This is a genomic window from Pseudomonas botevensis (assembly GCF_019145475.1).
Classification (GTDB): Bacteria; Pseudomonadota; Gammaproteobacteria; order Pseudomonadales; family Pseudomonadaceae; genus Aquipseudomonas; species Aquipseudomonas botevensis.
Map to the genome: position 1 here is coordinate 1 of NZ_JAHTKI010000011.1, position 55,183 is coordinate 55,183.

Sequence of the window (55,183 nt, forward strand, 5' to 3'; positions counted from 1 at the left end):
CACGCCGCCATCAGGCAGGGTTTCCTCGATCAACTGACCGAGGTCGTTCCAGGCAAACACATGCCGGCCAGCGTCCGGATAACGGATCGACAGCAGCCGCCCCTGGGGGTCGTAGTGGTAGTGGGTGACCTGGCCGTCGGGATCGACCGCCTCGGTGACATCGCCCTGAGGATTGCGCCGGTAGGTCCACACCGCCTCGCCACGGGTGCGGCGGTGCAGGAAACCGTGGCGGTAGTCGTAGGACGTTGGCGCGTCTTCGGGAGGAAGCAGCGCCACCAACCGTCCGGCAGCGTCGTAGAGGTATTCGGTGACGGCGCCAAGCGGATCCTGTTCGGCAATCAGCCGCCCCTGGACGTCATAGCGCTTGAGGTGTTCAGCACCGCTGGCCTCGACCTTGCGCACCAGCCGCGCACTGTCGTCGTGGACGTAAACCTCTTCGGTGCCATCGACGTATTGCACCGTGACGCGGCCGGCGTCATCCCAGACGTAGCGGGTGTCCATCTGCGCAAACGACGCCCAGTGGCGTACGCAGCGTGCTGCCTTTCCGGTCCGTTCCCATTCCCAGAAGAAGCTCGCGCCGCCGCTCAACTGGCGTTGCAGGATGACGTGGGCGTCGTCGTAGTCGTAGCGTTCGCTGTCGCCAACGGCGTTGGTGGCTTCGAGCAGGCGATGGCGGGCGTCGTAGCGATAACTGACCAGCGTCTGCTCGGTGTGCCAGGCCTCTTCAAGGCTCGGTGCGGGCCGAAAGCTCTGGTAGTCGATGCCGATCAGATGGGCGCGGTCATAACGCAACAACAGCGCGCGACCGGCGCCGTTGTCCAGCCGCTGAACACGGTCCTGGCGGTCGCGGCTGATGCGCAAGCGGTTGTCGTACGCATCACTGATCGCCGTCAGACGCCCACTGCGAAAGTGATAAAACCGCGCCGTTTCCCCCGCCAGCGCAAGGATCAATTCCTCCGCTTCATCCCCGAGAAAAATCGCCGCCCGCGACAGACTGTTGTGAATCGCCGGGCGCTCGGCACTCGGCAGCGGAAACCGCATGCGCCGGTTTTCGTGGTCGATCCAGACCACGCTGTCGCCCTCGATCGCCAGCCGATGGGCCAACGAATGGCTCCAGCCATGGCCGAGGCCGATATCGATTTCGGCGGCACTGGTGCGGTACAGGCGGGTGAACTCGAACGGCAGCAATCCGTCGAGCACACCGTCGGTCAACGTCAGCAGCTCTTCGCCGGTGACCATTGACACCGGGCAGCCGTTGGTGCAGGTCAGCGGGGCGCAATCGGCGCTGTCGCCGTTGGGGTTTTTCGCCTGCTCGGACTGGTCGTGGTGAGGCTCGTCTTTCTTCAGCGAGGTGTTGCGCTTTGCATCCCAGCGCAGTTGCAGGTGGCCTTTTTTCAGGCTGGCCGCAATGCCTCGGGCGGCGACGGTTTTGTACTGGTTTACATAACCGATGAAGGTAGTGACGATGCCGAACATCGCCTTGACCAGACGGCTGACCGCCGACAGTAACCGGGCGCCGCGCTCCCCCAGACGCAATGTCAGATAAGCGATTCCCGCACCGGCACCGACAAACGTCAGCACAACGCCGATCAACACATCGATGAGTAGTTGCACCACCACCATCGATACGGCTTCAGCGGTTTTCCCGGCGACTTCGCTGGGCGGCAGCATTTCCAGCCAAAGGCTGGCCGTGCGCAATAGCAGGCATAGCGCCGCTTCGTCGCTGACCAGCAATTGAAGCTTTTCCATCATTTCAGGGGCGGTTTGCGCCAGCTCGATCAACTGCGCAGCCGCATCGCCCAGCCGCTCGGCAAACTTGCCAGGATCCTGAAGAATCTCCGACAGCAAACCGATGCTGCCCCAAACGCCCTCGATCGCCGACCAGCTCCCGGCCAGCAGGCCATTGCCCGCCGCCGTCGCGACCTCCTGCGACCACTGCGGTCTGAAGCCCCGCCACTCGCTGCGCAACCAGCTATCCAGTTGCTGAGTCAGGCCATCGTAGGACTCAAAAAGCGCGTCCATCTGCCCGGTGCTGACTTCGCCATGCACCCGTACCCGATAGGACTCGCCGGCCTTGCCGTGAAATACGCCCTGACCCTGGGCATCCAGGGTGACCGGCATCACCTCCCTGCTCCCCACCGTCACCACATCGACAACGATGTCGCCCAGCGGAATGTCGTAGACCGATTCGAACTTGCTTTCGATCAGCATTGGCCCGGTTTTCGAGCATTGAATGACGGCGGAGGAAAATTGGCTGTCGTCACTGCTGACAGTTGTGCGGGTCTCCCCGAAACGGATGACCCGCTCCATGCCCATCAGCGACGGCAGGTCGGCGGCATGACTGATCTGGTCGGCCGAGCGGCTGAGCCAGTGCTTGAGTTGCTCGCGGTAGAGGCTGAGGGTGTCGGGAAAGCTGTCGAGTTCCTGCTCAATGCGGGTGACGGCTTCCATCAGCGCATTCCCGTGCGCAAGGCGAAATGAAAAACCGGGTCAAACATGAGCGTTCCCTCGCACAGAAATTAGGCGCGAGGACTTTGCAGTGGATCTGTCGGTAAAGAAGTCAGGCAAGTAAGCAGGGGCTGTAGGAGAAATCTGCGAATCAGAGTCGCCAAACAACGGATGCAAAAACGGGGCGGGAGGTTTCCCTCACGCCCCGTTCAGGGATCTTTTCAATGGCTTATGGCGAACGGTCCCGGCCCGCCAACTCTTTCAACTTGAGCTCCGCCAGCGGATGCCCGGCCCTGACGGCCATTTCCCACCAGCGTTGCGCTTGCGCGGGATCCGGCGCCTGACTCGGCGTACCGGCAAGGCTGATGACACCGACCTGATACGCCGCCTTGCCATCCCCGGCCAGCGCCGCCAGACGCAGCAAGCGCACGCCCTCCTCGCGCGCGCCCAAGCCAACACCACGAAACGTCAGGATGTGCCCGTAAAAGCCTTGCGCGCCGACATCACCGAGATTGGCCATGCGCGCGAACTGCCCTTCCAGCCATCGCCAGCCACGCGGCTGACGGACAAACCACGACCAGTGAAACAGCCGGCGGGCGAGCCAGTAACCGGCCCGCGCCTTGAGTCGTAAAAACACTCAGGCTTCCGCCGACTCGGGGTATTCATATTCGAATACCCGCACCACTTCCGAGGCGTGCCAGGAGGCGGCGGCAACCCCGTCGGATGGCCCGGAAAACCGCCCCAGGCGTTCGACACACTCAAAAAAACCGGTACGTGGCAGGCGACTGGCCCCCTGACTGATCACCAGCGAGCTGCGCAGCGGCTGCTCGGCCTTTGCATCCAGCGCGGCCAGGTGTTCGAGTGCGGCGGTCAGGGTCTGCATGGCCGGCGTCGGCAGTTGCAAGCGTTCGAGCAAGGCTCGATAAGTCAGAAGATGGCGCTGCCTGCGCGCCTGATCAAGCTCCCCCAGCAATCCGTCCCAATGTTGACGACTGATGCGTACGCTCACGATTGTTCCCTCCACCCTGGCACCGTCAATTCCCAGGCCAGGCTGCGGCGAATCGCGGCGTCGGGCTGACGCTCGCCACTTTCGATCATGGCCAGGTAAGACGGGCTGATGCCTACCGTGCGGGCCAGCGCCTCGATGGCGATGCCCTTCCCTTCGCGCAAACTGCGTAATTGATCCAGACCTGGAAGAATCGGGTCTGAGGTGGCCGCGACAGGCGCTGCGGCCGGACGCGACGGTGTTTCGTTGATGCCTGCTGCTTTCAGTAGAGCCTGATACTGAGCCCACGGCAGAACCGCGTATTCGGGTTCGCCGTCGCGTGCAATTATCTGAATATCCATGACTACCCCGTAGGACAACAACACTTAGCGAGTCGGCACTTTTCCCTAGAAGTGTAATCCTAACAGCGGCCAAGGTCGTGGGGGGTATCTATCTGTGTAAGAGGCTGTCGCCATTCAGGACTTTTTCGGCCCTTGAAGTTGAAGTTGTTCAGGCGTATCGGGCAGGCGTTCGACGACTTTGAGCTTTTCCGGCGACTGTCGATTGCGCCACATGCGGAATGCGCTGAGCTCATCGTCGAGGGTTTTCATCAGCCACGCGAGTACGGCGATGTCGTCGAGCATGCCGAAAACGGGAATGAAGTCCGGGATCGCATCCACCGGGCTCAGGAAATACATCAATCCTGCCACCACCGAGACGATCGCCTTGGGGCTGATCGCCCGGTACTCGCCACGCCAGTAGGCCAGGCACAAGGCCTGGAGCAAACGCAGATCATCCTTCAATTTGCCCAGTCGATTGCCTTGCGCCGCGCCTTTGCTCGCCACGGCGAACAGCAGCGTCGGCAAGCGGCCCCGGGCAAGAAGGCGTCCGGCCAAGGGAAGGAATCGGGCGAAATTCCACGGAGCTTTCATCTATTTTTCCCGTTGAAATGTTATCCACACAAATTGTGGATAACCTTGTGAACAGAGCTGCATTTCAGCGCTGAGAGCCCCGTTTCATAAGGGCTGCGCTCAGATCGGGCGTTTTTTACTCACATAAAAAACCCCAATATTTCATTGACTTGGCGGCTCGGGGCGTCTAGCGCGGGCAGCCTCAAAGTCTAGGACTGCCCTGACGCCCATCGGTTCGCTCTGTTTACGCTGGCCTTCGACCAGATGCAACAACGCCCCGCATAAGCGAGGCGTTGTTGTTGAAACCGGTGCCGATTACTTGGCAGCGGCGTCTTCTTTGGCTGGATCCTTGATGGCCAGCAGTTCCAGGTCGAAAACCAGAACCGAGTTGGCCGGAATCGCCGGGCTCGGGCTTTGTGCGCCGTAAGCCAGGTCGCTAGGGATGTACAGCTTGTACTTCTCGCCAACGTGCATCAGTTGCAGACCTTCGACCCAACCCGGGATCACACCGCTGACCGGCAGATCGATCGGGCTGCCGCGCTCGACGGAGCTGTCGAATACGGTGCCGTTGGTCAGCTTGCCGGTGTAGTGAACAGTCACTACGTCGGTAGGCTTGGGCTGTGGGCCGTCGGCTTTCTTGACCACTTCGTACTGCAGACCGGAAGCGGTGGTGGTCACGCCGGCTTTCTTGCCATTTTCTTCGAGGAACTTCTTGCCGGCGGCTGCCGACTCTTCGCTCATCTTGGCCATACGCTCTTCAGCACGCTTTTGCAGCGCGGCGAAGGCTTCGACCAGTTCTTCGTCTTTCAGCTTCTGTTCTTTCTTGCCGACGGCATCTTCGATGCCCTGGGCTACCGCTTTGGAGTCCAGATCATCCATGCCTTCCTGAGCAAGGCTTTTGCCCATGTTCAGGCCGATACCGTAGGAAGCTTTTTGCGCCGGGGTTTTCAGCTCTACGCTGGTCTGCGAATCGCAACCCGCGAGGACCAGGCTAACCAGGGCAACCGCCGCCGCCAACCGATGCTGTTTCATGCTATTTCCTTGTTCATGCGCCGAAAGGGCAATCGAGTAAAGCCGCGAGCTTATCAGGCCGCCACGACCAATGGCTACCGGCATGAGAGCAGGAAACCGCTGATAAGTTCAGGGATTAAAACGCATTTTGAAAAACCGACGATGAAGCTTCTGTCATCTTGCTCCGACAACGATTGATGCCGCTTCCCACAACACTTGGCGTAATGGCCACTTGCCGCATGCAGCCACCTCAGGCATAACAGCGCAATAACTCGACAAGGATGTTTATCTTGCGCCTCTTATTCCGTGCTCTGACCCTGATCGTGGTGCTGCTGGGACTCGTCCTCGCGGTGGTTCTGTATTACGTCGCCAATCCCAAACTACCCTTCTATACCCCCGTGCAACAGGTGCATTACCTGAAGCAATGGACGGATGACGAGCGCCAGACGTACTACTTCACGCCGCAAGGCACCCAGGTCAAAGGCTTGCGCTACGAGTGGTTCCAGGCCCTGGAGCTGCCATTCTCGAAACAGCGTTTCGCCTCTCCCGAATACCTCGCACGCTTCGGCTTTCTGGTCGATCCGCAACAGAAAGCCACGCCGCAGAACCCCGGCAATCTGCCGGTAGGTTTTACCCGTCATCAGAACCCCGGCAGCCAGGAGCAATACCTGGACATCACTTGCGCCGCCTGCCACACCGGCGAATTGCGCTTCAAAGGCCAGGCCGTGCGCATTGACGGTGGTGCGGCGCAGCATGTGTTGCCTTCCAGTGTTCCTACATTGCGCGGCGGCAGTTTCGGACAGGCGCTGGTCGCCAGTCTTGTATCGACTTACTACAACCCGTGGAAATTCGAATCCTTTGCTCGCACGGTGCTCGGCGATGAGTACGACGCGCGCCACGAACAACTGCGCAAGGATTTCAAAGTTTCGCTGAACACCTTCCTCAAAGTGGCCTGGAACGATACCCATCGCGGCCTCTACCCGACCGAGGAAGGCCCCGGCCGCACCGACGCTTTCGGGCGAATCGCCAACGCGACCTTCGGTGACGCCATCTCTCCGGCCAACTACCGTGTGGCGAACGCCCCGGTGGATTACCCGCAGTTGTGGGACATGTGGACGTTCGACTGGGTGCAGTGGAACGGCTCGGCCCAGCAGCCGATGGCGCGCAACATCGGCGAGGCATTGGGCGTCGGCGCCACCCTGAACTTTTTCGACGCCAACGGTCAGCCGCTGCAAGGCGATGCACGGTATGCGTCCAGTGTCCGCGTGCGCGACCTGCACACCATCGAAGAAACCCTGCAAAAACTTCAGCCACCGGCCTGGCCGGAGGATGTGCTGGGCGCGGTCGACAAGCCCCTGGCAGCCAAGGGCCGTGCGCTGTTTGCCGAAAACTGCGCCGGTTGCCACGTCCCACGGGTGACCCAGGAGGGCGAACGCTGGGTTCAGCATCTGCACATGTTGCCGGTGGACGTCATCGGCACCGATCCGGGCGCGGCCAACAACATTGCCAACCACCGTTTCGACCTGACCGCGCTGCAGTGGGATCCGAAAGAACTCGAGCAGATGGACGTGAAGTTGCACCCCACACCCAAGGAACCGCTGGACCTGAGCCAGTTGTCGGTGGCCAAGGGCCTGGCCTACGTCACCGCGTTTGTCGAAGAACGCGCCTACCGCGAGGCCGGGGTGAAGACGCCCGAGGAAAAATCCCGTCTTGACGGCTTTGGCCTGCCGATCGGTGTCCGCGAAAAAGTCGCCTACAAGGCCCGTCCGCTGGCCGGCGTATGGGCGACGGCGCCGTTTCTGCACAACGGCTCGGTGCCGAGCCTCTATCAGTTGCTGTCACCGCAGGATGAGCGCGCCACCACCTTCTACAAAGGCACCTTCGAATACGATCCGCGCCATCTGGGCTATCGCACCGAAGCCTTCACCAATGGCTTTCTGTTCGACACGCGAGTGACCGGCAACCACAACAGCGGCCATGAATTCCGCGCCGGCGAACGCGGCAACGGGGTCATCGGCCGGCTATTGCAGCCGGAGGAACGCTGGGCGCTGCTGGAGTATCTGAAAGTGCTGGGCGGCCCGCTGGAGGCGCAACTGCCATGATGATCAACTCGTTCAGGAAGCCATCGATGCTCGCGCGGTTCTGGCTATGGCTGGGCCGACTTCTGGGCAAAACCCTGCTGGTTTTGCTGGTGATCGGCCTGATCGGCTGGGGATTGTCGGCGGCTTGGTTCGCTTGGCAGCACCGTGGTCCGGTGTCGGCGCAGGAGCAGATTCCGGAGGGCGAAGCGGCGATGACGCAGTCTGTGATCCAGACAGCCGTGCGCATCGTCGATCAACATCGGGAAAGCACGCGCTACCTGCGCGATGCCCATGCCAAGGCCCATGGTTGCGTGAAAGCCCAGGTGCAAGTGCTGCCGGATCTGGCTCAGGAGCTGCGTCGAGGCGTGTTCAGCGAACCAGGGAAGATTTGGCAAGCAACGATGCGCCTGTCCAACGGCAACGCCTATCCGCAGTTCGACAGCATGCGCGATGCCCGGGGCATGGCGATCAAACTGCATGATGTGCAGGGCCAATCGCTGCTCGACGATCGCCAGGGCCTGCATGAACAGGACTTCGTGATGTTCAGCCATCCGAACTTCTTTGTCAGCGATGTCGCCGAGTATCGTCAGAATGTGGCGGCGCAGGCGGACGGGAAAAAGGTCATGGCGTTTTTTCCGGGCTGGGATCCGCGCACCTGGCAGGTGCGCCATCTGTTTATCGCCCTGGCTACGCTCTCCCCGCCCCCGGACAGCCCGACACTGACGACGTACTTTTCGGTCTCGCCGTACAAGTTCGGTGAAGCCAACGCCAAGTTCCGTGTAGCGCCAGATCCGGGCAACTGCCCGGCCTATGCGCTGCCCAAGCAGAATCAGGATCTGCCGAACTTCCTGCGCAGCGCCTTGACCCAGCAATTGTCCACCGATCGCGTACCGGCGTGTTTCGTGTTGCAGATCCAACGCCAGGATGCGCACAAATTCATGCCCATCGAAGACACCAGCATCGAGTGGCGCGAGCAGGATGCCGCGTTCGAAACCGTGGCGCGCATTACCCTGCCACCGCAGGACTTCGACACCCCGGCGCTGAACCTGCAATGCGACAACCTGTCGTTCAATCCGTGGTTCGGCATCGAAGCCCATCGCCCCATCGGCGGGATCAACCGACTGCGTAAGGCGGTATATGAAGCCGTAAGCGATTACCGGCATAGCCGTAACGCCAGCCAGTGACCGCGACAGAAACGAAAAAAGCGACCGGATGGTCGCTTTTTTCATGCCCGGCCAGGCAAAAGCCAATCGCCAGACAGCAGAAAGCCCGCACATGGCGGGCTTTCTGGGGTGACCTGGCGTTCAGTGGTCCAGGTTACCGAATATGGCGCAGCGGACGGGACTCGAACCCGCGACCCCCGGCGTGACAGGCCGGTATTCTAACCGACTGAACTACCGCTGCGCGAAACGCTTGAAACGAATGGTGGGTGATGACGGGATCGAACCGCCGACATTCTGCTTGTAAGGCAGACGCTCTCCCAGCTGAGCTAATCACCCTTCGCTTCGTTACGGGATGCATTATGCCACAAGTTTTCGTAAAGTGTTGATTTAATTGAAGTTTTTTTCAAAAAAATCTGAAAACCGGTGAAACGACACATCCCGCGGAACAACGTACAAACTTGAGACAGAAAAAAACCCGCCTCAGCGGGTTTTCCGTGGTGACCTGGCGTTCAGTGGTCCAGGTTACCGAATATGGCGCAGCGGACGGGACTCGAACCCGCGACCCCCGGCGTGACAGGCCGGTATTCTAACCGACTGAACTACCGCTGCGCTAAACACTTGAAACGAATGGTGGGTGATGACGGGATCGAACCGCCGACATTCTGCTTGTAAGGCAGACGCTCTCCCAGCTGAGCTAATCACCCTTCGCTTCGGTGTGGCGCGCATTCTACGGAGCGACCCAACCTCTGGCAAGCACTTTTTTAATTAATTTTCTCAGGCCTTCCAAAGGGTTAGAGAAGGGTTGGCCTATGACACGGCGAGGACAATAATGCCCCCCTTTGTATAAAGGAGAGACTCACCCCATGTGGTTCAAAAACCTGCTGATCTATCGCCTGACCCAAGACCTGCCTGTCGATGCCGAGGCGCTGGAAGCTGCACTGGCCACCAAACTGGCGCGTCCGTGTGCAAGCCAGGAGTTGACCACTTACGGTTTCGTCGCGCCGTTCGGCAAGGGCGAAGATGCTCCACTGGTACACGTCAGCGGGGATTTCCTGCTGGTGTCCGCCCGTAAAGAAGAACGCATTCTGCCGGGCAGCGTCGTGCGCGACGCGGTCAAGGAAAAGGTCGAAGAAATCGAAGCCGAGCAGATGCGCAAGGTCTATAAGAAGGAACGCGACCAGATCAAGGATGAAATCATCCAGGCCTTCCTGCCGCGCGCCTTTATCCGTCGCTCGTCGACCTTCGCCGCCATCGCGCCGAAACAGGGCCTGATCCTGGTTAACTCCGCCAGCCCGAAACGCGCCGAAGACCTGCTGTCCACCCTGCGTGAAGTGATCGGCACCTTGCCGGTTCGTCCGCTGACCGTGAAAACCGCGCCGACCGCCGTGATGACCGAGTGGGTCACCACCCAGCAAGCCGCACCGGACTTCTTCGTCCTCGACGAATGCGAACTGCGCGATACCCACGAAGATGGCGGAATCGTGCGCTGCAAGCGTCAGGACCTGACCAGCGAAGAAATCCAGCTGCACCTGAGCACCGGCAAGGTGGTCACGCAACTGTCGCTGGCCTGGCAGGACAAGCTGTCGTTCATGCTCGACGACAAGATGACCGTCAAGCGTCTGAAGTTCGAAGACCTGCTGCAGGATCAGGCGGAACAGGACGGCGGCGACGAGGCCCTCGGCCAACTGGACGCCAGCTTCACCCTGATGATGCTGACCTTTGGCGATTTCCTGCCGGCGCTGATCGAGGCGTTGGGCGGTGAAGAAATTCCGCAGGGGATCTAAACCCTTGTGAAGTCCGACAGTGGGAGCGGGGTTGCTTGCGAAGGCGGTGTGTCATTTAACGTATTGGCAGACCTGACGCTTTTGCGGGCAAACCCGCTCCCACTTTGTTTTTTAGCGTGACCAATAATAAGGATCAGGCCATGCGCGCACTGGCAGCACTGAGCCGCTTTGTCGGCAACACCTTCGCTTACTGGGTTCTGATTTTCGCCGTGATTGCGTTCCTGCAACCAGCGTGGTTCCTCGGCCTCAAGGGCGCCATCGTGCCATTGCTCGGCCTGGTGATGTTCGGCATGGGCCTGACCCTCAAACTCGACGACTTCGCCGCCGTCGCGCGCCACCCGTGGCGTGTGGCACTGGGCGTGGTTGCACATTTCGTGATCATGCCCGGCATGGCCTGGCTGCTCTGCCAGGTGTTCCACCTGCCACCGGAAATTGCCGTCGGGGTGATTCTGGTCGGCTGCTGCCCGAGCGGCACCTCCTCGAACGTCATGACCTGGCTGGCCCGGGGCGACCTCGCGCTGTCGGTGGCCATCGCCGCCGTCACCACCCTCCTCGCCCCGCTGCTGACCCCGGCGCTGATCTGGCTGCTGGCTTCGGCCTGGTTGCCGGTGTCGTTCATGGAGCTGTTCTGGTCGATCCTGCAAGTGGTGCTGCTGCCGATCATCCTTGGCGTGGTCGCACAGCGACTGCTGGGCGACAAGGTCCGGCATGCGGTGGACGTGTTGCCGCTGGTATCGGTGATCAGCATCGTGATTATCGTGGCGGCCGTGGTTGCCGCCAGCCAGGCGAAAATCGCCGAGTCCGGCCTGCTGATCATGGCCGTGGTGATGTTGCACAACAGCTTCGGCTACTTGCTGGGCTACTTCACCGGGCGCCTGTTCGGCTTGCCATTGGCGCAACGCAAATCGCTGGCACTGGAAGTCGGCATGCAGAACTCCGGGCTCGGCGCCGCGCTGGCGAGCGCGCACTTCTCGCCGCTGGCGGCGGTGCCGAGTGCGCTGTTCAGTGTCTGGCACAACATTTCCGGCGCGCTGCTCTCGACGTACTTCCGGCGGATGAGTGAAAAGCAGGATCGCGAAGAACTGGCGCAACGGGTTGCCGACTGAGCCCGCAACGTCCCCGGGATGATTTTTCGGTAGTATGGGCGCCACGCGGGGACGACCCTGCGGCTCGATCGAGTCATTATCCTGGGGACGACCCCGTCATTGATGGAGGTCTTTCATGTCCTGGATCATTCTGTTTTTTGCCGGTCTGTTCGAAGTCGGCTGGGCCGTCGGCCTGAAATACACCGATGGCTTCAGCCGCCCACTCCCCACCGCCCTCACCGTCGCAGCCATGGCGATCAGCCTTGGCCTGCTGGGGCTGGCGATGAAGGAATTGCCTTTGGGCACGGCTTACGCCATCTGGACCGGGGTCGGTGCCGTGGGCACGGTGATAGCCGGGATCATGCTGTTTGGCGAATCGATGGCATTGATTCGCCTGGCCAGCGTCGCGCTGATCGTGACCGGTTTGATCGGACTGAAAGTCAGCGCCGCCTGACCCCTCCCCGACAAGCCCGCTCCCACTGTAGGAGCGGGCTTGCCCGCGAAGGATCGTCACCGACTACCGAACGGTCCCGCGCAACTCTCCAACCAGGCTCTGCAACTTCGCCGGCTCCGCCGCCTCGACGGCCACCGCCGAACCCGCCACCAGCGTCACCCGCGACCACAAGCGTCGGAACAAGCCCTTGTTCGGATCGCGACTGAAGAAACTCCCCCACAAACCCTGCAACGCCAGCGGAATCACCGGCACCGGCGTCTCTTCGAGAATCCGCGTCAGTCCGCCCTTGAACTCGTTGATCTCGCCGTCGGCGGTCAATTTACCTTCCGGGAAGATGCACACCAGTTCTCCGTCCTTCAGATATTGAGCGATCCGGGTGAAGGCCTTTTCGTAGATCTGGATGTCTTCCTGGCGTCCGGCAATCGGAATCGTCCCCGCCGTGCGGAAGATAAAGTTCAGTACCGGCAGGTTGTAGATCTTGTAGTACATGACAAAGCGAATCGGCCGACGCACCGCGCCGCCAATCAGCAAGGCATCGACGAACGAAACGTGGTTGCACACCAGCAACGCCGCGCCTTCATCGGGGATCGCCTCCAGATTGCGGTGCTCGACGCGGTACATGGAATGGCTGAGCAGCCAGATCATGAAACGCATGCTGAACTCGGGGACGATCTTGAAGATGTAGGCGTTGACGCCGATGTTCAGCAGCGACACCACGAGGAACAGCTGCGGAATCGACAGCTTGGCGATGCTCAGCAGAACGATGGTCACGATGGCCGAAACCACCATGAACAGCGCGTTGAGAATATTGTTGGCGGCAATCACCCGCGCCCGCTCGTTCTCGGCGGTGCGCGACTGGATCAAGGCGTACAGCGGCACGATATAGAAGCCACCGAAAACCCCGAGGCCGAGCACATCGATCAACACCGCCCAGGCATGACCGAACGTCAGCACTTCAATCCAGCTATGGCCGGTGACGCTTTCAGGAATTCCACCGGAGTGCCACCACAGCAGCAGGCCGAACACGGTCAGACCGAACGAGCCAAATGGCACCAGACCGATCTCGACCTTGCGTCCCGAGAGCCGCTCGCAAAGCATCGAACCGAGGGCGATACCCACCGAGAACACGGTGAGAATCAGGGTGACCACGGTTTCGTCACCGTGCATCCACTCCTTGGCGTAGGCCGGGATCTGCGTCAGATAAATCGCCCCGACGAACCAGAACCACGAGTTGCCGACAATCGAGCGCGACACCGCCGGCGTCTGCCCCAGACCCAGCTTCAACGTGGCCCAGGACTGGCTGAAGATGTTCCAGTTCAGGCGCATTTGCGGTGACGCAGCAGCGGCACGGGGAATGCTGCGGCTTGCCAGATAACCCAATACCGCGATGCCGACAATTGCACTCGACACCACCGGCGCGTAATGCGCCGACGACATCATGACCCCGGCGCCGATGGTGCCGGCCAGGATCGCGAGGAACGTGCCCATCTCGACCAGCCCGTTGCCGCCGACCAGTTCGTCCTCGTGCAAGGCTTGCGGCAGGATCGAATACTTCACCGGCCCGAACAGCGCCGAGTGCGTGCCCATGGCGAACAGGGCCACCAGCATCAGCGACAGGTGATCGAACAGGAAACCGACCGATCCCACAGCCATGATGGCGATTTCCGCGAGTTTGATCACACGGATCAACGCGTCCTTGGCGTACTTTTCCCCGAACTGCCCGGCCAGCGCCGAAAACAGGAAGAACGGCAGAATAAACAGCAACGCACACAGGTTGACCCAGATCGAGCGGTCGCCCTCGATGGTCAGGCGATAAAGAATCGCGAGGATCAGCGACTGCTTGAACACGTTGTCATTGAACGCGCCAAGCGACTGCGTGATGAAGAACGGCAGGAAACGCCGGGTGCGAAGCAGGTTGAACTGTGAGGGGTGACTCATCTTCCGTGTGTCCCTGATTTTGCGAAGGTAGAGAGAGGCCTGGATTCTTGTTATTGGAATCTCGAACCGCGATCCAGGCCACACCTTACCTAATCTTTTCAGGTTATTTCTTCAAACCTGCAATACACGGTGAAACAAACAGCTCGCCGCGCCATGCCCCTTGCAGCGTGCGCTTGCCGACAATCAGCCACATCGCCGCCAGCAACGCCACCAACACACAACCGGTCACGCTGAAAAAGCTCAGGTTCAGGACGCTGGCGAGCTTCAGTGTGGTCAGCGAGTAGACGCCCAACGGGAAGGTGAAACCCCACCAGCCAAGATTGAACGGGATACCGTCACGCAGGTAACGCGCGGTGATCAGCAGCGCAGTCAGCATCCACCACAGGCCGAAGCCCCACAGCGTAATACCGGCGATCAGCCCCAGGCCCGAGGCGATTTCACCGATGCCCGGCAAGCCGTTGGCGGCAAAGATCGCCGGTGCATCAGCACCCAGCACCAGCATGCCCAGAGCGCCGGTGCCGATCGGACCGAGGGCCAGCCAGCTCGATGCGGCCATGTTTTCATGAGGCAGTTTATGCAGGGCCATGCGCAGCATCAGAATGGTCAGGATGCTGAACGCCACCGGCACGGAAAAGGCCCAAAGTACGTAACTGGTCACCAGCACCACCATCTGCGCGTGCGCATCGGCCAGATGCGGTGCGAGCAGACCGCCGCTGGCCGCCGCCACTTCCGCCGCGACCACCGGCAGCAACCAGACAGCGGTCATCTGATCGATGCTGTGTTCCTGGCGAGTGAACATCATGTAGGGAATCAGCACGCCGCAGGCCAGCGACATCGCCACGTCCAGCCACCACAGGACTTCTGCAAAATGAATGACGCCGTCGCCCCAGCGCGGCAGGCCGAACACCAGCAAACCGTTGATGATCGTCGCCAGCCCCATGGGGATGGTGCCGAAGAACATCGAGACCGTGGAATGCCCGAAAATCCGCCGCGCCTCGTCGAAAAACAGAATCCAGCGCGCGGTGTAGGCTGCGGTAAACAGCGTGAACAACAGAATGTTGAACAGCCACAACCCTTCGGCCACGGCGTGCAGACCGGGAATGGCGACCGGCAATTGCGCCAGCGCCAGGGCCAGCACACCGGTGCCCATGGTCGCGGCAAACCAGTTCGGGGTGAACTGGCGGATCACTTCACGGGGATGTTGAAGGTGATTGAAGGGCTTGTAGCCTGGCTTGGCGGTGTGGGTGCAAATCATCATGAACTCCTGTCCTCCGTTGAGGTTGAGTCCATGGTAGATCCGAATCGAATATCTATATAACGGGTAATTTCTCTAACTGTTATCTGTTTTGTAGATATGCAGTCAGACGCTGCCTTGCGTCTCGATCACCAGTATCCGCGCCGCGCCTTGCGGATGGGCGACATGCTCGGTGCCGACCGAGGCATAAAAGATGTCGCCGACTTCCAGCAGCGTCTGCTGCTCTTCACCGTTTTCGCGATAGCGCATCTGCACGCGGCCATCGAGCACAACGAACACTTCCTCGCCGTCGTTGACGTGCCATTTGTACGGCTGATCGGTCCAGTGCAGGCGCGTGGTGATGCCGTTCATGTTGGCGATGTCGAGCGCGCCCCAGGCACGCTCGGCGGTGAAGGTCTTGCTGCGGATAATCTTCATGGATCGATCCTTGAGAAGCAGAGCCAGCCAGACTAACCGAATCCGCCAGGCTTATGGAGCGCCGCACGCCTTGGCAGCTGTCGCGCGGAAACTCATCAGCAACGCGCCAACGGCCAGAACGATCAGCACCACACCGTAGACATCGGTAGTGGCGAGCAGCCCCAGGCTGTGAGTGAAGTGCCCGGCCAGCAGCGCCGGCAGGCAGAACGCCAGGTAACTCAGCACGTAAAACGCCGACATCAGCCCGGCGCGCTCATGGGGCAACGCCAGCGGCACCAGGCTGCGTACCGCACCGAGAAACCCGGAGCCGAAACCACAACCGGCCACCAGCGTGCCGAAGAAAAACAGCGACAGGCTGGCGCTGTGTACGCCCAGCAGAATCAAGACGATACCGGCCGGCAACAGGCTCGCCCCCAGTTGCAGCGCTCGAGACGCCAGGCGATTACGCAGGGTGAAAATCATCAGCGCGCCGGTCACGGTCAACGCCGCCACGGTGGCGCCGCCGATCAGATTGGAAGTCGAACCGGTCGCGCTGCGCACCAATGACGGCGCCAGCGATGCGTAAAAACCACCGAGCGCCCAGGTCGCGGTGTTCAGCGGCAGCACGCGCCACAGGGTCGAGCGAGCTTGCACCGGGACATGCAGGGTCGGTCGCAGCGAAGCCCAGGCGCCGGCTTGCGGCGTGACGCTTTCCGGCAGCCGCCAGACGTACAGCGCCTGCACTACAAACAGCGCGAGCAGCAACCAATAGGTCAATTGCAGCGGCGCCGGAGCGAACTCCGCCAGCACCCCACAACCCATCGCCCCCAGCGCCATGCCCAGCAGCGGCGCCACGCTGTTGACCAGCGGCCCCTGCTGGCGATCAGTGTCGAGCAGGGTTGCGCTCAACACAGCGGTGGCCATGCCGGTGGCAAAGCCTTGCAACACCCGCGCGCCGATCAACCAGCTCACGCTGTCGGCATAGATGAACAGCAACATCGCCAGTGCATTCAGCACCACGGCGGTGAAAATCACCGGTTTGCGGCCCAGATGATCCGACAGCGAACCGACCGTCAGCAGCGCGGCCAGCAGACTGAGGGCATAGACGCCGAAGATCAGGGTCAGCACGGCCGCCGAAAAGTGCAGTTGATCCTGATACAGGTGATACAACGGCGTTGGCGCCGTGGAAGCGGCGAGAAAACTCAACAAAGTGATCGCCAGAAACCACAGGCTGGAACGGTTGGAAGCAAGGCTGGTCATGGGCATTCTCCACAAAAGCTAATTTTTTGCTTTTGCCGAGTGTGCGCTCGGCTTGCGCTTAAAGCAAATTCTTTGTGTTAAGGTCTGGCCCATGACTATTAAAGAAAGCAGCCGTCCGGGCGGGCGTAGCGCCCGGGTGCAGGAATCCATTCACAACGCCGTGCGCGCACTCCTCGAAGAGCAGGAGCGCTCGAGCGTGACCGTCCCGCAAATCGCCGCTCGCGCCGGGGTCACACCGTCGACCATTTACCGGCGCTGGGGCGACCTGGCCGCCCTGCTCGCCGATGTCGCCCTCGCCCGCTTGCGTCCTGAAAGCGACCCGCTGGAAACCGGCAGCCTGCGCGGCGATATCCGCGCCTGGGCCGAACAGTATCTGGACGAAATGAGCTCCGAGCCCGGGCGCAATGTCATGCGCGATGTGCAGGCCAGCGCGACACCGGGATTCTGCATCGCGATCATTGCCGACCAGTTGCAGACCATCGTTGAGCGCTTTCCCGATCAGTCGCCGCCGACGGTGGATCACCTGATCAATCTGGTGGTGTCACCAACAGTCTTCCGCATTTTGTTCGCGGTGGCGCCGCTGGAGATCGAGGAACTGCACCGGTTGATCGACATCGCGTTGAAACAGGACTGACGCCTTCGCGGACAAGCTCCCCACATTGGAATGCAGTGCTTTTGTGGGAGTGGGCTTGCCCACGAAGGCGTCCATACAGTCGCCACAGAACCACCCGGTTCCGCACATGCGACACCCCGCCACGCCACGACCTTGGTCGACACTGACTAACCGCCCCGCGCATGCGAGACTGTCTGACCGGGCGCAAGTCCGGTCGTATTTTGTCGGGAGTGTTCCATGTCGTTGTCCACCGGGCTGATCGCCGTCGTCGCCCTGGCCTATATGGCCATCATGTTCGCCATCGCCTTCTACGGCGACCGTCGCAGCACGCCCCTGCCGCCACGGATGCGCGCGTGGGTGTACAGCCTGTCGCTGGCGGTCTACTGCACCAGCTGGACGTTCTTCGGCGCGGTGGGCCAGGCGGCCGAACAACTCTGGTCCTTCCTGCCGATCTACCTGGGGCCGATCCTGTTGCTGCTGGGCGCGCCGTGGGTCCTGCAAAAAATGGTGATGATCAGCAAGCAGGAGAACATCACCTCCATCGCCGACTTCATTGCCGCCCGTTACGGCAAATCGCAAACCCTGGCGGTGGTGGTCGCGCTGATTTGCCTGGTCGGCGTCCTGCCGTATATCGCCCTGCAACTCAAAGGCATCGTGCTCGGGGTGAACCTGCTGATCGGTGCCGGCGCCGATGCCATGGGCACCCGCGCCCAGGACACGGCGCTGATCGTGTCGCTGGTGCTGGCGCTGTTCACCATCGTTTTCGGCACGCGCAATCTCGACGCCACCGAACACCACCGAGGCATGGTGCTGGCGATTGCCTTTGAGTCGCTGGTGAAGCTGTTCGCCTTCCTCGCCGTAGGAGCATTCGTCACCTACGGCTTGTATGACGGCTTCGACGACCTGTTCAATCAAGCGATGCTCGCACCGCGCCTGGAGGAATACTGGAAGGAAACCATCAACTGGCCGTCGATGGTGGTGCAGACCGGGGTGGCGATGATGGCGATTATCTGCCTGCCCCGGCAATTCCACGTCACCGTGGTGGAGAACATCGATCCGCAGGACCTGCGTCTGGCGAAGTGGGTGTTTCCGGCCTACCTCGCCCTGGCGGCGCTGTTTGTCGTCCCGATCGCCCTTGCCGGTCAGATGATGCTGCCAGGCTCGGTGCTTCCCGACTCGTTCGTCATCAGCCTGCCGCTGGCCCAGGCCCATCCGGCGCTGGCGATGCTGGCCTTCATTGGCGGTGCATCGGCGGCCACCGGCATGGTGATCGTCGCCAGCGTGGCGTTGTCCACCATGGTTTCCAACGACATGCTGTTGCCATGGCTGTTGCGCCGCAACAACGCCGAGCGCCCGTTCGAGGTGTTCCGCCAGTGGATGCTCTCGGTGCGCCGGGTCAGCATCGTGGCGATTCTGTTGCTGGCGTACGTCGCCTACCGTTTGCTCGGTTCGACGGCGAGCCTGGCCACCATCGGCCAGATCGCCTTCGCGGCAGTGACCCAACTGGCCCCGGCGATGCTCGGTGCGCTGTACTGGAAACAAGCCAACCGACGCGGTGTATTCGCCGGCCTCGCCGCCGGCACGTTCCTGTGGTTCTACACCCTGATCCTGCCGATTGCCGCCCGCAGCCTCGGCTGGTCGCTGGACGGCTTCCCCGGCCTTGCGTGGCTGCACAGCAACCCGCTGAACCTGCCGATCACCCCGCTGACCCAGGGCGTGGTGCTGTCGCTGGCGGGCAACTTCACCTTGTTCGCCTGGGTTTCGGTGTTGTCCCGCACCCGCGTCTCGGAGCACTGGCAGGCCGGGCGTTTCATCGGCCAGGAAATCAGCGCGCGGCCCAGCGCACGCTCGATGCTGGCGGTGCAGATCGACGACCTGCTGCAACTGGCCGCACGGTTTGTCGGTGAAGAACGCGCGCGCCAGAGCTTCATCCGTTTCGCCTATCGCCAGGGCAAGGGCTTCAACCCGAACCAGAACGCCGATGGCGAATGGATCGCCCACACCGAACGTTTGCTGGCCGGTGTCCTCGGCGCTTCGTCGACACGAGCTGTAGTAAAAGCCGCCATCGAAGGTCGGGAAATGCAGTTGGAGGACGTCGTCCGGATCGCCGACGAGGCGTCGGAGGTGCTGCAGTTCAACCGCGCCCTGCTGCAGGGCGCCATCGAAAACATCACCCAGGGCATCAGCGTGGTCGACCAGTCTTTGCGGCTGGTGGCCTGGAACCGTCGTTATCTGGAACTGTTCAATTACCCGGACGGCCTGATCAGCGTCGGCCGGCCGATTGCCGACATCATTCGTCACAACGCCGAACGCGGCCTCTGCGGCCCCGGTGAAGCGGAAGTGCATGTCGCCCGACGCCTGCACTGGATGCGTCAGGGCCGTGCCCACACCTCTGAACGGCTGTTCCCCAATGGCCGGGTGATCGAGCTGATCGGCAATCCGATGCCCGGCGGTGGCTTCGTTATGAGTTTCACCGACATCACCGCGTTCCGCGAAGCCGAGCAGGCCCTGACCGAGGCCAATGAAGGGCTGGAACAGCGCGTCAGCGAACGCACCCAGGAGCTGTCGCAGCTCAACGTCGCGCTGACCGAAGCCAAGGGCAATGCCGAAGCGGCGAACCAGTCTAAAACCCGCTTTCTGGCCGCTGTCAGCCACGACCTGATGCAACCGCTGAACGCCGCGCGGCTGTTCTCCGCCGCGCTCTCTCATCAGGACGACGGTTTGAGCGGCGAGGCACAGAAACTGGTGCAGCATCTCGATAGCTCGCTGCGCTCGGCCGAGGATCTGATCAGCGATCTGCTGGACATTTCCCGCCTGGAAAACGGCAAGATCAACCCGGATCGCAAGCCGTTCGCGGTCAATGAGCTGTTCGATATTCTCGGTGCCGAATTCAAGGCGCTGGCGCAGGAACAGGGCTTGAGCTTTCGCGTGCGCGGCAGCCAGTTACGCGTCGACAGTGACATCAAGTTGCTGCGGCGGATTCTGCAGAACTTCCTCACCAACGCCTTCCGCTACGCCAAAGGGCCGGTTCTGCTGGGCATCCGTCGGCGCCACGGCGAGGTCTCGCTGGAGGTGTGGGATCGCGGGCCGGGCATTCCGGAAGATAAACAGAAGGTGATTTTCGAGGAATTCAAACGCCTCGACAGCCATCAGACCCACGCCGAAAAAGGCCTGGGGCTGGGTCTGGCGATTGCCGACGGCTTGTGCCGGGTATTGGGCCACACCCTGCGCGTGCGCTCATGGCCGGGACACGGCAGCGTATTCAGTGTCAGCGTGCCACTGGCCCGCGCGCAGACTGTGCAGCCGAGCGCGGCGACCGAGGTCAATGGCAAGTTGCTCGGCGGCGCGCAGGTGCTGTGCATCGACAACGAGGACAGCATTCTGATCGGCATGAACAGCCTGCTGACCCGTTGGGGCTGTCAGGTGTGGACGGCGCGCAATCGCGAGGAATGCGCGGCGCTGCTCGACGATGGCATGCGTCCGCAACTGGCGCTGGTGGATTACCACCTCGATCACGGCGAAACCGGCACCGATCTGATGGCGTGGTTGCGCACTCGTCTGGGTGAACCGGTGCCGGGGGTGGTGATCAGCGCCGACGGTCATCCGGAAACCGTGGCGCAGGTGCATGCGGCGGGGCTGGACTATCTGGGCAAACCAGTGAAACCGGCGGCGTTGCGGGCGTTGTTGAGCCGATATTTGCCACTTTGAGAGTTGTGCCGGTCTCCAAGGACGCCTTCGCGGGCAGACCCGCTCCCACATTGAACCCTGATGTTCTTGTGGGAACGAGGTTGCTAGCGGCTACTCAGGCAACTCAACCAATCCGTCGGCGTCGGTCATCGCCCGCTCCAGCAAATCCGCCGGCAGGCTTTTGCTCGCCCGCGCGCCCAGCAATTTGAGCTGCTCGCTACGGCTGACAAGGTTGCCCCGCCCTTCTGTCAGTTTGTTTCGCGCCGAGCTGTAGGCTTTGTCCAGTTGCTGCAGGCGATTGCCGACCTCGTCCAGATCCTGAATGAACAGCACGAACTTGTCGTACAGCCACCCGGCGCGCTCGGCGATTTCCCGGGCATTCTGGCTCTGACGCTCCTGCTTCCACAGACTGTCGATCACCCGCAGGGTCGCCAGCAACGTGGTCGGGCTGACGATCACAATGTTGCGGTCGAAGGCTTCCTGAAACAGCGTCGGTTCGGCTTGCAGCGCGGCGGAAAACGCCGCTTCTATCGGCACGAACAGCAAGACGAAATCCAGGCTGTGCAAGCCTTCCAGGCGCTTGTAGTCCTTGCCGGCCAGGCCTTTGACGTGGCTGCGCAGGGACAGCACATGTTGTTTCATCGCAATCTGGCCCAGCGCATCGTCGTCGGCGGCAACGAATTGCTGATAGGCCGTGAGGCTGACCTTGGAATCGACCACCACCTGCTTGTCGCCCGGCAGGTAAATGATCACGTCCGGCTGGAAACGCTCGCCGTCCGGGCCTTTGAGGTTGACCTGCGTCTGATACTCGCGGCCCTTCTCCAGGCCGGCATGCTCCAGCACCCGCTCCAGAATCAGTTCGCCCCAGTTGCCCTGGGTCTTCTGGCCCTTGAGGGCGCGGGTCAGGTTGGTGGCTTCGTCGCTCAGGCGCAGGTTCAATTGCTGCAGTCGCTCCAGCTCTTTGGCCAGGGAGAAACGCTCGCGGGCTTCGGCCTGATAGCTTTCCTCGACGCGCTTTTCGAAGGACTGGATGCGCTCTTTCAACGGGTCGAGCAACTGGCCGAGGCGCTGCTGGCTGGTCTCGGCGAAACGCTGCTCGCGCTCGTCGAAAATCTTCCCCGCCAGCTCGGCGAATTGCGCGCGCAGCTCATCACGGGAGCCTTGCAGGTCGTTCAGGCGTTGCTGGTGGCTTTCCTGTTGCTCGCGCAGTTCGGCATTCAGCGAGGCCGCGTGAGCGTCCAGGCGCCGCAGTTCGGCTTCCTTGTTGGCGCGTTCGAGATTCCACGCGTGGGCGGCATCACGGGCGTCGTCGCGCTCGATTTGCAGCAGTTCGACTTCGCGGCGCAACGCAGCGAGATCAGCCTGCTTGGCGGCATTGGCCTGGCCGAGATCGGCGACTTCATCGCGGCTGGCTTCAAGTTGAGCGTTGAGACCGTCCTGGGCCATTTGTGCCATGGCCAGGCGTTCCTCCAGCAGCGCGACGTCAGCCTGTGCGTTGCCAGCCCGGCGCTGCAACTGCCAGGCCAGCGCCAGCAACGGCAGCGCCGCACCTGCCAGACCGAGCAAGATGCTGGTCAAGTCCATCGCCATAGAGATTCCTGCCGATCCGATAAAACCTGAAGGTTAACCAAGGCGTCAGACCTTGGACAGCTCAGTCTTCGATCAGGCCGAGTTCCTGTTGCGCGCGACGATCGCCGGCACGGGCGGCCTGGCGCAGCAGATCCTGGCCGATGCGACGATCCCGGGCATTGCCGCATTCACGGCACATCAATTGACCGAGACGGCTTTGCGCGGCGACCACACCTTCCCGGGCCGGTTGCTTGAGCAGGCGGCCGGCCAGATGCTTGGCATTTTGGTTGGTGCCCAGACGCGGACTGTCCAGCAGCCATTCGGCCACGCGTACGGAAAATCGTTTGGGAGCGGTAACACCAGGAGGTTGCGAGGTAACAGCGTCTGATACTGAGCGAAACTTCATAAAGCACTGTAGGGCAAATCGGAAGGCGCGCCACTCTACTCTTTTTTTCGCTCAGGTAAAGTCGAAAAAAACCCGGCACGCCCGTGCTAGAGCAAGCGCTAGGGACAATCCACAGAAGCTGTGGATAACTCAGTGGACAACCGCCTTCCAACCCGCGCAAAGCCTTATGGAATGGGGCTCGCAGTCAAACTGACGATTTTTTCACCAGTTAAAAAAAGCGATGTTTTTCATTGACTTAAACTTTTGATACAGGCAGTGACCGGGGTCAGGTTCGACATGACAGCGCCGTTACAGTCTGCGCAACTAATGTGCACAAGTACCTGTTACGCAGTTATATCGATGCGCCTTTTCGGGTCGTTTTTGACGCTGAGGTTGGGGATAACCGCTCGCGGTCTGCGTCTCCATGCGTATTGGGCGGACGACCAACGGTCGGATCTCGATCCATGACAGGGCGCCGGCCGCGACCAGAGCGAGGTCGATCCAGCGATTCGAGATTTTTTGCATTGCCGTTTGCGTTCGCTGTCAGGTTCCGTTAGTATCCGCGCCGTTAGTACCAAGCTGAAAGTCAATTCCGGTCGCATACATCCCCACGGTCAGCCTTCTGTCACAGAAGCCCTCACCGACAACAGCGGGAACGACCCCTCGATGGTTTCCAGGTAAATCTTGCGTCAACACTGCCTTCGAATGATTGCGAAGGGTGTTGCGAAGAACACTTACTCTGACCGAACCAACCTGCAGATTGATCAGGATCTTCACCCCGGGCCAGAACCTCTGCCCTCGATGTGCTGCCTGTCCTCCTAAGTACCTACCTGCCAGCCCAAGCGCGCCAACTTATCAGCGCTTCAACTGGCTGCTTTGTTCCAGTCGGGTTCTTCGTTCGACCAACGGTGGTCGACGTTACTGGAACGTTTTAACGTTGCACGGTTCTTAACCGTGTCATTTGTAGGAACACCTAATAACTATGTCTACTCAAATCCAGACTCAGGATGCCATTCGCACCCTCACCAACGCTTTTGCTCCAATGAACTGCCTCATCATGGCCGCTCGCAAAGGCTGCTTCAGCTTCACCGTGGTCAATGAACACGGGATCGCCCGCCACAGCGAGCGTCTGTACCCCGATCAATACTCCAGCGCCGAACCGCTGCAGGCCGTGATCGATCGCACCCGTCAGGCATTGATCGCCTGAGCAGCCGAAATGGCCGCAAAAGTACGAGCCCCGCTTGAAACGCGGGGCTTTTTATTGCCCGATGTTTCCCTTTTTGCCGGTCACGCTTAAGCACCTTCCGGTATAACGGTTATAACTGCCGTCCGGAAATATTTTAAAAACAGGCCTTTACGTCGCGAATATGACACTACACTTCAACTCAAGCGGCGTGATCCGCTTCCGGCGGGCCTGAGTCGATCCACTGCTGCCAAGCACCCCCTTCAGGCCCGTCGCCCACTTCGTGTTTCGAGGGTTTTATGGGTATCGCTGCCAGCGAACTGTGCCGCTATGTGATCCGTCCGACGCTGCTGTACCTGGGACGTCACTGCGCAACCGCCGAATCCCTGCTGCTGGGCATTGCCGCCAGCCAGTCAGCCCTGGGTTCCGCCCTGCACGATCGCCGTGGCCACGGCCTGTACCGGATCGCCGAACATCGCCATCAGGCCTTGTGGGATCACTATCTGGCGCTGGACCCGGAGCGTGCCAGCCTGGTGCGAGGCCTGGCCAGCCAGCATGCATTCCTCAGCGGTCCGCACCTGGAACTGACCGTCAACCTGCGCTACGCCACGGCCATTGCCTGGTTGCTGGTGGAAGAACAGAACCCCACCCTCCCCGACCCCGACGATCTGCTGGGGATGGCCCGAATCTGGCGCCAGACCTTCCAGCCCCAGGGTCGCCTGCGCGACTTCACCTACGCCTGGCAGACCTGTGTTTCACCGCTGAATCAGGTCGCATGCTGACCCACCGGTTTCGCAAGATCGGCCAACAGGTCGCGAATCTGGTCGGATTGTCCTACAAAACCGCTCTAACTCAAGCCATACGGACTATAGCGCCCGGACGAAAATGTTGGTAATTTTCGCCCCGGTGATCACCAGGAGTTCTAATAATGAAAAAAGTCATGCTCAAAACCACCCTTAGCCTCGCCGTTACCATGGCATCCACCCAGATCTTCGCAGCTGGCTTTGCCATCAACGAACACAGCATCAGCGGGATGGGAACTGGGTACGCCGGGCGATCTTCTTCTGCCGACGACGCAAGCACTGTTTACGGCAACCCTGCCGGCATGTCGCGCCTCACCCGCGAACAGGTCACTGGCGGTGTTGCATTCCTCGATGCCAAGACCGATATCAGCGACGCCAGCTCCAGCCCGAACGGCGGCAGCAACAAAGGCGACATGGTGCCCTTCACCTCCGTACCTATGGGCTTCTACGTCAAACCGATCGATGAGCATTGGGCATTCGGCCTCGGCGTATACGTGCCGTTCGGCCTGATTACCGATTATGAAAACGGCTTTGCCGGCCGTTACTTCGGCAGCAAATCCGAAGTGCAGGTCATCACCTTCCAGCCGACTGTCAGCTACAAGTTCAACGACGTCGTGTCGATCGGCTTTGGCCCGACCATCAACCGCATCGACGGTTCGCTGGAATCCAACCTGTCGATCACTCAGGCGCTGCCGGACGGCAAGGTCAAGATCAAGGGTGACGACACCGCACTGGGCTACAACATCGGCGTGCTGGTGCAGGCCACCGACACCACTCGCCTGGGTCTGACCTATCACTCGAAAGTCGACTACAAGCTCGAAGGCAACACCAAGGTCAACTACGGCGCACTCGCTGCCGTCGGCCTGGGCGCAAGCCAGAAGTACGACGCGTCGCTGAAGATCACCACGCCTGAATCCGTGGACTTCTCGGTCACCCAGGCCATCAACGACCAGTGGAACGTCTACGCCGGTACTACCTGGACCCGCTGGAGCCAGCTGGAGAAGATCACCGTCAAGAACTCCGGTGTGCAGCCTCTGCTGGCCGGTCAGTTCGGCGAAATCACCGAAGACCAGAACTGGCACGACTCGTGGGCCTACGCCGTGGGCACGTCGTACCAGTTGAACAAGGAATGGGTACTGCGCACCGGTCTGACCTTTGACCAGTCGCCGACCAACAACGTCGACCGTTCGCCACGCATTCCTACCGGCGACCGGACCATCTTCAGCATCGGTGCCGGCTGGAGCCCGACCGACGACCTGACCATCGATGTTGCCTACTCGTACCTGAAGGAAGAGTCGGTCAAGATTCGCAACGAAAACGATCGTGGCCAGAGCTACGACGCCAAGTATGAAAACTCGGCAAACGGTTTCGGTGTCGGTGCGACCTACCGCTTCTGATGCAGCACGGCGAGGCTAACCCCTCGCCCACAAAAAAGCCCCGCCGTCCTTGTGGACGCGGGGCTTTTTCATGCCTGCCATTGAGTGTGCAACGCCGCTCATTCAGCCAGGGGCTTTGACGCAATCGCCTTCTCAATCGCCGCCACAAACTCCGGATCGTCGGGTTTGGTCAAGCTGGAGAAGTTGGCGATTACCTTGCCCTGGCGATCGACCACGTATTTGTAGAAATTCCACTTCGGCGCGCTGCTCTGGGCGGCCAGCACCTGGAACAGGTGGGTGGCGCCGTCGCCACGGACTTTCTGCGGCTCGGTCATGGTGAACGTCACGCCGTAGTTGGCGTAGCAGACCTTGGCGGTCTCCGCGCTGTCCTTGGACTCCTGCTTGAAGTCATTCGACGGCACGCCGAGCATTTCCAGCCCTTGCGCCTTGTAGCGCTGATTGAGCGCCTCCAGGCCTTCGAACTGCGGGGCGAAACCACAGAAGCTGGCGGTGTTGATCACCACCAGCGGCTTGTCAGCGTAACGCTGGCAGAGGTCGATGGATTCCTTGGCGCGCAATTTGGGCAACGAGCCTTGCAGCAGCTCCGGACAGTCGGCGGCCTGGGCCAGTCCGGTCAACGCCATCAGCAACGCGGGAACAGCACACCAGCGCTTCAGCATGTCGGGCATCCTTGAAAGTCGTCAGACCTTGACGTTACTCGCCATGCCGACCATCTAGCAAGCGGCGTTCCGGCAAACGCCCCCTAACAGGAACCAAGCCCCAACTGCATCATCGCCAGCCCGCCCTGATGCCAGCCCCACCACACCAGCGCCAGCAAGGCAGCGCCAAGTGCGGTGAGGGCGATCTGTGGCCAAAGGCGATTCACGCGGCGCTCGCACGGGTTTGCAGGCGCTCGACCGGACGCTCGCGCACCGGCCAGTTCAACGCGGCCGCCAACAGGCTCAGCAGAATCGCCACTTGCCAGATCAAGTCATAACTCCCGGTACGGTCATACACCACTCCGCCCAGCCAGCCGCCGAGGAACGAGCCGAGCTGATGGAACAGGAACACGATACCGCCGAGCATGGACAGGTTGCGCACGCCAAACAAGGTCGCCACCGTACCGTTGGTCAACGGCACCGTCGACAGCCACAGGAAACCCATGGCCATGCCGAACAGGTAGGCCGACGTGGTGGTCACCGGCAGCCACAGGAACAGCGCAATCACCACCGCCCGCAGCAGGTACAGCGCGGTCAACAGGCGCGGCTTGGACATCCGTCCGCCGAGCCATCCGGCGGTGTAAGTGCCGAAGATGTTGAACAACCCGATCAACGCCAGCACGGTGGTGCCGACCGTGGCCGGCAGATGCTGATCGACCAGGTACGCTGGCAGATGCACGCCGATGAACACCACCTGAAAACCACAGACGAAGAAGCCGAACGCCAGCAGCCAGAACCCGGAATGCGAGCAGGCCTCACGCAGGGCTTCGGACAGGGTCTGCTCGTGGCCGAGCGCCGGCAGCGGCTTGTCCTTGAGCATGCTCACCAGCGGCACGATCATCGCCACCAGCAGACCCAGCACCAGCAACGCCGCCGACCAGCCCAGCCAACCGATCAACCCGAGCGTGCCGGGCAGCATGGCGAACTGGCCAAACGAGCCGGCAGCGCTGGCAATGCCCATGCCCATGCTGCGTTTCTCCGGCGGTACGGCGCGACCGACCACGCCGAGGATCACCGAGAAAGAGGTGCCGGACAGGCCGATGCCGATCAGCAAGCCGGCGCTCAGGGACAAGGTCAGTGCCGAATCGGACAGCCCCATGAACACCAGACCGAGGGCGTACAGCACACCGCCGATCAACACCACCCTGGCCGCGCCGAAGCGGTCGGCCAACGCACCAGTGAACGGCTGCGCCAGGCCCCAGATCAGGTTCTGCAAGGCAATGGCGAAGGCAAAAACCTCACGCCCCCAGCCGAACTGCGCGCTCATCGGCGACAGAAACAGCCCGAAGCCATGCCGCACGCCCAACGACAACGCCAGAATCAATGCACTCCCCAGCAACACCCAACCGCACGTACGCCACATCGAACTCATTGTTATTCTCCGTCGCGGGTATATACCCGCTTAAATCCGGAAAAACTGGCGTCAAGCCAGTTCATCCAACAGTTTCAGCAAGGTTTCACGCTTCTCGGCGCCCAGGCGGTCGATCAACCGCTGCTGCGCCGCTTCCCAGGCCGGCAGGGCAGCCGCCAGGCGTTGGATTCCGGTTTCGGTGAGCCGGACGATGCGGTTGCGCATGTCCGCACCCTCGGCCAGCGTCACCAGCCCTTCTCCCTCCAGCACCCGCAGGTTGCGCCCCAGGGTACTGCGATCCAGGCCCATCGCCTCGGCCAGTTCGGAAATGCTCGGTTGATCCAGACGCTGCAGGTTGCACAGCAAAGAATACTGGGCAACGTTGATCCCGAAGCCATCGAGGGCGCCGTCGTAATGCCTGCTGACGCCACGAGCGGCGCGACGCAGGTTGGTGCATAAACACTGAGAAGGAAGCATGATGCGTGTATATACCCGCGACTGTGTTAAATCAAGTTACAGATGAATTTGTTCAGTGACATCTTGAGTGCCCGCGAAGGCGCCGGATCATTCACCGGTAATCGCTCAGACCAACGCCAAGCCAACCAGCACCGCCATCTCCAGCAATTCCAGCAATGCCCCCGCCGTGTCGCCCGTCGTTCCGCCCAGTCGCCGCAACATCACCTGCCGCAACCAGACAAACCCGACCACCGCCACCAGCAAAGCCACTGCCCCGCTGAACCCGGCAATCACCAGACACCCCAGCGCACTGACCATCAACACCTGCCAGCCCACCTTGCGTGGCAGATGATCGGCCAGCGCCTGGCCCAATCCACCGGCCCGCACATAAGGCGTGGTCAGGAACAATCCGAGCAGCGCCGCGCGCCCGATCAGCGGCACGATAATCAGCGTCAGACCTTGTTGCTGTTCGATCAGCGCCAGCAACGCAGTGAATTTGAGCAACAACACCAACCCCAGCGTCACCACCGCGATCGGCCCGCTGCGCGGATCTTTCATGATCGTCAGCGTGCGCTCGCGGTCGCCAAAACCGCCGAGCCAGGCATCGGCGCTGTCCGCCAGCCCATCCAGGTGCAGCGCACCGCTGAGCAGCACCCACAACGTCAGCAACAGCGCCCCATGCAGCAGCAATGGCGCACCGGCCAGCGCCAGGTTCGCGCCCCAGAGGATCACGCCGAACAGCAATCCCACCAGCGGATAAAACAGCAGCGAGCGCCCGAGTTGCTCAGGCTCGGGCATCCCCGGCAGACGAATCGGCAGACTGCTGAGAAATTGCAGGGCGATCCACAGTGGCAGCATCTCAGCCGATCTCCTTGAGCGAACCATCGGCTTCAACGATCAGCGAAAACAGTCCGCCATGGCCGACCTCGACGTTGAGCAATTGCTCACGCGGCAACCCCCGAGCCCGGGCCAGCAACAAGCGCATGACCCCGCCGTGACTGATCAACAGCACACGCTCACCGACATAGGCCGAATACAGTCGCTCAATCGCATCCAGCACGCGAACGGAGAAATCGGCCACCGGCTCGCCCTGGGGCGGCGTGAACGCGTAAGGGTCCGCCCAGAACAACCCCAGCGCCTCGGCGTCGGTGTTCATCAGCGCCGCTGCGCTCTGCCCTTCCCAGGCGCCAAAATGCAGTTCTTGCAGTTGTCTGTCGTAAGTCACCGGCACACCCAGCTGCGCACCGAGCTGTTCGGCAAACCGCGCGCAACGTTGCAACGGCGAACTGACCAGACGATCCCACGGCCCCTGTTCGAGTACCGCCGCGCGCATCTGCGCCCAGCCGTTTTCAGTCAGCGCGTCGTCGAGACTGCCGCGCAAGCCGCCACCCAGTTCGGTTTCACCGTGACGCAGCAAATCCAGACGCAATGTCATGCCGGACGATCCGCCACCGCTGCTTCGGCGAATGTCGCCATCTGCCCGTGCAGGTCGCAGGCCAGCCGCAACAACGGCACGGCCAGCGCCGCACCACTGCCCTCGCCCAGACGCAGACCGAGTTCCAGCAGCGGTTCGGCCTTCAGCGTTTCCAGCACATGGCGATGGCCCGGCTCGGCGCCCCGATGCCCGAACAGCAGCCACTCGCGACATTGCGGATTCAGACGCACCGCCACCAGCGCGGCGACCGTACAGATAAAGCCGTCCACCAGCACCGCGATGCCTTCCTGGGCACAGGCCAGATATGCACCGACCAGCGCCGCGATCTCGAAACCGCCGAGGTTGAACAGGGTCTGCAACGCATCGCCACGCTGTGCCGCGTGCAGGGCCAGCGCGCGCTCGATCACCTGCGCCTTGTGGCTGACGCCTTCGGCATTCAGGCCGGTGCCGGGGCCGGTCAGATGCGCCACCGGGCAATCGAGCAAGGCACAGGCCAGCGCGCTGGCGGCGGTGGTGTTGCCGATGCCCATTTCGCCGCCGATGAACAATTGCGCACCGGCCGCTTGCGCCCGCAGCACGCTGTCACGGCCGGCCTGCAAGGCCAGTTCACCCTGCGCCCGGGTCATCGCCGAGCCCTGAACGAAATTCGCCGTGCCGGCGCCGATGTTCAGGTGACGCACGCCCGGCAGGCTCAGCGACGGGGTCACGGTGCCCAGATCCACCACTTCAAGCTGCGCGCCGAGTTGCCGCGCCAGCACGCTGATCGCCGCGCCACCGCTGACGAAATTCAACAGCATCTGCCCGGTGACTTCCTGGGGGAACGCCGACACACCTTCGGCGACTACGCCGTGATCGCCAGCGAAAATCGCAATCCACAGCTGATCCAGGCGCGGCTTGAGCTGACCCTGCAACCCGGCCAATTGCACCGCGACCGCCTCCAGTCGCCCGAGCGAACCGGCCGGTTTGGTCAATTGCTGTTGTCGCGCGGCGGCATTTGCGACGGCATCGCTGTTCACGGGTTTGCACGGGTTCAACCACCACGCTTGGGTCATAACGCAGGTCCTTTCAGAGTCAGGGGCAGGCCGGCGACGGTCAGGACAACTCGCTGACAGCGCTCGGCCAGAGCTTGATGCAGCCAACCGGCTTCATCGACGTAGCGGCGAGTCAATTCGCCCAGCGGCACGACACCCATTCCGGTCTCGTTGCTGACAAAAATGATTTCCCCCGGCAATCCGGCCAGACAGTCCAGCAGGGCTTCACGCTCGGCGGCGAGGCGTTCGGCATTGTCGAGCATCAGCAGATTGGTCAGCCACAGGGTCAGGCAATCCACCAGCAGGCAACGCTCGGCACTGGCGTTCTGGCGCAACACTCGGGCCAGCTCCAGGGGTTCTTCGATCAACGCCCATTCGGCCGGACGCCGGGCGCGGTGATGGGCCACGCGCTCATTCATTTCGCCGTCCAGCGGTTGGCTGGTGGCGATGTAGGTCACGGCCAGCGCGCTGTCGCTGGCGAGTTTTTCAGCCAGGCGACTTTTGCCGGAGCGGGCGCCGCCGAGAATCAGTTGCAGCATGGGAACGTCCTGAAAAATAGGCAGTGAGGCGCTAAACGCAATTCAAATCCCACAGAGCTGACGCAACAGCGCGGTATCCAGATGCTTCTCCACCAGATCCGCCAGCCGCTCGATATCCCGCTCGCGCAACCCGTGGTAATCCACCGTCTGCACATCGTTCAGCCCCGCCCAGCGCAACAACGCGGCGCTGGCTGCCGGGGATTCGAACAAGCCATGCAGATAGGTGCCGAAAATCTGCCCGTCGAGACTCTGCGCGCCATCACAACGCCCGTCATCCAGATGCACGGCGGCGTGCTCCAGGGCCGGCCCGGTGGTGACCCCGGCGTGAATCTCGTAGCCACTGACTTCCGCGTCTTCCAGCGCCAGCCGCCCGCGCACGTTGCGCAATTGCTTCTCGGCTTCAAGCTGCGTGGCAAACGCCAGCAAGCCCAACCCGGCACTCGAACCCGGCGCGCCTTCCAGGCCCAGTGGATCGTGTACCTGCTCGCCAAGCATTTGCAGGCCACCGCAAATCCCCAGCAACTTGCCGCCATAACGTAAATGGCGGCGGATGGCCGTTTCCCAGCCATTGGCGCGCAGGTAGGCGAGGTCGCCGCGCACGCTTTTCGAGCCGGGCAGAATGATCAGGTCGGACGGCGGAATCGCCTGGCCGGGACCGATGAATTGCAGATCCACCTGCGGATGCAGGCGCAGCGGATCGAAATCGGTGTGGTTGCTGATGCGCGGCAGCACCGGCACCACCACTTTCAGCACTTGTTCGGCCTTGTCGGTCTGCCGCTGGTCGATGCCGTCCTCGGCTTCCAGGTGCAGGTCCATCACATACGGCAGCACGCCGACCACCGGTTTGCCGGTGCGCTGCTCCAGCCAGTCGAGACCCGGTTGCAGCAAGGCGATGTCGCCACGAAAACGGTTGATGATGAAGCCTTTGACCCGCGCCTGCTCGCTCGGCGACAGCAGTTCCAGCGTGCCGACCAGATGGGCGAACACGCCGCCGCGATTGATGTCGGCGATCAGCAGCACCGGGCAATCCACCGCTTCGGCGAAACCCATGTTGGCGATGTCGCCGGCACGCAGGTTGATTTCTGCCGGCGAGCCCGCGCCCTCGACCATCACCAGCGGATAGGCCGCGCGGAGTCGTTCGTGGGAGGCCAGCACCGCCTGCATCGCGATGGCTTTGTAGTCGTGATAGGCCACCGCGTTCATGCTGGTGACGGCACGACCGTGAATGATGACCTGGGCGCCGGTGTCGCTGTTGGGCTTGAGCAGCACCGGGTTCATGTCGGTGTGCGGTTCGAGAAACGAAGCTTGTGCCTGCACCGCCTGCGCCCGGCCGATTTCACCGCCATCAGCGGTCACGGCGCTGTTGAGCGCCATGTTTTGCGGCTTGAAGGGCACCACGGCGACGCCCTGGCGGGTCGCCCAGCGACACAGCGCGGTCACCAGCGTGCTTTTACCGGCATCGGAAGTGGTGCCTTGCACCATCAGAGTGGTCATGCTGGATGTTCCATCAGGCAATCCTTGGCGAACGCTTGCAGGGCCAGTTCGAGGCGCGCCTCTTGCGCCGCATCGGCCGGCAAGCCGAAACGCAGGCTGCTGTTATGCACGAAGATGCGCACGAGAATGCCGCGTCGTGCCATGAAGTCGTGCATGGCGGCGGCGTGTTCGGTGATCAGCCATTGAAACAGCGCACAGCCGCCCTGCGGCTTGAAGCCATGGCGTTCGAGCAGCAGCGCCAGACGCTCGCTGGCCTCGTCGCTGCGGATGCGCTGTCGGGTATGGCCTTCGGTGTCTTGCAGGCAGACCTGGCCGAGTACTCGGGTTGGCCCGCTCACGGCCCAAGGCCCGACCTGCTCGGCCAGCAGCCTGAGCAACTTGCGCTCGGCCAGCACGAACCCCAGCCGCACACCGGCCAGACCGAAAAACTTGCCAAACGAACGCAATACGATGAGGCCGACCTGATGGGCATGGGCGGCCAGGCTCAGATGCGGCGTGTTGTCCATGAACGCTTCATCGACCACCAGCCAGCCGCCGCGCTGGGCCAGCCGCGCATGCCAGTCGAGCAGCCGTGCCGGAGTCAGACTCAGGCCGGTGGGATTGTTCGGATTGACCACCACCAGCACGTCGAGATTGTCGATGAAGAAATCGACTTCCTGCTCCAGGACCTCGCGCACGATGTAGCCACTGCGGCGCCAGGCTTCGGCATGCTCGGCGTAACACGGCGACAGCACACCGACCTTGCCGGCCCGGCGCAAACGCGGCAACAACTGAATAGCCATCTGCGAACCGGCCACCGGCAACACCTGGGACGCGCCGTAGTAATCGCACGCTGCCTGCTCCAGGCCGTCATCGGTTTCCGGCAATCGCGCCCAGGCCCGCAACGGAATCTCCGGAACCGGGAACGGCCACGGCGCCAGACCGCTGGAGAGGTCGAGCCAGTCCTGTTCGGCGATGCCGTACTCCAGCGCCGCCTTGCGCAGCCGGCCACCGTGCTCAAGCATAGAATTCAGCCCCCACGCAGAGAATCAGCAGCCATAACCATACGCCGCGCTGCACCAATTGCCAGCCGCGATCAATGGAATCGGCGTCCGCCGGCGCACCCTCGCCGAGTTGTGGACGCTCATGCAGTTCGCCGTGATAAATCGCCGGGCCGCCCAGCTCCACGCCTAGCGCGCCGGCACCGGCAGCCATCACCGGACCTGCGTTCGGGCTGTCCCATTTCGGTCCCTGGCTGCGCCAGCATTTCAAGGCGAGCCGGGTTTTGCCCAGCAACGCGTAGGTCAACGCCACCAGCCGCGCGGGAATGTAGTTGAGGACATCGTCGATTTTCGCCGCCGCCCAGCCGAAGCGCTCGAAGCGTTCGTTGCGATAACCCCACATCGCGTCGAGGGTGTTGCTCAAGCGATAGAGCACCGCGCCCGGCGCGCCGGCCACAACAAACCAGAACAGCGCAGCGAACACCGCGTCGCTGCCGTTTTCCAGCACCGATTCAGTGGCCGCGCGGGCGACGGCAGTGCTGTCCAGTTCGCTGGTCTGGCGACTGACCAGATAGCCCACGCGCTTGCGCGCCTCTTCCAGATCATCGCCACGCAGCGCCTGGGCCACGGGCGCGACATGCTCGCCGAGACTGCGCATGCCAAGGGCGCAATACAGCGCCAGAATCTCTACCAGCCAGCCGACATAGGGCGCCCAGGACAGCGCCGTGGCGAGCAAGGTCAGCGGCAGCACGGCGATCACCCAGGCGGTCACGCCATGGCTGCGCCAGCCGCGCCCACCGGCGTTGAAGCGTTGCTCGATGCGCCCGGCGAAATTGCCGAACGCCACCAGCGGATGCCAGCGTTTCGGCTCACCCAGCAGCGCATCCAGCGCGACTGCGGCGACACTCAACAACGCCACACTCATTGACTCACTCCCCAGAAATTTTCATACAGCAACTCATTGAGCGGACGCGCCCGCGCCCACCCTTCGAGCACCAGCATCGGCGCCGGATAGAACGCCTCGACCGGCCCCAGGCACAACACCGCCAACGGCTTGGCCCCGGCTGGCAATTTCAGCAGATCGGCCAGCGCCTGCGGCTCGAACAGCGACACCCAGCCCATCCCCAGACCTTCGGCACGCGCCGCCAGCCACAGGTTCTGGATCGCGCAGGACAGCGAGGCCATGTCCATTTCCGGCAGCGTGCGGCGCCCGAAAATATGTCGCTCGCGATCATCCATCAGCGCCGCAACCAGCACTTCGGCACAGTCGTTGATGCCTTCGACCTTGAGCCTCATGAACTCGTCACTGCGCTCGCCAAGGGCCTCGGCGGTACGCACCCGCTCTTCTTCCACAAGGCTTTGAATCTGGCCACGCAGCGCACGGTCACTGATACGAATGAAGCGCCACGGCTGCATCAGGCCGACACTCGGCGCCTGGTGCGCGGCTTCGAGCAAGCGGCGCAGCAGTTCGGGTTCGACCGTACCGCCGCTGAAGTGGCGCATGTCGCGACGTTCGGCGATGGCGCGATAGACGGCTGCGCGCTCGTCTTCGGAGAAGGCGTTGTCTGTCATAGCCCCTTCGCGAGCGAGTCCGCTGCCATCACGGTTTCAAATAAGGGTGCGGCCTCAGGATCAGGCGCCAGCAACGCGGCAATCGCCGCCGGATTGGACGGGAAGTAGAAATGCACGTAGGACGCCGTCATCCGCCCGTCCCGATAAACCGCTTCGGCTCCGCGCCCGCCGTTGGGGCTGTGGCCTCGGGCGATCGGGGTCAGTTCAGTAGTGGTCAGGGAATGGTGGTAGGTGTGACCGCGCAGCTCACCTTCCGGCAACTCGACCGATTGCAGGGCCAGCGCCGCCAGACGCTTCTGCATCACCGCCTCACCGCGCAACAGACCGACCAGCTCAGCGCGGACGCCGTCGACATCGGTCAGCGCATCGAGCAGATACAACATGCCGCCACATTCGGCGAGCAACGGTTTGTCGGCGGCGTGATGCGCACGGATCGCGTCGAGCATCGCCGTGTTCTGCGCCAGCGCGACGTGGTGCAGCTCCGGATAGCCGCCGGGCAGGTACAGGCTGTCAGCCTCGGGCAATTGCGTGTCACGGATCGGTGAGAAAAAGCGCAACTCGGCGCCCATCGCCCGCAGCAGATCGAGGCTCGCGCCGTAGGTGAAGGCAAACGCCTCATCCCGCGCAACAGCGATTCGCACGCCTTCGAGCAAGGGTTCCGTGGCCTGCACCTCAGGTGCAGCGAATTCAACCGCCGGTGGCAGCGCTACCTCGCAACTGCCGGCGAGAGCTTCGGCCGCCGCGTCGAGGCGCAGGTCGAGGTCATTGAGTTCGCTGGCCTGCACCAGGCCGAGATGGCGGCTCGGCAGTTCGATTCCGGTTTCCCGGGACAACGCGCCGTACCAGCGCAAGCCTTCGGTGAGGCTGCCTTCGAGCAATTGCGCATGGCGCAGGGTGCCGACGCGATTGGCCAGCACGCCGGCAAACGGCAAGTCCGGCTGGTAGCGCGCCAAACCGAGAGCCAGCGCGCCAAAGGTCTGGGCCATGGCAGTGCCGTCGATCACGCCCAATACCGGCACACCGAAATGCCGCGCCAGATCGGCGCTCGACGGCGTGCCATCGAACAGTCCCATCACGCCTTCGATCAGGATCAGATCGGCCTCGCCGGCGGCGTCCCACAACAGGCGGCGACTTTCCTGCTCGCCGACCATCCACATGTCCAGTTGATAGACCGGCGCACCGCTGGCGCGCTCAAGGATCATCGGGTCGAGAAAGTCCGGGCCGCATTTGAACACACGAACCTTGCGCCCCTGATTGCGGTGCAAACAGGCCAGCGCGGCGGTAACGGTGGTCTTGCCCTGGCCGGAGGCCGGCGCGGCGATCAACACCGCCGGGCAGTGACGTGGTGACTTCAAAGTTCGACGCCTTTCTGCGCTTTGATACCGGCCTGGAAGGCGTGCTTGATCATGCCCATCTCGGTGACGGTATCGGCCAGCTCGATCATTTCCGGCTTGGCGGCGCGGCCCGTCACGACAACGTGCTGCATCGGCGGTCGAGCCTGCAAATCGCTGAGCACCTGATCGAGGTCGAGGTAACCGTGCTTGAGGGCAATGTTCAGTTCATCGAGCACCACCAGGCCAATGGCCGGATCGCGCAGCATCTGCCGGGACACTTCCCAGGCCGCTTCGGCGGCGGCGATGTCACGCTGGCGATCCTGGGTTTCCCAGGTGAAGCCCTCGCCCATCACATGAAAACGCACTTGCTCGGGGAAGCGGCGGAAAAACAATTCTTCGCCGGTGCTGTTGCGGCCCTTGATGAACTGCACCACGCCGCACTGCATGCCGTGGCCCATGGCGCGCGCGAGCATGCCGAACGCCGAGCTGCTCTTGCCCTTGCCGTTGCCGGTCAGCACCAGCAGCAGGCCGCATTCGTTGGGCGAATTGGCAATGCGCTCATCGATCACGGCTTTTTTGCGCTGCATGCGCGCCAGATGACGTTCGTCACGTTCGGGGGAATCGGTCATGGGGGAGCTCTCCGTTGAGGCTGGATAACGGCGGGCAGGCACAAGAATAGACGGCAACAAGCCTGGCATCGCCCACCGTGATGCCGCTGGATGGATCAGGCCGGTCTCCGGGCTCATGAGCGGCGTCGGCCGGACTGCGCGCCTTCCCGCGTCGCCGTCGGACGCAGTGGCACAAGGCGCAGTCTTCACTCATTTACCGTTGCGGGGGCAGCGCCGGGATCGGAGTCGTTCTTCGCCTGAAGACAACCCTCACCGGCTTCCCTGTTTCACTCTGTCGACACCGGTCACAGAGCACCTGAAACAAGCCGCGAAGGTTAGAGGGTTGGGGGTGGAGCGTCAATTGAAGAGGACGCCGCCGAGCGAATAACTGCCGTCGATCAATTATCTGGCGCCAATCTTGTGCCACACTGAGACAAGTGATATCAAAGAGCCACACCCTCACATCAGACAAGAACAAGGTGAGCCCCATGCAAGGCATGATCATCAGCAACCCGCGCCTGGAATTCCTGCGCCCGGTGCTGGAACGCTGGTTTGACTGTATCGACCGCTACAACACCGTGCGCGGCGACAACGACACGCCGTACTGGCACGACGAGAAAGCCAACCTCGGTCTGTTGTCCGCTGCCGCGTGGATGGCTGAGCTGGTGACACTGCGCGACACCGCCACCCGCAAACAGAACGAGGAAGGCGAGCGCAATGCCCGCACCGACCTGCTCATCGCCGGCGCCGAGGATCGCGCCTTCATTCAGGCGACGCAGCGCTGGCCGCGAGTGAACAACCTCAACCTCAGCCAGGCTTTGGCCGAGATCACCAGCGATGCCAAGCGCATCAGCTATGCCAGCGACCTGAAGCTCGGCTGCCTGTTCGTCGCGCCGCAAAAGGCCCAGCACAGCGCCAGCCCCGAAGAGCTGCAAGACATGGTCGACGACCTGCAAAAGGAGCACACCTGCGCCGTCGCCTGGTATTTCCCCTACGCGTACCGCAAATTGCACAGCGATGCCGGCAACTATCATCCGGGCATCGCCGTACTGTTCAAGGAAGCGCGCGGCTGACCGGTTGAACCATCGGGCTTGCGCCCTTCTCTATGATTAAGAATGCATTCATAGGGAAGATCAGTAATGCGCAAGCCCCAGCTCGTTTTCATCATCGCCTTCGCCGGCGGACTTGCCGCGTGCGGCGAGTCGTCCAGCCTGCAAGTGTCCGACGGCACCGGCCCATCACCCAAACTGCCCGAACCGAACAAGACCCTGATCCCGACGGTGAACATCGCCCCGGCGACCGGCTGGCCGGCGGGTGGTAAACCGACAGCCGCCGCAGGCACCCAGGTGGCTGCGTTTGCCGATAACCTCGATCATCCGCGCTGGTTGTATGTGCTGCCCAACGGCGATGTACTGGTGGCGGAAACCAACGCACCGCCCAAACCGGATGACAGCAAGGGCATTCGTGGCTGGGTGATGAAAAAAGTCATGGGACGCGCAGGTGCTGGCGTGCCCAGTCCCAACCGCATCACCCTGCTACGCGATGCCGATCACGACGGCGTCGCCGAGACCCGCACGGTGTTTCTGCAAAACCTCAACTCGCCGTTCGGCATGACTCTGGTCGGCAACGATCTGTACGTCGCCGATACCGACCGCCTGCTGCGCTTCCACTACGAATCCGGCGCCACTGAAATCAAGACGCAGCCGATCAAGGTCACCGACCTTCCGGGCGGCACGCTGAATCACCACTGGACGAAAAACGTCATCGCCAGCAAGGACGGCAGCAAGCTCTATGTGACGGTGGGCTCGAACAGCAACGTCGGCGAAAACGGCCTGGATCAGGAAGAAGGTCGCGCCGCAATCTGGGAAGTCGACCGCGCCACCGGCAATCACCGGATCTTCGCCTCGGGCATCCGCAACCCCAACGGCCTGGCCTGGGAACCGCAAAGCGGCGCACTGTGGACGGCGGTCAACGAGCGTGACGAAATCGGCAGCGACCTGGTGCCGGACTACATCACGTCGGTCAAGGATGGCGCCTTCTACGGCTGGCCGTTCAGTTATTACGGACAACACGTCGACGTACGTGTGGAGCCTCAGAATCCGGATCTGGTCGCCAAGGCCATCGCCCCGGACTATGCCGTCGGCCCGCACACGGCATCTCTGGGCCTGACCTTCGCCGAGGGCAATCGCCTTCCGGCGCAATTCAAGGAAGGCGCCTTCATTGGCCAGCACGGCTCGTGGAACCGCAAGCCGCACAGTGGCTACAAAGTGATTTTCGTGCCCTTCGCCGCCGGCAAGCCGAACGGGAAACCGGTGGATGTGCTGACCGGTTTCCTCGACAAGGACGAAAACGCCCTGGGCCGCCCGGTGGGCGTCGTGATCGACCAGCAAGGTGGCTTGCTGGTGGCGGATGATGTGGGGAACAAGGTGTGGCGGGTGTCGGCCAGTAAGTAACGTCGACACAAACAACATGTGGGAGCAACCTTGCTCCCACATTTGTTTTCGAAATTTGTATTAAGGGTTATGCGCCAGATGCTCCGGCTGCAGGACTCGCTTGGCGCTCAGATACGCCTTCTGCCAGTAAGCCTTGGAGAGGCTGTCCAGCTTCACCGTCCCGCCCGTGGCCGGCGCGTGAACGAAACGCCCTTCCCCGACATAAATCCCCGCATGGCTGACCTGCGAGCCGCCGTTGGTGGCGAAGAAGATCAGGTCGCCGGTCTGCAAGCCTTCCTTGCCGACATTCGGTGCCTGCATGACGATCATCTCGCGGGTCGAGCGTGGCAGGCTGATGCCCGCCGCATCGCGGTAGACAAAACCGATCAGGCCACTGCAATCGAAACCCGAGTCAGGCGTGTTGCCGCCCCAGCGATAAGGTGTGCCGACCAGGCCGAGCGCGCGGAACAGCACGTCTTCGGCAGCAGGCGAAAAGGCTTGGGAGGGGCCGAACACGATCGGGGCGCGAACCACTGGCGCGGGCGGCGGAGTACGGCTGGCGCAGGCGCTGAGCAGCGCTGCGAAGAACATCAGGGCGAGGCGGGCCGACATCGTCATATGCAGAACATCCTGATCTGGCTGCGGCTTTTACTGCCGATTCGACAGAAAACAAAACCGCCTGCGTTGGGACGCAGGCGGTTTGCCATCAATATAGATCTGGATTCTAGCGGCTACGCGGCAAACTTCAAGTAAGACTTTAACTTCACCTTGTAAAGTTTGTGTCTACTGACCGCCGAAGCCCGCTTATCGCCACGAATGCAGCGACAGCGGCAGGATTACTTGCGGGCGGTGACCACGGTCGGAGCGTTCGCCAAAGCACGCTTGGCTTCGATGAAGGTCTTGCTCCAGTAGCTGTCACCCAGGCTGTCGATGCGAACACCGCCGCTGCGACGACTGCTGGAGTGGATGAACTGGTTGTCGCCCAGGTAGATCCCGGCGTGACTGACACGACCGCGACGACCATTGGTGGCGAAGAACAGCAGATCACCCGGCTCGAGGTTGCTGCGCGAGACCAGCGGAGCGTCCACGTTGATCATTTCGCGGGTCGAGCGCGGCAGGTTCATGCCGGCTTCTTCGCGGAACAGGTAGCCGATGAAACCGCTGCAATCGAAACCGGCTTCAGACGTACCGCCGAGACGGTAACGAGTACCGATCAGGGACATGCCGCGTTCGAGGATGCTGTCGGCCAGAACCGGAAGCTCGTAAGGCTTCTTGCCGTTGAATTCGGCAAGCTCCTTCTCGGTGTCCAGCTCTTCCTGATAAATAACGGAGGACTGGGCGGTAGCGGAATTTTTAAACTGTTGTTGCTGCTCTTGATTAACAGGTGAATGAGCAGCGCAACCGAACAACAGGGTGACGAGTGCGAGAGGCACGAGGGGTGCGAAGCGCTTTAGCATGGGCACGACCGTGGCTGATAGTTGTAAAGAAGCCGAGACTATGCCCGCTATCAGCCTCATTTGCAAATTCAATCGATCTTTTTGTGACTTTCCAGTTTCTCGTTTACATCTAAGCGCTTAAGCCTATTTGAATCGAGACGCAGCCTGTGGGAACCACGGGAAAGCGCATTTTCTGGCGCCTGAAATATGCCGGATCGTGCTGAAAGCCGCGTATTAAAGCGCTTTCACCAGCCCAGGGTTTCTTTCAGAAAGGGAATGGTCAGCTTGCGTTGAGCCTGCAAAGAGGCCTGATCGAGCTGCTCCAGCAGGTCAAAAAGCGCACTCATACTGCGAGTGCCACGGGTCAAAATAAAATGCCCGACCTCGTCGGTCAGGTGCAGGCCGCGACGGGATGCGCGCAGTTGCAGGGCGCGCAGCTTGTCCTCATCGGAAAGCGGACGCATCTGGAAAATCAGCGCCAGGGTCAGGCGCGATTTCAAGTCAGCGAGTTTCACCGGCAGTTCACGAGGCGAGGTAGACGCGGCAATCAGCAAGCGCCGACCGCTGTCGCGCAGACGATTGAACAGGTGAAACAGCGCCTCTTCCCAATCCGCCTTGCCCGCCACGGCTTGCAGGTCGTCCAGGCAGACCAGTTCGTACTGTTCGAGGTTGTCGAGAATTTCGATGCCGCGATCCATCAGCTCGGCCAGCGGCAGATATACCGCCGGCTCACCCATCTGCTCGAAACGCAGACATGCGGCCTGCAACAGATGCGTACGCCCCACCCCATGCTTGCCCCACAGATAAATAAGGCTTTCGGTCCAACCGGCGTCGGCTTCGCAGAGACGCTCGACATAGCCGAGTGCAGCGGCATTGGCGCCTGGGTAGTAATTGATAAAGGTGGCGTCGTCACGCAGACGCACACCTAGGGGCAGCTGAATTGGTTCCATGCTGACTGGACGGTTCTCAGGGAACCGTTAGTGGCCTCTGTGTAAAGTGTGCGAAGTTTATACCCGTGAGGCGGAGCGCACAATGCGACAGACTCCAAGCAAAATCAAAGGTTTGCGTTAACCTGCTGGTTTTATGACGGTTTCTCTGACACCACGACACCCGAACCGCCCGCACGAGGCGGGCCAATTCGATGGAATAACCGAACCGCCCGCCTGCGATACCTACAACTCGGGCTCATCCACACCGCTATAGATGTCGGAATCCTTGTACAGATCGTGGACATGGCGCACCAGCACCATGATCACCGCCGCCACCGGCAACGCCAGCAACACACCGGTAAAGCCGAACAGCTCGCCACCGGCCAGAATCGCGAAGATCACCGCCACCGGATGCAGACCGATCCGGTCGCCGACCAGCAATGGCGTCAGCACCATGCCTTCCAGCGCCTGGCCGACCATGAACACCGCGACGATCCCGATCATCGGATACAGCTCGCCACCGAACTGGAACAACCCGGCAATCAGCGCCGCCCCGATCCCGATCACAAACCCCATGTACGGCACGATGGCCGCCAAACCCGCAATCAGGCCGATCAACAACCCCAGCTCCAGCCCGACGATCATCAGGCCCGCCGCGTAAATCACCCCAAGCGCCAGCATCACCAGCAATTGCCCGCGCACAAACGCCCCCAGCACTTCATGACACTCACCGGCCAGCGCCACCACGCGCTCCTCGCGGTCACGGGGCAGCAGGCTGCGGATCTTGGCCATCATCAGATCCCAGTCACGCAGCAGGTAGAAACTCACCACCGGGATCAGCACCAGATTCGCCAGCCAGCCGATCAGCGCAAGGCTCGAAGCGGTCGCCTGGCTCAGCACCACGCCGACGATATCAGTGGTCTGCCCCATATGTTCGCTGATCGCCGCCTTGACCTTGTCGAACTTCCAGAAACCATCCGACAGCCCCAGCTTCGACTGCGCCCACGGCAATGCGGTGTGCTGCAGCCAGTCGAGCATTTGCGGGGCAAGCTCGTACAGACGCAAAAGCTGCTTGGCGAGCATCGGCACCAGCACCAGCAGCAACGTGGTGACAATCAGCGTAAACAGCGCAAACACCGTGATCACGCCCCAGGTTCGCGACAGGCCAAGCCTTTCCAGACGATCCACCAGCGGGTCGAACAGATAGGCGAGCAGCAGCGCCACCAGAAACGGCATGAGGATCGGGTGCAGCAACCACACAAACGCGCAAAGCAGGAGCACCCCACCGAGCCAGAACCAACGCCGCGTATCGGCCATTTACCACTCCATAGCTTCTATATAAGAAAGAAAAACCTACCAGCGAAACCGCAATGCCGGCGCCGCTGGTGTCGGGGCCGGTGTAACCACCGGTGCGGCTCCGGGAGCCACAGGTTCCGGCGCAGCAGCCGGCGCCGGCGTCTCGGCCGGCAACTCCTGCAATTTCGCCAGCGACAGCTGCGCCCGCAACTGGTCGGCGCTGCCGTTGACCCGATACACGATCCGGTCGCCATCGACGCTTTGCACACGCACGCCGAACGGTTCGAGCATGCGCAACAGTGTCGCGTAATGCTCCAGATTCATGCCCTGCACTTCCAAGGTCTGCTGCCCCGATGCGCCGGGCTTGGCGACAAACCGTGGCGCCAGACGCTCGGCAACCGCGAGCATCACCGCATCGGCGACCGCCGCCTGATCGGCGCCCTGCACGCTGCCGGCCTCCTTTTGATCCCCCAGCCACAGATGCCATTTGGCCTGCCACTGCCCGCCCTCTTCCCGGGCATGCACCGCCAGCAAGGCGTCAGCGCTGTAGCGCTCTGAAGCCGCCCGCAACGGCGCCGGATCGGTGCCTTCCAGAGTCGGCGCAGTGGCCACCAACTGCTCGCTCAGATCTGCCAGCGGCAAGTGCAGTGGCAACCCACGGTGCTGGGCAGCTCGGCGCAACGCTGCCGCGCTGGCCTGGCCGTCGCCGACCAGGCTTGAGCCCTCGGCGGAATCGTTCAGCCACCAGCTCAGGATCGACGGCCGATTGCCGCCCCACAACGCCAGTCCGGCGCGGCGCAAGGCCTGCTCGGTGGTCCCCGGATCGAAATCGACTTTCAGCACTTCCGGCGGCCCGGCATCAAAGCCGTACTGGCTGATGATCTGCTGCGGATCCTTGCGAATCGCCGCCAGCCCAGGGTTTTGCGGAGCTTTCGGGTCACCGGTCAGGCGCAGCACCAGGGTGTCCAGCGCCGCTTGCGTGGCTCGGTCACGCTCTTCCGGCGCCTGGCCCGTGACCGGTTGCCGCACTTGATACAGACCTTTGAGGTTTTCCGCGTGACTGGCAAGACTTGCCAGCGACAAACAACCCACAAACAGCAATTTACAAAAACGCATGGAGAATTCCCGTCGACAAGAGCGGCTGGAACAGGCCGCGTGAACCGGTTGAGCAAGCCTGTGACCACAGGCCATTGCAAAACATTCACACGCGGGCGGTAAGTTTTTGCTCTTCCTAAAGATAGACGGCTTCCTTATACAGGCACCCGTGATGTCACCTACAGCGACAATTGCAAAAAAATTCCGGCGATATGCCCCTGCCCGTCGGCGTGAGGATGGCCGCTGCCCCTCAAGCCTGATAAAATCGCGCGCCTTCGCAGACCGGCAACAGCCGGGCACCTCGAAACTCGCGTGAGGCAATCGCCCCCGTCGGTTCCGGCGTCCCCGCTGGACTCGGTCGTTACCCCTGAATCCCCTCCCCTAAAGGCCTGGATCATGAGCAAGCAACCCTCCCTGAGCTACAAGGACGCCGGTGTAGACATCGACGCCGGTGAAGCATTGGTCGAACGCATCAAGAGCGTCGCCAAGCGCACTGCGCGCCCGGAAGTCATGGGCGGCCTGGGCGGTTTCGGCGCCCTCTGCGAAATCCCGGCCGGCTACAAGCAGCCAGTGCTGGTTTCCGGCACTGACGGCGTCGGCACCAAACTGCGCCTGGCGCTGAACCTGAACAAGCACGACAGCATCGGCCAGGACCTGGTCGCCATGTGCGTCAACGATCTGGTGGTATGCGGCGCCGAACCGCTGTTCTTCCTCGACTACTACGCCACCGGCAAACTGAACGTCGACGTGGCCGCCACCGTGGTCACCGGCATCGGTGCAGGCTGCGAACTGGCTGGCTGCTCGCTGGTCGGCGGCGAAACCGCTGAAATGCCTGGCATGTACGAAGGCGAAGACTACGACCTGGCCGGCTTCTGCGTCGGCGTCGTGGAAAAAGCGGAAATCATCGACGGCTCCAAGGTTGCCACCGGTGATGCCCTGATCGCCCTGCCATCCTCCGGCCCGCACTCCAACGGCTACTCGCTGATCCGCAAGATCATCGAAGTGTCCGGCGCCGACATTGAAACCGTTCAGCTCGACGGCAAGCCGCTGACCGAACTGCTGATGGCCCCAACCCGTATCTACGTGAAGCCGCTGCTCAAGCTGATCAAGGACACCGGCGCAGTCAAAGCCATGGCCCACATCACCGGTGGCGGCCTGCTGGACAACATCCCGCGCGTTCTGCCAAAAGGCGCTCAAGCCGTGGTTGACGTCGCCAGCTGGAACCGTCCGGCCGTGTTCGACTGGCTGCAAGAGAAAGGCAACGTCGACGAAACCGAGATGCACCGCGTGCTGAACTGCGGCGTGGGCATGGTGATCTGCGTGGCTCAGGAGCACGTCGAAACCGCACTGAACACCCTGCGTGATGCCGGCGAGCAGCCTTGGGTCATCGGCCAGATCGCTGCAGCCCCCGAAGGCGCTGCGCAGGTCGAGCTGAAAAACCTCAAGGCTCACTGATGCCAAATACCTGTGATGTCGTGGTGCTGCTGTCCGGCACCGGCAGTAACTTGCAGGCCCTGATCGACAGCACGCGGACCGGCGACAGCCCGGTTCGCATCGCTGCGGTGATTTCCAACCGCGCCGACGCCTACGGCCTGCAACGCGCCAGCGAGGCGGGTATCGCCACCCGCTCGCTGGATCACAAGGCATTCGAAGGTCGCGAGGCCTTCGATGCCGCACTGATCGAACTGATCGACGAATTCCATCCCAAACTCGTGGTCCTGGCCGGGTTCATGCGCATCCTCAGCGCTGACTTCGTTCGCCACTACCAGGGTCGCCTGCTCAACATCCACCCGTCGCTGCTGCCCAAATACAAAGGGTTACACACTCATCAGCGCGCGCTGGAGGCCGGCGACGCCGAGCACGGCTGCTCCGTACACTTCGTCACCGAGGAACTCGATGGCGGACCACTGGTCGTACAGGCAGTAATACCGGTAGAGTTGCACGATTCGCCGCAGAGTCTGGCGCAACGGGTTCACGTTCAGGAACACCTGATCTACCCGCTGGCCGTACGCTGGTTTGCCGAAGGACGACTGACCCTCGGCGAACAAGGTGCTTTACTGGATGGCCAGTTACTCGCGGCCAGCGGCCACTTGATTCGAAACTAGGAGATATTATGCGTCGCGCCCTGCTCTTCGCTTGCGCTCTGCTTGCCCTGCCTTTCGCGCAGGCGGCCGATCTTCAACCGTTCTCCGCCAGCTATACCGCCGACTGGAAGCAGTTGCCCATGAGCGGCACCGCCTCGCGCAGCCTGACCAAGGAAGCCAACGGCGTCTGGAAACTCAGCTTCAAAGCCTCGATGATGATCGCCAGCCTGTCCGAGGAAAGCACCCTGACCCTCGACAAGGACACCTTGCTGCCGCAGTCCTACCACTTCGAACGTGGCGGCCTGGGCAAGGCGAAAAAGGCGGATCTGGATTTCGACTGGAACAGCAAAATGGTCACCGGCACCGACCGTGGCGATGCGGTGAAGGTCCCGCTGAATCGCGGCATGGTCGACAAGTCCACCTACCAGCTCGCGCTGCAGCATGACGTGGCGGCCGGCAAGAAGACCATGAGCTATCAGGTCGTTGATGGCGGCGAAGTCGATACCTATGACTTCCGCGTACTGGGTTCGGAGAAAGTTGAAACCAAGGCCGGCCAGATCGAAGCGATCAAGGTCGAGCGCGTGCGCGATCCGACACAAAGCAAACGCATCACCGTCCTGTGGTTCGCCAAGGATTGGGATTACCTGCTGGTGCGCCTGCAACAGGTCGAAACCGACGGCAAGGAGTACAACATCATGCTCCTGGACGGCACGGTCAACGGGAAAACCGTTAAAGGCAGTTGATCTGCTGCGATATCGAGAAGCCCCGCATTTGCGGGGCTTTTTTTCGTCTGCGATTCGACGCAGGTTCTACGTGTGTTGTTTAGGCAGGCTCCCGGCTCACACCGAAAACTTCGCCACCATACTGTTCAAATCCACCGCCAGCCGCGACAGTTCCTGGCTCGCTGCACTGGTCTGATTGGCACCGGCCGAAGTCTGCATGGCCAGATCACGGATATTCATCAGATTGCGGTCAACTTCCCGCGCCACCGCCGCCTGTTCTTCCGAGGCGCTGGCGATCACCAGATTGCGTTCGTTGATCAAGGTAAACGCCGAGGCAATTTCCTCCAGCGCCACCCCGGCGGCTTTTGCCAGCTCCAGGGTCGACCGGGCGCGGACGTTGCTTTGCTGCATCGAGCTGACCGCCGAATCGGTGCCCTGCTGGATGCCGCCGATCATCTGCTCGATTTCCCGGGTCGATTGCTGGGTGCGATGAGCCAACGCCCGAACCTCATCGGCCACCACCGCAAAACCGCGCCCGGCATCACCGGCACGGGCAGCCTCGATCGCCGCGTTCAACGCCAGCAGATTGGTCTGCTCGGCAATCGAGCGAATCACCTCCAGCACTTTGCTGATACCGTAGACCTTTTGCGCCAGATCCTCGACCTGGCTCGCATTGGCGGTGACATCGTCGGCCAGCAACTCGATGGACGACACCGTCTGCTGCACCTGCTCGCGACCATGCTGGGCAATGCGATCCGACTCGCGCGACGCCTCGGAGGTCGCCACGGCGTTGCTCGCCACTTCCTCCACGGCCGCCGTCATCTGGTTCACCGCCGTGGCCGCCTGCTCGATCTCCAGGCTCTGCTGATGCAGCCCGCGCGTAGCGTCTTCGGTGACGCAACTCAGCTCTTCGGAAGCCGAGGCCAACTGGCTGGAGGATTCGGAGATCCGCCGGATGGTGTCGCGCAGACTGTGTTGCATGCTCTTGAGCGCATGCAGCAGTCGCGCCGGCTCATCCGTGCCGATGATGCGGATATCGCCGGTCAGATCGCCGCCCGCCACCACCTCGGCGACCCCCAGAGATTGCGCCAGCGGCACCACAATGCTGCGAGTCAGCAGCAGCGCCAGGCCAACGGTGATCAGCGCGGTGAGGCCGATCATCACCCCGACCCACACCCGCGAATTGATGAACACCAGCCGCGCCGCTTCAGTGGCGAGGTTGGCATTGTGCTTGTTCAGTTCCACCAGTTCGCGCAGGGTGACCGCGATCTCATCGGCCAGCGGGTTCATCTGCCCATTGAGAATCGCCGCTGCCTCATCAACCTTGCCCTGCGCGGACAAGACCATGACCTGCGCCTGAAGCTCCAGATACTTATGCTCGGCAACCTTGAAGCGATCAAACAGCGCACGCTCCTCGGGCAGCACGATCAACACATCGTAGCGCTGCTGCGCCTCACTCAGCACACCACGCAGTTCGTTGAGCTTGGCAACGTTCTGATCGAGGGCTTGCTGATCGCGATTGAGCAACAGACGCATGGTCAGCGCTCGCAGCCGCAGCATGTCCTGACTCATTTCACCGACCGCCATCACACTGGGCAGCCAGTTGTTGTCGACCTCATCGGACTGCGCGCGCATGTTGGACATCTGCAACAGGGCGAACGCGCCGAGGGCAAACACCATCAGCGCCAGCAGGCCGAACCCCATGCCGGCACGAGGGGCAATATTGAGACTACGGATGCTCATTGCTCTGGCTCCTTCCAAAAGCGCTGCATCAACCCTGCAGCTGGTTGCTTTAGAAGGTATCGGCCCTGAGAAAAAATGCGTAAGACCAAAAGGTGATATCAAAAGGCCTTACTACTTCGAACCCTCGGCATTAACGATTCAGCGTCGTTTTCTCGGACTTGGGCACTGATCGCGGCAAGATCGATAACGTCAGACGAAACACCGACACAATTAATCTCCGGCAGACAGGCATAGGCTAGACCCTACCTGACCATCAGGATTCGTCCTTGCAGGAAAGTGGAACGCGCCTCTGTGGGAATGCTCTATAACTGCAAGGTCTTTTTTGATCGAATGACTTTTCCTACTGCTTGTGAGGTTCCCATGACCGTTACCGTCAATACCGTCTCCGCTGAAGGCTATCGTCACACCGTACAAATCGATGACCACGAATTGTTTGCCGACGCGCCGCTTGCCGCCGGCGGCGAAGGCTCGGCACCCGAGCCCCACGATTACTTCGACGCCGCGCTCGGTGCCTGCAAGGCCCTGACCCTGAAGATCTACGCGAAGAAGAAAGACATTCCGCTGACCGGCGTGGGCGTCGAGGTCAAACGCGACAACAGCCAGGAACAGAAAGGCAAATACGCCCTGCACGTCACACTGACCCTCAAAGGCGTGCTCACCGACGCCCAGCGCGAGGAGTTGCTGCGCGTTGCCGACCGTTGCCCGATTCACAAACTGATGACCACCAGCGAAGTCACCATCGAAACCCACGCCCCACAAGGCTTCGACAGCCAGTAATCACCACGACGCCTCTGGCGGGTTATGCTCCGCGCATCACCCGCCCCGCCTGGAATACCCCATGGACAGCCAACCCCTGATCATCCGCCCGCGCGCCGAAGACGTCGAAGGCCAGCCGATCCTGCGCCCTCTGCCGTCAGCCAAATGCCGCAATGTCGGGCCTTTCGTGTTTTTCGACCACATGCTCGAAACGGTTTATCCGACGGGCAAAGGCATGAACATCCGACAGCATCCGCACATAGGTCTGTCGACCCTCACCTATTTGTTTGAAGGACAGATCCAGCACAAGGACAGCCTGGGTTCGGATCAGGTGGTCAATGCCGGCGACGTCAGCTGGATGACCGCCGGCAGCGCCATCGCCCATGTCGAGCGCACGCCCGAAGCCTTGTGGGAGCGCAGCTTTACGATGCATGGCTTGCAGATCTGGCTGGCCTCGCCAAAAGATCACGAGCAAGGCCCCGGGCATTACAGCCATCACCCGGCCGCGACTTTGCCGGTCAGCGATAACCTCGGCGTGCAGATCCGGATGATTGCCGGGTCAGGCTTTTGCCTGGAATCGCCGGTGCCGGTGCTTTCTCCTACGCTGTACGCCGAATTGAAGATGCAGACCGCGACCACCCTGCTGATCCCCACCGAACATGAGGAACGGGCGTTGTATGTGTTGAGCGGCGACGTGCAACTGAACGGCGAGACGGTGGAGCCCCATGCACTGGTGGTATTGCCTGCCGGGGAAGAGATGACGCTGTTTGCCAACAGCGATACGCATGCCGTGCTGTTCGGCGGCGCGCCACTGGACGGGCCACGACGGATCAACTGGAATTTTGTTGCGAGCGATCCGGCGGCGATCGATGAGGCGCGGCGTAAATGGGCGGCCGGGGATTGGCCGACGGTGCCGGGGGAAGTCGAGCGCATCGAGCTACCCCGTTAAACCGCTACCCTCCCCCGGAGGGAGAGGGAGCCGACCGAAGTGTCTTGCGCCATCTATCGACCTGAAAGACCCATTCGATAATGGATTCTCAGGTCAACGCAGTTCCCGAGCAACCCATGGTCAGTCCCCTCTCCCTCCGGGAGAGGGTCAGGGAGAGGGGCTTTTACCTTGGCTTCAGGGCCATCAGCCCTTGAACACCTCGTCCAGCAAGTCATGCATCGATTTGAATGCCCGCGCCGCCGTCTTCGCGTCGTACATCATCTTGCCCGGCACATTGGCATGCGGATCAGTGAACGAATGCACCGCGCCGCCGTAGCTCAGCAATTGCCAATCCACGCCCGCCGCATTCATTTCCTCTTCGAATGCCGGCAGTTGCTCTTTTGGCACCAGCGGGTCGGAAGCGCCATGCAGCACCAGCACCGAGCCCTTGATATTCTTCGCATCCGCCGGGTTCGGTGAATCCAGCGTGCCATGGAACGAGACCGCCGCTTTCACCGGCGCACCGGTACGGGCCAGATCCAGCGCACAGCAACCGCCGAAGCAGAAACCGAATACCGCCAGTTTCGACATATCGACCGCCGCTTCTCCTTGCGCCTGCAACTGCTCGAACGAAGCCTGCATCCGCTTGCGCAGCAGGGCCCGGTCATTCTTCAGCGGCATCATTGCCGCACCAGCCTGATCGGCATTCTGTGGCCGTACCGCTTGACCATAGATGTCGGCAATCAACACCACATAGCCCTTGGCCGCCACCGACTTGGCAATATCTTCCGCGCCGGCACTGACACCCATCCAGTTCGGTGCCATCAGCAGCCCCGGTCGAGCACCTTTGTGATCGGCGTCGAACGCCAAACGGCCTTCATATGGCTGGCCATCAATCTGATAGACCACCGAACGTACAGTGACTTGGCTCATTTCTGACTCCTGAATTGTTCAATACCAGAATGAAAAAACCCGCCGAAGCGGGTTTTTCTACAACGTGATCAAGCGGACAGTTCAACCAGCAGCTTGTTCAGGCGGCGCACATAGGCCGCAGGATCCTTCAAGCTGTCGCCGGCCGCCAGGGCCGCCTGGTCGAAGAGGATGTGCGACAGTTCGCCGAAACGCTCTTCGCTGGACTCGTTGTCGAGCTTCTCGATCAACGGATGGCTCGGGTTGAATTCGAAGATCGGCTTCGAATCCGGCACCTTCTGCCCGCTCGCCTCGAGAATCTGGCGCATCTGCAGACCCAGATCCTGCTCGCCGATCGCCAGAATGGCCGGCGAATCGGTCAGACGATGGGAAACCCGGACTTCCGCCACGGACTCGCCCAGCGCGGTTTTCAGACGCTCGACCAGCGCTTCCTTGGACTTGGCGACTTCTTCTGCGGCCTTCTTGTCCTCTTCCGAGTCCAGGTTGCCCAGATCGAGGTCACCACGGGCCACGTCGACGAAGCTCTTGCCGTCGAACTCGCTGAGGTAGCTCATCAGCCACTCGTCGATGCGGTCGGTCAGCAGCAGCACTTCGATGCCTTTCTTGCGGAAGACTTCCAGGTGCGGACTGTTCTTGACCTGCGCGTAGGTTTCGCCGGTGAGGTAGTAAATCTTGTCCTGACCTTCCTTGGCACGGGCCAGGTAGTCGGCCAGACCGACGATCTGCTCGTCGTCGGTGCCATTGGTCGATGCGAAACGCAGCAGACCGGCGATCTTTTCCTTGTTGGCGAAATCTTCCGCCGGGCCTTCTTTCATGACCTGACCGAAGTTCTTCCAGAAGCCCTTGTATTGCTCAGGCTCGTTCTTCGCCAGTTTTTCCAGCATGTCCAGCACACGCTTGGTCAGCGCCGACTTCATCGAGTCGATGATCGGGTCTTTCTGCAGGATTTCCCGCGACACGTTCAGCGACAGGTCGTTGGAATCGACCACACCCTTGATGAAACGCAGGTACAGCGGCAGGAACGACTCGGCCTGATCCATCACGAACACGCGCTGCACGTACAGCTTCAGGCCTTTCGGCGCTTCACGCTGGTACAGATCGAACGGCGCACGGGCCGGCACGTACAGCAACGAGTTGTACTCGAGCTTGCCTTCGACCTTGTTATGGCTCCAGGCCAGCGGGTTTTCGAAGTCGTGGGCGATGTGCTTGTAGAACTCCTGGTATTCCTCATCCTTCACGTCGGTGCGAGGACGGGTCCACAGGGCGCTGGCGCGGTTGACGGTTTCCCACTCAACGGCTGGTTGCTCTTCGCCCTCGGCTGCGGCGGCTTCTTTCGGCAACTCGATCGGCAGAGCGATGTGGTCGGAGTACTTCTTGACGATATTGCGCAGGCGCCAGCCATCGGCGAATTCGTCTTCGCCGGATTTCAGGTGCAGGACGATGCGCGTACCGCGCTCGGCCTTGTCGATGGTGGCGACCTCAAACTCGCCCTCGCCTTTCGACGACCAGTGCACGCCTTCGCTGGCAGCGGCGCCGGCACGACGGCTGTAGACGTCAACCTTGTCGGCGACAATGAACGCGGAGTAGAAACCTACGCCGAACTGACCGATCAGGTGCGAATCCTTCTTCTGATCGCCGGACAGGTTTTTCATGAAGTCGGCAGTGCCGGATTTGGCGATGGTCCCCAGGTGGGTGATCACATCATCACGGTTCATGCCGATACCGTTGTCTTCGAGGGTGACGGTCTTGGCGTCCTTGTCGAAGCTCACACGGATTTTCAGTTCAGCGCCACCTTCGAGCAACTCAGGCTTGGCCAGGGCTTCGAAGCGCAGCTTGTCGACGGCGTCAGAGGCGTTGGAGATCAATTCGCGAAGGAAGATTTCCTTGTTGGAATACAGCGAATGGATCATGAGGTGCAGCAGTTGCTTCACCTCGGTCTGGAAGCCCAGGGTTTCCTTTTGAGTTTCCACACTCATGGTCATCAAACTCCAATCAGATGGCATTGGCCGCGACCCAGATGGTCTGCGGCGGGTTGTCATCTGAGTTGGGGGCGGTGTTCAGGATTTCAAGGGCTCATCGATTTTGAAGTGCGCGCGGGCGGTGGCAATAGGCTCGCCTTCGGTGGTCTGCCAAGCCGTGATCGCGACGTTCGCCACCCGCCGCCCCTGGCGACACACCTGACACTTGGCCCAGGTGTCGCGAAACTGCCCGGCACGCAGGTAATCCAGGGAGAAGTCGATGATCTTCGGCACGCCCGGCGCGCCAGTGAAAATCAACAGATGGAGGGCGGCGGCCAGCTCCATGAACCCGGCGATCACCCCGCCATGGATCGCCGGCAATATCGGGTTACCAATGTTGTCCTTGTTCGCCGGCAGCTTGAACAGCAAATCATCACCGACCCGCGAACACTCGACGCCAATCAGCCCGGCGTAGGGGATCAGCGCCAGCAGCGGCGCGTAATCACCCTTTTCGTGCGCGGCTTGCAGTTGCTGCTTGAGATCGTCACTCATTGGCCATCTCCCTTGATCACGCCGCCAAATCCCTTGGTGCCCTTGAGCCCCTTGCCCATACGCATGAATGTGCCGACCGCGTGTGCGATCGGGCGGTCGGGGTCGTCCTGGTAGGCAAAACCACGGGCGAAGATCACGTCGGTGGTGACCCGATAGCATTGCGCGAAACCGAACACATCCTTGTGCGGCTCGGCGGCGTGCATGTAGTCGATGCGCAGGTCGAGGGTCGGGCAAACCTCGAATTCCGGCAGAACGCACAGGGTCGACATGCCACAAGCGGTATCCATCAGCGACGTCAGGGCGCCACCGTGGATGACACCGGTCTGCGGATTGCCAACGATTTTTGCGCTGTACGGCAGGACTACGGTCAACCCGTCATTGCTGGCGCTGTGGACGCGCAAACCCAGCACCTGACA

Annotated in this window: 54 protein-coding genes, 4 tRNA genes, 1 pseudogene and 1 riboswitch (1 of these 60 cut by a window edge); of the genes and pseudogenes, 18 read left to right on the top strand and 41 right to left on the bottom strand. The window is 61.6% G+C overall.

From position 1 onward, the window contains the following. From KVQ74_RS15645 to KVQ74_RS15670, 6 genes are all read right to left on the bottom strand, one after another. The coding region (locus KVQ74_RS15645) for a DUF6531 domain-containing protein (RefSeq protein ID WP_225930040.1) at positions 1-2,451 on the bottom strand (2,451 nt) is incomplete at its 3' end. A 226-nt stretch (positions 2,452-2,677) separates the two neighbouring features. After that, positions 2,678-3,085: an SEL1-like repeat protein gene (locus tag KVQ74_RS15650; protein ID WP_217832049.1), complete on the bottom strand. Its 408-nt coding sequence runs from the start codon at positions 3,083-3,085 to the stop codon at positions 2,678-2,680. Then, positions 3,086-3,457 carry a hypothetical protein gene (locus KVQ74_RS15655; RefSeq protein ID WP_003223109.1) on the bottom strand — a complete coding sequence of 124 codons (372 nt, stop codon included), beginning with the start codon at positions 3,455-3,457 and terminating at the stop codon, positions 3,086-3,088. Further along, positions 3,454-3,795 (bottom strand): helix-turn-helix domain-containing protein, encoded by a 342-nt coding sequence (locus KVQ74_RS15660; protein ID WP_217832051.1) that lies wholly within the window; start codon positions 3,793-3,795, stop codon positions 3,454-3,456. Before KVQ74_RS15660 ends, KVQ74_RS15655 begins: the two co-directional genes overlap by 4 nt. Before the next feature lie 114 nt (positions 3,796-3,909). Beyond that, positions 3,910-4,365: a YkvA family protein gene (locus tag KVQ74_RS15665; RefSeq protein ID WP_217832052.1), complete on the bottom strand. Its 456-nt coding sequence runs from the start codon at positions 4,363-4,365 to the stop codon at positions 3,910-3,912. A 294-nt stretch (positions 4,366-4,659) separates the two neighbouring features. Next, a complete protein-coding gene (locus tag KVQ74_RS15670) occupies positions 4,660-5,376 on the bottom strand; it encodes an FKBP-type peptidyl-prolyl cis-trans isomerase (RefSeq protein ID WP_007950433.1) in 717 nt (238 codons plus the stop codon). 269 nt (positions 5,377-5,645) lie between these two features. Here KVQ74_RS15670 and KVQ74_RS15675 point away from each other — a divergent pair, with 269 nt between their 5' ends. Continuing rightward, positions 5,646-7,457 carry a di-heme-cytochrome C peroxidase gene (locus KVQ74_RS15675; RefSeq protein WP_217832054.1) on the top strand — a complete coding sequence of 604 codons (1,812 nt, stop codon included), beginning with the start codon at positions 5,646-5,648 and terminating at the stop codon, positions 7,455-7,457. 26 nt (positions 7,458-7,483) lie between these two features. Then, the gene (locus KVQ74_RS15680; protein ID WP_217832273.1) at positions 7,484-8,620 is read left to right on the top strand and encodes a catalase family protein; all 1,137 of its coding nucleotides are present in this window, start codon (positions 7,484-7,486) and stop codon (positions 8,618-8,620) included. A gap of 143 nt (positions 8,621-8,763) precedes the next feature. Here the strand turns inward: KVQ74_RS15680 and KVQ74_RS15685 are convergent. The 4 genes from KVQ74_RS15685 to KVQ74_RS15700 all read right to left on the bottom strand — a co-directional run bounded on the left by KVQ74_RS15685 (position 8,764) and on the right by KVQ74_RS15700 (position 9,303). Beyond that, positions 8,764-8,840: transfer RNA gene (locus KVQ74_RS15685), tRNA-Asp, on the bottom strand. A gap of 19 nt (positions 8,841-8,859) precedes the next feature. Further along, positions 8,860-8,935 (bottom strand) — tRNA-Val (locus KVQ74_RS15690). Positions 8,936-9,131: 196 nt separating this feature from the next. Beyond that, positions 9,132-9,208, bottom strand: a tRNA-Asp gene (locus KVQ74_RS15695). 19 nt (positions 9,209-9,227) lie between these two features. After that, positions 9,228-9,303, bottom strand: a tRNA-Val gene (locus KVQ74_RS15700). A gap of 159 nt (positions 9,304-9,462) precedes the next feature. Between KVQ74_RS15700 and rdgC the strand changes: the two genes are divergently transcribed. The 3 genes from rdgC to sugE all read left to right on the top strand — a co-directional run bounded on the left by rdgC (position 9,463) and on the right by sugE (position 11,922). Beyond that, complete coding sequence (rdgC, locus tag KVQ74_RS15705; RefSeq protein WP_217832055.1) at positions 9,463-10,383, top strand: recombination-associated protein RdgC; 921 nt, start codon at positions 9,463-9,465, stop codon at positions 10,381-10,383. Positions 10,384-10,523: 140 nt separating this feature from the next. Further along, the gene (locus KVQ74_RS15710; protein ID WP_217832056.1) at positions 10,524-11,489 is read left to right on the top strand and encodes a bile acid:sodium symporter family protein; all 966 of its coding nucleotides are present in this window, start codon (positions 10,524-10,526) and stop codon (positions 11,487-11,489) included. A 115-nt stretch (positions 11,490-11,604) separates the two neighbouring features. Beyond that, positions 11,605-11,922 carry a quaternary ammonium compound efflux SMR transporter SugE gene (sugE, locus tag KVQ74_RS15715; protein WP_217832057.1) on the top strand — a complete coding sequence of 106 codons (318 nt, stop codon included), beginning with the start codon at positions 11,605-11,607 and terminating at the stop codon, positions 11,920-11,922. Positions 11,923-11,985: 63 nt separating this feature from the next. Here sugE and KVQ74_RS15720 read toward each other — a convergent pair whose 3' ends face one another. The 4 genes from KVQ74_RS15720 to KVQ74_RS15735 form a co-directional block, all read right to left on the bottom strand. Then, positions 11,986-13,860 carry an MFS transporter gene (locus KVQ74_RS15720; protein WP_217832058.1) on the bottom strand — a complete coding sequence of 625 codons (1,875 nt, stop codon included), beginning with the start codon at positions 13,858-13,860 and terminating at the stop codon, positions 11,986-11,988. 103 nt (positions 13,861-13,963) lie between these two features. Next, entirely contained in the window at positions 13,964-15,115 is a 1,152-nt protein-coding gene (locus KVQ74_RS15725; RefSeq protein WP_217832060.1) for a TDT family transporter, read from the bottom strand. Positions 15,116-15,220: 105 nt separating this feature from the next. Continuing rightward, positions 15,221-15,532, bottom strand: coding sequence for a cupin domain-containing protein (locus tag KVQ74_RS15730; RefSeq protein ID WP_217832062.1), 312 nt, complete (start codon positions 15,530-15,532; stop codon positions 15,221-15,223). A gap of 51 nt (positions 15,533-15,583) precedes the next feature. Next, on the bottom strand, positions 15,584-16,771 hold the full coding sequence (locus tag KVQ74_RS15735; RefSeq protein ID WP_217832064.1) for an MFS transporter: 1,188 nt from the start codon (positions 16,769-16,771) through the stop codon (positions 15,584-15,586). Between the two features lie 91 nt (positions 16,772-16,862). Between KVQ74_RS15735 and KVQ74_RS15740 the strand changes: the two genes are divergently transcribed. Next, a complete protein-coding gene (locus KVQ74_RS15740) occupies positions 16,863-17,405 on the top strand; it encodes a TetR/AcrR family transcriptional regulator (RefSeq protein WP_217832067.1) in 543 nt (180 codons plus the stop codon). 216 nt (positions 17,406-17,621) lie between these two features. Then, positions 17,622-21,092 (top strand): hybrid sensor histidine kinase/response regulator, encoded by a 3,471-nt coding sequence (locus KVQ74_RS15745; RefSeq protein ID WP_217832068.1) that lies wholly within the window; start codon positions 17,622-17,624, stop codon positions 21,090-21,092. A 90-nt stretch (positions 21,093-21,182) separates the two neighbouring features. Here the strand turns inward: KVQ74_RS15745 and rmuC are convergent, their stop codons facing one another. Further along, positions 21,183-22,547: a DNA recombination protein RmuC gene (rmuC, locus tag KVQ74_RS15750; protein ID WP_217832274.1), complete on the bottom strand. Its 1,365-nt coding sequence runs from the start codon at positions 22,545-22,547 to the stop codon at positions 21,183-21,185. Between the two features lie 175 nt (positions 22,548-22,722). Beyond that, entirely contained in the window at positions 22,723-23,046 is a 324-nt protein-coding gene (locus KVQ74_RS15755; protein WP_217832070.1) for an SEL1-like repeat protein, read from the bottom strand. A gap of 961 nt (positions 23,047-24,007) precedes the next feature. On the opposite strand from KVQ74_RS15755, the gene KVQ74_RS15760 reads away from it, so the two are divergent. The 3 genes from KVQ74_RS15760 to KVQ74_RS15770 all read left to right on the top strand — a co-directional run bounded on the left by KVQ74_RS15760 (position 24,008) and on the right by KVQ74_RS15770 (position 26,408). Then, on the top strand, positions 24,008-24,232 hold the full coding sequence (locus tag KVQ74_RS15760) for a hypothetical protein (protein ID WP_007950419.1): 225 nt from the start codon (positions 24,008-24,010) through the stop codon (positions 24,230-24,232). A 275-nt stretch (positions 24,233-24,507) separates the two neighbouring features. After that, positions 24,508-24,990, top strand: coding sequence for a hypothetical protein (locus KVQ74_RS15765; protein ID WP_217832071.1), 483 nt, complete (start codon positions 24,508-24,510; stop codon positions 24,988-24,990). A gap of 146 nt (positions 24,991-25,136) precedes the next feature. Further along, positions 25,137-26,408 (top strand): OmpP1/FadL family transporter, encoded by a 1,272-nt coding sequence (locus KVQ74_RS15770; protein ID WP_217832073.1) that lies wholly within the window; start codon positions 25,137-25,139, stop codon positions 26,406-26,408. 98 nt (positions 26,409-26,506) lie between these two features. Here KVQ74_RS15770 and KVQ74_RS15775 read toward each other — a convergent pair whose 3' ends face one another. The 14 genes from KVQ74_RS15775 to cobO all read right to left on the bottom strand — a co-directional run bounded on the left by KVQ74_RS15775 (position 26,507) and on the right by cobO (position 37,927). After that, the gene (locus tag KVQ74_RS15775; RefSeq protein ID WP_217832074.1) at positions 26,507-27,067 is read right to left on the bottom strand and encodes a glutathione peroxidase; all 561 of its coding nucleotides are present in this window, start codon (positions 27,065-27,067) and stop codon (positions 26,507-26,509) included. Between the two features lie 83 nt (positions 27,068-27,150). Then, positions 27,151-27,273: a hypothetical protein gene (locus KVQ74_RS29415; protein WP_262150000.1), complete on the bottom strand. Its 123-nt coding sequence runs from the start codon at positions 27,271-27,273 to the stop codon at positions 27,151-27,153. Continuing rightward, positions 27,270-28,478 (bottom strand): MFS transporter, encoded by a 1,209-nt coding sequence (locus KVQ74_RS15780; protein WP_217832076.1) that lies wholly within the window; start codon positions 28,476-28,478, stop codon positions 27,270-27,272. The genes KVQ74_RS29415 and KVQ74_RS15780 overlap by 4 nt, the downstream gene beginning before the upstream one ends. A 51-nt stretch (positions 28,479-28,529) precedes the next feature. Then, positions 28,530-28,934, bottom strand: a complete 405-nt coding sequence (locus tag KVQ74_RS15785; RefSeq protein ID WP_217832078.1) for a MarR family winged helix-turn-helix transcriptional regulator — start codon at positions 28,932-28,934, stop codon at positions 28,530-28,532. A 105-nt stretch (positions 28,935-29,039) separates the two neighbouring features. Beyond that, on the bottom strand, positions 29,040-29,771 hold the full coding sequence (locus tag KVQ74_RS15790) for an adenosylcobinamide-GDP ribazoletransferase (RefSeq protein WP_217832080.1): 732 nt from the start codon (positions 29,769-29,771) through the stop codon (positions 29,040-29,042). Position 29,772: 1 nt separating this feature from the next. Further along, positions 29,773-30,348 (bottom strand): alpha-ribazole phosphatase family protein, encoded by a 576-nt coding sequence (cobC, locus tag KVQ74_RS15795; RefSeq protein ID WP_217832081.1) that lies wholly within the window; start codon positions 30,346-30,348, stop codon positions 29,773-29,775. Further along, positions 30,345-31,400 carry a nicotinate-nucleotide--dimethylbenzimidazole phosphoribosyltransferase gene (gene cobT / locus KVQ74_RS15800; RefSeq protein WP_217832083.1) on the bottom strand — a complete coding sequence of 352 codons (1,056 nt, stop codon included), beginning with the start codon at positions 31,398-31,400 and terminating at the stop codon, positions 30,345-30,347. Before cobT ends, cobC begins: the two co-directional genes overlap by 4 nt. Beyond that, a complete protein-coding gene (gene cobU, locus KVQ74_RS15805) occupies positions 31,397-31,918 on the bottom strand; it encodes a bifunctional adenosylcobinamide kinase/adenosylcobinamide-phosphate guanylyltransferase (protein WP_217832084.1) in 522 nt (173 codons plus the stop codon). The genes cobT and cobU overlap by 4 nt, the downstream gene beginning before the upstream one ends. Before the next feature lie 42 nt (positions 31,919-31,960). Next, positions 31,961-33,412, bottom strand: coding sequence for a cobyric acid synthase (locus KVQ74_RS15810; protein ID WP_217832086.1), 1,452 nt, complete (start codon positions 33,410-33,412; stop codon positions 31,961-31,963). After that, positions 33,409-34,416, bottom strand: coding sequence for a threonine-phosphate decarboxylase CobD (gene cobD / locus KVQ74_RS15815; RefSeq protein WP_217832088.1), 1,008 nt, complete (start codon positions 34,414-34,416; stop codon positions 33,409-33,411). The genes KVQ74_RS15810 and cobD overlap by 4 nt, the downstream gene beginning before the upstream one ends. Further along, complete coding sequence (cbiB, locus tag KVQ74_RS15820) at positions 34,409-35,317, bottom strand: adenosylcobinamide-phosphate synthase CbiB (RefSeq protein ID WP_217832090.1); 909 nt, start codon at positions 35,315-35,317, stop codon at positions 34,409-34,411. Before cbiB ends, cobD begins: the two co-directional genes overlap by 8 nt. Continuing rightward, entirely contained in the window at positions 35,314-35,964 is a 651-nt protein-coding gene (gene bluB / locus KVQ74_RS15825; protein ID WP_217832091.1) for a 5,6-dimethylbenzimidazole synthase, read from the bottom strand. The genes cbiB and bluB overlap by 4 nt, the downstream gene beginning before the upstream one ends. After that, positions 35,961-37,319: a cobyrinate a,c-diamide synthase gene (locus KVQ74_RS15830; RefSeq protein ID WP_217832094.1), complete on the bottom strand. Its 1,359-nt coding sequence runs from the start codon at positions 37,317-37,319 to the stop codon at positions 35,961-35,963. Before KVQ74_RS15830 ends, bluB begins: the two co-directional genes overlap by 4 nt. Further along, positions 37,316-37,927 (bottom strand): cob(I)yrinic acid a,c-diamide adenosyltransferase, encoded by a 612-nt coding sequence (gene cobO, locus KVQ74_RS15835; RefSeq protein ID WP_217832095.1) that lies wholly within the window; start codon positions 37,925-37,927, stop codon positions 37,316-37,318. The genes KVQ74_RS15830 and cobO overlap by 4 nt, the downstream gene beginning before the upstream one ends. Positions 37,928-38,008: 81 nt before the next feature. Further along, positions 38,009-38,241, bottom strand: a riboswitch (cobalamin riboswitch). A 153-nt stretch (positions 38,242-38,394) separates the two neighbouring features. On the opposite strand from cobO, the gene KVQ74_RS15840 reads away from it, so the two are divergent. Both KVQ74_RS15840 and KVQ74_RS15845 read left to right on the top strand, forming a co-directional pair. Then, positions 38,395-38,979 (top strand): hypothetical protein, encoded by a 585-nt coding sequence (locus KVQ74_RS15840; protein WP_217832097.1) that lies wholly within the window; start codon positions 38,395-38,397, stop codon positions 38,977-38,979. A gap of 66 nt (positions 38,980-39,045) precedes the next feature. Then, the gene (locus KVQ74_RS15845; RefSeq protein WP_217832099.1) at positions 39,046-40,359 is read left to right on the top strand and encodes a PQQ-dependent sugar dehydrogenase; all 1,314 of its coding nucleotides are present in this window, start codon (positions 39,046-39,048) and stop codon (positions 40,357-40,359) included. Between the two features lie 60 nt (positions 40,360-40,419). Here KVQ74_RS15845 and KVQ74_RS15850 read toward each other — a convergent pair whose 3' ends face one another. The 5 genes from KVQ74_RS15850 to KVQ74_RS15870 all read right to left on the bottom strand — a co-directional run bounded on the left by KVQ74_RS15850 (position 40,420) and on the right by KVQ74_RS15870 (position 45,115). After that, a complete protein-coding gene (locus KVQ74_RS15850) occupies positions 40,420-40,956 on the bottom strand; it encodes a C40 family peptidase (protein WP_217832101.1) in 537 nt (178 codons plus the stop codon). Positions 40,957-41,174: 218 nt separating this feature from the next. After that, on the bottom strand, positions 41,175-41,795 hold the full coding sequence (locus tag KVQ74_RS15855) for a C40 family peptidase (protein ID WP_217832103.1): 621 nt from the start codon (positions 41,793-41,795) through the stop codon (positions 41,175-41,177). A gap of 224 nt (positions 41,796-42,019) precedes the next feature. Further along, complete coding sequence (gene hda / locus KVQ74_RS15860; RefSeq protein ID WP_217832104.1) at positions 42,020-42,724, bottom strand: DnaA regulatory inactivator Hda; 705 nt, start codon at positions 42,722-42,724, stop codon at positions 42,020-42,022. Positions 42,725-42,946: 222 nt separating this feature from the next. Then, positions 42,947-44,020, bottom strand: a complete 1,074-nt coding sequence (locus tag KVQ74_RS15865; RefSeq protein WP_217832106.1) for an AI-2E family transporter — start codon at positions 44,018-44,020, stop codon at positions 42,947-42,949. A gap of 36 nt (positions 44,021-44,056) precedes the next feature. Then, a complete protein-coding gene (locus KVQ74_RS15870) occupies positions 44,057-45,115 on the bottom strand; it encodes a DUF2066 domain-containing protein (protein WP_217832108.1) in 1,059 nt (352 codons plus the stop codon). Between the two features lie 375 nt (positions 45,116-45,490). Between KVQ74_RS15870 and purM the strand changes: the two genes are divergently transcribed. From purM to KVQ74_RS15885, 3 genes are read left to right on the top strand one after another with little or no spacing between them, the layout of a single operon-like run. Further along, positions 45,491-46,549 (top strand): phosphoribosylformylglycinamidine cyclo-ligase, encoded by a 1,059-nt coding sequence (purM, locus tag KVQ74_RS15875; RefSeq protein WP_217832110.1) that lies wholly within the window; start codon positions 45,491-45,493, stop codon positions 46,547-46,549. Continuing rightward, positions 46,549-47,199: a phosphoribosylglycinamide formyltransferase gene (gene purN / locus KVQ74_RS15880; protein WP_217832112.1), complete on the top strand. Its 651-nt coding sequence runs from the start codon at positions 46,549-46,551 to the stop codon at positions 47,197-47,199. The genes purM and purN overlap by 1 nt, the downstream gene beginning before the upstream one ends. An 8-nt stretch (positions 47,200-47,207) precedes the next feature. Then, positions 47,208-47,921, top strand: a complete 714-nt coding sequence (locus KVQ74_RS15885; protein WP_217832113.1) for a DUF3108 domain-containing protein — start codon at positions 47,208-47,210, stop codon at positions 47,919-47,921. A gap of 96 nt (positions 47,922-48,017) precedes the next feature. Here the strand turns inward: KVQ74_RS15885 and KVQ74_RS29590 are convergent, their stop codons facing one another. Beyond that, the gene (locus KVQ74_RS29590) at positions 48,018-48,881 is read right to left on the bottom strand and encodes a methyl-accepting chemotaxis protein (RefSeq protein ID WP_404822692.1); all 864 of its coding nucleotides are present in this window, start codon (positions 48,879-48,881) and stop codon (positions 48,018-48,020) included. Then, positions 48,873-49,643 (bottom strand): annotated as a pseudogene (locus KVQ74_RS29595) (MCP four helix bundle domain-containing protein); the annotation flags it as partial. The pseudogene KVQ74_RS29595 and the gene KVQ74_RS29590, both read right to left, overlap by 9 nt. Between KVQ74_RS29595 and KVQ74_RS15895 the strand changes: the two are divergent. From KVQ74_RS15895 to KVQ74_RS15905, 3 genes are all read left to right on the top strand, one after another. Next, positions 49,636-49,812: a hypothetical protein gene (locus tag KVQ74_RS15895; RefSeq protein ID WP_217832116.1), complete on the top strand. Its 177-nt coding sequence runs from the start codon at positions 49,636-49,638 to the stop codon at positions 49,810-49,812. The pseudogene KVQ74_RS29595 and the gene KVQ74_RS15895 sit on opposite strands and share 8 nt — an antisense overlap. A 191-nt stretch (positions 49,813-50,003) precedes the next feature. Further along, a complete protein-coding gene (locus KVQ74_RS15900; protein ID WP_217832118.1) occupies positions 50,004-50,420 on the top strand; it encodes an OsmC family protein in 417 nt (138 codons plus the stop codon). Positions 50,421-50,481: 61 nt separating this feature from the next. Beyond that, positions 50,482-51,348: a pirin family protein gene (locus KVQ74_RS15905; RefSeq protein ID WP_217832120.1), complete on the top strand. Its 867-nt coding sequence runs from the start codon at positions 50,482-50,484 to the stop codon at positions 51,346-51,348. Between the two features lie 183 nt (positions 51,349-51,531). Here the strand turns inward: KVQ74_RS15905 and KVQ74_RS15910 are convergent, their stop codons facing one another. From KVQ74_RS15910 to KVQ74_RS15925, 4 genes are all read right to left on the bottom strand, one after another. Then, positions 51,532-52,260, bottom strand: a complete 729-nt coding sequence (locus KVQ74_RS15910; protein ID WP_217832122.1) for a dienelactone hydrolase family protein — start codon at positions 52,258-52,260, stop codon at positions 51,532-51,534. Between the two features lie 68 nt (positions 52,261-52,328). Next, positions 52,329-54,233 (bottom strand): molecular chaperone HtpG, encoded by a 1,905-nt coding sequence (htpG, locus tag KVQ74_RS15915; RefSeq protein WP_217832123.1) that lies wholly within the window; start codon positions 54,231-54,233, stop codon positions 52,329-52,331. Positions 54,234-54,314: 81 nt separating this feature from the next. Beyond that, on the bottom strand, positions 54,315-54,767 hold the full coding sequence (locus tag KVQ74_RS15920) for a PaaI family thioesterase (RefSeq protein ID WP_217832125.1): 453 nt from the start codon (positions 54,765-54,767) through the stop codon (positions 54,315-54,317). Next, positions 54,764-55,183, bottom strand: the 3' portion of a protein-coding gene (locus KVQ74_RS15925) for a PaaI family thioesterase (RefSeq protein ID WP_217832126.1). Its footprint extends 57 nt past the window's final position; 420 of the gene's 477 nt are visible here — the last part of the coding sequence; its start codon lies off the right edge, out of view — the gene reads right to left on this strand; its stop codon occupies positions 54,764-54,766. Before KVQ74_RS15925 ends, KVQ74_RS15920 begins: the two co-directional genes overlap by 4 nt.

Bases quoted from the DNA above. Each gene is read 5' to 3' on its own strand.
- KVQ74_RS15920 (WP_217832125.1), bottom strand. From the start codon at position 54,767: ATGAGTGACGATCTCAAGCAGCAACTGCAAGCCGCGCACGAAAAGGGT.
- KVQ74_RS15760 (WP_007950419.1), top strand. From the start codon at position 24,008: ATGTCTACTCAAATCCAGACTCAGGATGCCATTCGCACCCTCACCAAC.
- KVQ74_RS15725 (WP_217832060.1), bottom strand. From the start codon at position 15,115: ATGATTTGCACCCACACCGCCAAGCCAGGCTACAAGCCCTTCAATCAC.
- KVQ74_RS15755 (WP_217832070.1), bottom strand. From the start codon at position 23,046: ATGAAGTTTCGCTCAGTATCAGACGCTGTTACCTCGCAACCTCCTGGT.
- KVQ74_RS15735 (WP_217832064.1), bottom strand. From the start codon at position 16,771: ATGACCAGCCTTGCTTCCAACCGTTCCAGCCTGTGGTTTCTGGCGATC.
- KVQ74_RS15810 (WP_217832086.1), bottom strand. From the start codon at position 33,412: ATGACCACTCTGATGGTGCAAGGCACCACTTCCGATGCCGGTAAAAGC.
- KVQ74_RS15785 (WP_217832078.1), bottom strand. From the start codon at position 28,934: ATGCTTCCTTCTCAGTGTTTATGCACCAACCTGCGTCGCGCCGCTCGT.
- KVQ74_RS15745 (WP_217832068.1), top strand. From the start codon at position 17,622: ATGTCGTTGTCCACCGGGCTGATCGCCGTCGTCGCCCTGGCCTATATG.
- cbiB (WP_217832090.1), bottom strand. From the start codon at position 35,317: ATGAGTGTGGCGTTGTTGAGTGTCGCCGCAGTCGCGCTGGATGCGCTG.
- KVQ74_RS15885 (WP_217832113.1), top strand. From the start codon at position 47,208: ATGCGTCGCGCCCTGCTCTTCGCTTGCGCTCTGCTTGCCCTGCCTTTC.
- KVQ74_RS15740 (WP_217832067.1), top strand. From the start codon at position 16,863: ATGACTATTAAAGAAAGCAGCCGTCCGGGCGGGCGTAGCGCCCGGGTG.
- sugE (WP_217832057.1), top strand. From the start codon at position 11,605: ATGTCCTGGATCATTCTGTTTTTTGCCGGTCTGTTCGAAGTCGGCTGG.
- KVQ74_RS15765 (WP_217832071.1), top strand. From the start codon at position 24,508: ATGGGTATCGCTGCCAGCGAACTGTGCCGCTATGTGATCCGTCCGACG.
- KVQ74_RS15910 (WP_217832122.1), bottom strand. From the start codon at position 52,260: ATGAGCCAAGTCACTGTACGTTCGGTGGTCTATCAGATTGATGGCCAG.
- purN (WP_217832112.1), top strand. From the start codon at position 46,549: ATGCCAAATACCTGTGATGTCGTGGTGCTGCTGTCCGGCACCGGCAGT.
- KVQ74_RS15865 (WP_217832106.1), bottom strand. From the start codon at position 44,020: ATGGCCGATACGCGGCGTTGGTTCTGGCTCGGTGGGGTGCTCCTGCTT.
- cobD (WP_217832088.1), bottom strand. From the start codon at position 34,416: ATGCTTGAGCACGGTGGCCGGCTGCGCAAGGCGGCGCTGGAGTACGGC.
- KVQ74_RS15720 (WP_217832058.1), bottom strand. From the start codon at position 13,860: ATGAGTCACCCCTCACAGTTCAACCTGCTTCGCACCCGGCGTTTCCTG.
- KVQ74_RS15770 (WP_217832073.1), top strand. From the start codon at position 25,137: ATGAAAAAAGTCATGCTCAAAACCACCCTTAGCCTCGCCGTTACCATG.
- KVQ74_RS15710 (WP_217832056.1), top strand. From the start codon at position 10,524: ATGCGCGCACTGGCAGCACTGAGCCGCTTTGTCGGCAACACCTTCGCT.
- cobC (WP_217832081.1), bottom strand. From the start codon at position 30,348: ATGACATTGCGTCTGGATTTGCTGCGTCACGGTGAAACCGAACTGGGT.
- cobO (WP_217832095.1), bottom strand. From the start codon at position 37,927: ATGACCGATTCCCCCGAACGTGACGAACGTCATCTGGCGCGCATGCAG.
- KVQ74_RS15730 (WP_217832062.1), bottom strand. From the start codon at position 15,532: ATGAAGATTATCCGCAGCAAGACCTTCACCGCCGAGCGTGCCTGGGGC.
- rdgC (WP_217832055.1), top strand. From the start codon at position 9,463: ATGTGGTTCAAAAACCTGCTGATCTATCGCCTGACCCAAGACCTGCCT.
- cobU (WP_217832084.1), bottom strand. From the start codon at position 31,918: ATGCTGCAACTGATTCTCGGCGGCGCCCGCTCCGGCAAAAGTCGCCTG.
- KVQ74_RS15790 (WP_217832080.1), bottom strand. From the start codon at position 29,771: ATGCTGCCACTGTGGATCGCCCTGCAATTTCTCAGCAGTCTGCCGATT.
- KVQ74_RS15905 (WP_217832120.1), top strand. From the start codon at position 50,482: ATGGACAGCCAACCCCTGATCATCCGCCCGCGCGCCGAAGACGTCGAA.
- KVQ74_RS15660 (WP_217832051.1), bottom strand. From the start codon at position 3,795: ATGGATATTCAGATAATTGCACGCGACGGCGAACCCGAATACGCGGTT.
- KVQ74_RS15895 (WP_217832116.1), top strand. From the start codon at position 49,636: ATGCTCATTGCTCTGGCTCCTTCCAAAAGCGCTGCATCAACCCTGCAG.
- KVQ74_RS15670 (WP_007950433.1), bottom strand. From the start codon at position 5,376: ATGAAACAGCATCGGTTGGCGGCGGCGGTTGCCCTGGTTAGCCTGGTC.
- hda (WP_217832104.1), bottom strand. From the start codon at position 42,724: ATGGAACCAATTCAGCTGCCCCTAGGTGTGCGTCTGCGTGACGACGCC.
- KVQ74_RS15840 (WP_217832097.1), top strand. From the start codon at position 38,395: ATGCAAGGCATGATCATCAGCAACCCGCGCCTGGAATTCCTGCGCCCG.
- KVQ74_RS15855 (WP_217832103.1), bottom strand. From the start codon at position 41,795: ATGCTAAAGCGCTTCGCACCCCTCGTGCCTCTCGCACTCGTCACCCTG.
- KVQ74_RS15870 (WP_217832108.1), bottom strand. From the start codon at position 45,115: ATGCGTTTTTGTAAATTGCTGTTTGTGGGTTGTTTGTCGCTGGCAAGT.
- KVQ74_RS15680 (WP_217832273.1), top strand. From the start codon at position 7,484: ATGCTCGCGCGGTTCTGGCTATGGCTGGGCCGACTTCTGGGCAAAACC.
- purM (WP_217832110.1), top strand. From the start codon at position 45,491: ATGAGCAAGCAACCCTCCCTGAGCTACAAGGACGCCGGTGTAGACATC.
- htpG (WP_217832123.1), bottom strand. From the start codon at position 54,233: ATGAGTGTGGAAACTCAAAAGGAAACCCTGGGCTTCCAGACCGAGGTG.
- bluB (WP_217832091.1), bottom strand. From the start codon at position 35,964: ATGACAGACAACGCCTTCTCCGAAGACGAGCGCGCAGCCGTCTATCGC.
- KVQ74_RS15775 (WP_217832074.1), bottom strand. From the start codon at position 27,067: ATGCTGAAGCGCTGGTGTGCTGTTCCCGCGTTGCTGATGGCGTTGACC.
- KVQ74_RS15900 (WP_217832118.1), top strand. From the start codon at position 50,004: ATGACCGTTACCGTCAATACCGTCTCCGCTGAAGGCTATCGTCACACC.
- KVQ74_RS15845 (WP_217832099.1), top strand. From the start codon at position 39,046: ATGCGCAAGCCCCAGCTCGTTTTCATCATCGCCTTCGCCGGCGGACTT.
- KVQ74_RS29590 (WP_404822692.1), bottom strand. From the start codon at position 48,881: ATGCAACACAGTCTGCGCGACACCATCCGGCGGATCTCCGAATCCTCC.
- cobT (WP_217832083.1), bottom strand. From the start codon at position 31,400: ATGACCCAAGCGTGGTGGTTGAACCCGTGCAAACCCGTGAACAGCGAT.
- KVQ74_RS15850 (WP_217832101.1), bottom strand. From the start codon at position 40,956: ATGACGATGTCGGCCCGCCTCGCCCTGATGTTCTTCGCAGCGCTGCTC.
- KVQ74_RS15780 (WP_217832076.1), bottom strand. From the start codon at position 28,478: ATGAGTTCGATGTGGCGTACGTGCGGTTGGGTGTTGCTGGGGAGTGCA.
- KVQ74_RS15665 (WP_217832052.1), bottom strand. From the start codon at position 4,365: ATGAAAGCTCCGTGGAATTTCGCCCGATTCCTTCCCTTGGCCGGACGC.